General features: G+C 52.9%; 60 protein-coding genes (1 of these 60 running past the window's edge). 33 read left to right on the forward strand and 27 right to left on the reverse strand.

Features of this window, described 5'->3' with window-relative positions; genetic code table 11:
- From B4C79_RS15485 to B4C79_RS15520, 8 genes are all read left to right on the forward strand, one after another.
- A partial coding sequence (locus tag B4C79_RS15485; protein ID WP_291751884.1) for a flagellin occupies positions 1-442 on the forward strand: 442 nt, incomplete at its 5' end.
- A 175-nt stretch (positions 443-617) separates the two neighbouring features.
- Positions 618-962, forward strand: coding sequence for a flagellar protein FlaG (locus tag B4C79_RS15490; protein WP_291739106.1), 345 nt, complete (start codon positions 618-620; stop codon positions 960-962).
- Between the two features lie 22 nt (positions 963-984).
- Positions 985-2628 carry a flagellar filament capping protein FliD gene (gene fliD, locus B4C79_RS15495; RefSeq protein ID WP_291739107.1) on the forward strand — a complete coding sequence of 548 codons (1644 nt, stop codon included), beginning with the start codon at positions 985-987 and terminating at the stop codon, positions 2626-2628.
- Positions 2629-2732: 104 nt separating this feature from the next.
- Positions 2733-3125 carry a flagellar export chaperone FliS gene (gene fliS / locus B4C79_RS15500; RefSeq protein WP_105028587.1) on the forward strand — a complete coding sequence of 131 codons (393 nt, stop codon included), beginning with the start codon at positions 2733-2735 and terminating at the stop codon, positions 3123-3125.
- A 25-nt stretch (positions 3126-3150) separates the two neighbouring features.
- On the forward strand, positions 3151-3498 hold the full coding sequence (locus tag B4C79_RS15505; protein WP_168426926.1) for a flagellar protein FliT: 348 nt from the start codon (positions 3151-3153) through the stop codon (positions 3496-3498).
- Positions 3499-3528: 30 nt separating this feature from the next.
- Positions 3529-4794, forward strand: coding sequence for a flagellar hook-length control protein FliK (locus B4C79_RS15510; protein WP_291739108.1), 1266 nt, complete (start codon positions 3529-3531; stop codon positions 4792-4794).
- Positions 4784-5071 carry an EscU/YscU/HrcU family type III secretion system export apparatus switch protein gene (locus B4C79_RS15515; RefSeq protein ID WP_008252515.1) on the forward strand — a complete coding sequence of 96 codons (288 nt, stop codon included), beginning with the start codon at positions 4784-4786 and terminating at the stop codon, positions 5069-5071. Before B4C79_RS15510 ends, B4C79_RS15515 begins: the two co-directional genes overlap by 11 nt.
- Positions 5068-5823 carry a flagellar brake protein gene (locus B4C79_RS15520; protein WP_291739109.1) on the forward strand — a complete coding sequence of 252 codons (756 nt, stop codon included), beginning with the start codon at positions 5068-5070 and terminating at the stop codon, positions 5821-5823. Before B4C79_RS15515 ends, B4C79_RS15520 begins: the two co-directional genes overlap by 4 nt.
- Before the next feature lie 10 nt (positions 5824-5833).
- On the opposite strand, the gene B4C79_RS15525 is transcribed toward B4C79_RS15520, so the two are convergent.
- Both B4C79_RS15525 and B4C79_RS15530 read right to left on the reverse strand, forming a co-directional pair.
- Entirely contained in the window at positions 5834-7372 is a 1539-nt protein-coding gene (locus B4C79_RS15525) for a helicase HerA-like C-terminal domain-containing protein (protein WP_291739110.1), read from the reverse strand.
- 82 nt (positions 7373-7454) lie between these two features.
- A complete protein-coding gene (locus B4C79_RS15530; protein ID WP_008252509.1) occupies positions 7455-7778 on the reverse strand; it encodes a flagellar hook-basal body complex protein FliE in 324 nt (107 codons plus the stop codon).
- 224 nt (positions 7779-8002) lie between these two features.
- On the opposite strand from B4C79_RS15530, the gene fliF reads away from it, so the two are divergent.
- The 13 genes from fliF to fliR all read left to right on the forward strand — a co-directional run bounded on the left by fliF (position 8003) and on the right by fliR (position 19276).
- Positions 8003-9730: a flagellar basal-body MS-ring/collar protein FliF gene (fliF, locus tag B4C79_RS15535; RefSeq protein WP_291739111.1), complete on the forward strand. Its 1728-nt coding sequence runs from the start codon at positions 8003-8005 to the stop codon at positions 9728-9730.
- A gap of 36 nt (positions 9731-9766) precedes the next feature.
- Entirely contained in the window at positions 9767-10768 is a 1002-nt protein-coding gene (gene fliG / locus B4C79_RS15540) for a flagellar motor switch protein FliG (RefSeq protein ID WP_105028581.1), read from the forward strand.
- Positions 10755-11492, forward strand: a complete 738-nt coding sequence (locus tag B4C79_RS15545) for a FliH/SctL family protein (RefSeq protein WP_291739112.1) — start codon at positions 10755-10757, stop codon at positions 11490-11492. Before fliG ends, B4C79_RS15545 begins: the two co-directional genes overlap by 14 nt.
- On the forward strand, positions 11493-12899 hold the full coding sequence (gene fliI / locus B4C79_RS15550) for a flagellar protein export ATPase FliI (RefSeq protein WP_291739113.1): 1407 nt from the start codon (positions 11493-11495) through the stop codon (positions 12897-12899).
- Between the two features lie 15 nt (positions 12900-12914).
- A complete protein-coding gene (gene fliJ / locus B4C79_RS15555) occupies positions 12915-13364 on the forward strand; it encodes a flagellar export protein FliJ (RefSeq protein WP_168426925.1) in 450 nt (149 codons plus the stop codon).
- Positions 13361-14854, forward strand: coding sequence for a flagellar hook-length control protein FliK (locus tag B4C79_RS15560; RefSeq protein WP_291739114.1), 1494 nt, complete (start codon positions 13361-13363; stop codon positions 14852-14854). Before fliJ ends, B4C79_RS15560 begins: the two co-directional genes overlap by 4 nt.
- Positions 14855-14981: 127 nt before the next feature.
- Entirely contained in the window at positions 14982-15500 is a 519-nt protein-coding gene (locus B4C79_RS15565; RefSeq protein WP_291739115.1) for a flagellar basal body-associated FliL family protein, read from the forward strand.
- Positions 15501-15516: 16 nt separating this feature from the next.
- Positions 15517-16563 (forward strand): flagellar motor switch protein FliM, encoded by a 1047-nt coding sequence (gene fliM, locus B4C79_RS15570; RefSeq protein WP_291762685.1) that lies wholly within the window; start codon positions 15517-15519, stop codon positions 16561-16563.
- Between the two features lie 22 nt (positions 16564-16585).
- Entirely contained in the window at positions 16586-17035 is a 450-nt protein-coding gene (fliN, locus tag B4C79_RS15575) for a flagellar motor switch protein FliN (protein WP_008252492.1), read from the forward strand.
- Positions 17036-17098: 63 nt separating this feature from the next.
- Positions 17099-17437: a flagellar biosynthetic protein FliO gene (gene fliO, locus B4C79_RS15580; protein WP_171098226.1), complete on the forward strand. Its 339-nt coding sequence runs from the start codon at positions 17099-17101 to the stop codon at positions 17435-17437.
- Positions 17434-18204 (forward strand): flagellar type III secretion system pore protein FliP, encoded by a 771-nt coding sequence (gene fliP, locus B4C79_RS15585; RefSeq protein WP_291741256.1) that lies wholly within the window; start codon positions 17434-17436, stop codon positions 18202-18204. Before fliO ends, fliP begins: the two co-directional genes overlap by 4 nt.
- A 35-nt stretch (positions 18205-18239) precedes the next feature.
- Positions 18240-18509 carry a flagellar biosynthesis protein FliQ gene (gene fliQ, locus B4C79_RS15590; RefSeq protein ID WP_275272094.1) on the forward strand — a complete coding sequence of 90 codons (270 nt, stop codon included), beginning with the start codon at positions 18240-18242 and terminating at the stop codon, positions 18507-18509.
- 2 nt (positions 18510-18511) lie between these two features.
- On the forward strand, positions 18512-19276 hold the full coding sequence (gene fliR, locus B4C79_RS15595) for a flagellar biosynthetic protein FliR (RefSeq protein WP_291741265.1): 765 nt from the start codon (positions 18512-18514) through the stop codon (positions 19274-19276).
- On the opposite strand, the gene B4C79_RS15600 is transcribed toward fliR, so the two are convergent.
- The 7 genes from B4C79_RS15600 to ectA all read right to left on the reverse strand — a co-directional run bounded on the left by B4C79_RS15600 (position 19277) and on the right by ectA (position 26496).
- On the reverse strand, positions 19277-19729 hold the full coding sequence (locus tag B4C79_RS15600; RefSeq protein ID WP_275272096.1) for a response regulator: 453 nt from the start codon (positions 19727-19729) through the stop codon (positions 19277-19279).
- Positions 19714-21765: a histidine kinase dimerization/phospho-acceptor domain-containing protein gene (locus tag B4C79_RS15605; RefSeq protein ID WP_275272097.1), complete on the reverse strand. Its 2052-nt coding sequence runs from the start codon at positions 21763-21765 to the stop codon at positions 19714-19716. The genes B4C79_RS15600 and B4C79_RS15605 overlap by 16 nt, the downstream gene beginning before the upstream one ends.
- 139 nt (positions 21766-21904) lie before the next feature.
- A complete protein-coding gene (locus tag B4C79_RS15610) occupies positions 21905-23314 on the reverse strand; it encodes a sodium/proline symporter (RefSeq protein ID WP_291741270.1) in 1410 nt (469 codons plus the stop codon).
- Position 23315: 1 nt separating this feature from the next.
- A complete protein-coding gene (locus B4C79_RS15615; RefSeq protein WP_291741272.1) occupies positions 23316-24230 on the reverse strand; it encodes a phytanoyl-CoA dioxygenase family protein in 915 nt (304 codons plus the stop codon).
- A 21-nt stretch (positions 24231-24251) separates the two neighbouring features.
- Complete coding sequence (locus tag B4C79_RS15620) at positions 24252-24641, reverse strand: ectoine synthase (protein WP_008252477.1); 390 nt, start codon at positions 24639-24641, stop codon at positions 24252-24254.
- Entirely contained in the window at positions 24638-25972 is a 1335-nt protein-coding gene (gene ectB, locus B4C79_RS15625) for a diaminobutyrate--2-oxoglutarate transaminase (RefSeq protein ID WP_205882504.1), read from the reverse strand. Before ectB ends, B4C79_RS15620 begins: the two co-directional genes overlap by 4 nt.
- Positions 25969-26496, reverse strand: a complete 528-nt coding sequence (gene ectA, locus B4C79_RS15630; protein ID WP_291741277.1) for a diaminobutyrate acetyltransferase — start codon at positions 26494-26496, stop codon at positions 25969-25971. Before ectA ends, ectB begins: the two co-directional genes overlap by 4 nt.
- Before the next feature lie 294 nt (positions 26497-26790).
- Here ectA and B4C79_RS15635 point away from each other — a divergent pair, with 294 nt between their 5' ends.
- Complete coding sequence (locus tag B4C79_RS15635; protein ID WP_171098213.1) at positions 26791-27273, forward strand: MarR family winged helix-turn-helix transcriptional regulator; 483 nt, start codon at positions 26791-26793, stop codon at positions 27271-27273.
- A gap of 102 nt (positions 27274-27375) precedes the next feature.
- The gene (locus B4C79_RS15640; protein WP_171098211.1) at positions 27376-27603 is read left to right on the forward strand and encodes a hypothetical protein; all 228 of its coding nucleotides are present in this window, start codon (positions 27376-27378) and stop codon (positions 27601-27603) included.
- Positions 27604-27613: 10 nt separating this feature from the next.
- On the opposite strand, the gene B4C79_RS15645 is transcribed toward B4C79_RS15640, so the two are convergent.
- From B4C79_RS15645 to B4C79_RS15675, 7 genes are all read right to left on the reverse strand, one after another.
- Positions 27614-28663, reverse strand: coding sequence for a GGDEF domain-containing protein (locus B4C79_RS15645; protein WP_171098209.1), 1050 nt, complete (start codon positions 28661-28663; stop codon positions 27614-27616).
- Positions 28664-28752: 89 nt separating this feature from the next.
- Positions 28753-29277, reverse strand: coding sequence for a chemotaxis protein CheW (locus B4C79_RS15650; protein WP_105028564.1), 525 nt, complete (start codon positions 29275-29277; stop codon positions 28753-28755).
- Positions 29278-29291: 14 nt separating this feature from the next.
- The gene (locus B4C79_RS15655; protein WP_291751870.1) at positions 29292-31490 is read right to left on the reverse strand and encodes a methyl-accepting chemotaxis protein; all 2199 of its coding nucleotides are present in this window, start codon (positions 31488-31490) and stop codon (positions 29292-29294) included.
- A 20-nt stretch (positions 31491-31510) separates the two neighbouring features.
- Positions 31511-33619 carry a chemotaxis protein CheA gene (locus tag B4C79_RS15660; RefSeq protein WP_291739305.1) on the reverse strand — a complete coding sequence of 703 codons (2109 nt, stop codon included), beginning with the start codon at positions 33617-33619 and terminating at the stop codon, positions 31511-31513.
- 3 nt (positions 33620-33622) lie between these two features.
- Positions 33623-33967 (reverse strand): STAS domain-containing protein, encoded by a 345-nt coding sequence (locus tag B4C79_RS15665; RefSeq protein WP_291739306.1) that lies wholly within the window; start codon positions 33965-33967, stop codon positions 33623-33625.
- A gap of 19 nt (positions 33968-33986) precedes the next feature.
- Positions 33987-34352 carry a response regulator gene (locus B4C79_RS15670; RefSeq protein ID WP_105028561.1) on the reverse strand — a complete coding sequence of 122 codons (366 nt, stop codon included), beginning with the start codon at positions 34350-34352 and terminating at the stop codon, positions 33987-33989.
- A gap of 22 nt (positions 34353-34374) precedes the next feature.
- The gene (locus B4C79_RS15675) at positions 34375-35568 is read right to left on the reverse strand and encodes a methyl-accepting chemotaxis protein (RefSeq protein ID WP_291751868.1); all 1194 of its coding nucleotides are present in this window, start codon (positions 35566-35568) and stop codon (positions 34375-34377) included.
- Between B4C79_RS15675 and B4C79_RS15680 the strand changes: the two genes are divergently transcribed.
- Positions 35567-35956 carry a hypothetical protein gene (locus B4C79_RS15680; protein WP_291742454.1) on the forward strand — a complete coding sequence of 130 codons (390 nt, stop codon included), beginning with the start codon at positions 35567-35569 and terminating at the stop codon, positions 35954-35956. The genes B4C79_RS15675 and B4C79_RS15680 overlap by 2 nt on opposite strands.
- An 8-nt stretch (positions 35957-35964) precedes the next feature.
- Here the strand turns inward: B4C79_RS15680 and B4C79_RS15685 are convergent, their stop codons facing one another.
- From B4C79_RS15685 to B4C79_RS15720, 8 genes are all read right to left on the reverse strand, one after another.
- Complete coding sequence (locus B4C79_RS15685; protein WP_171098198.1) at positions 35965-36258, reverse strand: hypothetical protein; 294 nt, start codon at positions 36256-36258, stop codon at positions 35965-35967.
- 21 nt (positions 36259-36279) lie between these two features.
- The gene (locus B4C79_RS15690) at positions 36280-37266 is read right to left on the reverse strand and encodes an alpha/beta fold hydrolase (protein WP_171098196.1); all 987 of its coding nucleotides are present in this window, start codon (positions 37264-37266) and stop codon (positions 36280-36282) included.
- A 135-nt stretch (positions 37267-37401) separates the two neighbouring features.
- Positions 37402-38097, reverse strand: a complete 696-nt coding sequence (locus B4C79_RS15695) for a DUF3299 domain-containing protein (RefSeq protein ID WP_291742447.1) — start codon at positions 38095-38097, stop codon at positions 37402-37404.
- Positions 38098-38130: 33 nt separating this feature from the next.
- On the reverse strand, positions 38131-39429 hold the full coding sequence (locus tag B4C79_RS15700) for an ABC transporter permease (protein WP_291751865.1): 1299 nt from the start codon (positions 39427-39429) through the stop codon (positions 38131-38133).
- Entirely contained in the window at positions 39426-40109 is a 684-nt protein-coding gene (locus B4C79_RS15705; RefSeq protein WP_171098190.1) for an ABC transporter ATP-binding protein, read from the reverse strand. The genes B4C79_RS15700 and B4C79_RS15705 overlap by 4 nt, the downstream gene beginning before the upstream one ends.
- Positions 40106-40723, reverse strand: a complete 618-nt coding sequence (locus B4C79_RS15710; RefSeq protein WP_291751863.1) for a DUF2796 domain-containing protein — start codon at positions 40721-40723, stop codon at positions 40106-40108. The genes B4C79_RS15705 and B4C79_RS15710 overlap by 4 nt, the downstream gene beginning before the upstream one ends.
- Before the next feature lie 81 nt (positions 40724-40804).
- Entirely contained in the window at positions 40805-41620 is an 816-nt protein-coding gene (locus tag B4C79_RS15715) for a mechanosensitive ion channel family protein (protein WP_171098185.1), read from the reverse strand.
- A 4-nt stretch (positions 41621-41624) separates the two neighbouring features.
- Positions 41625-44675 carry a parallel beta-helix domain-containing protein gene (locus B4C79_RS15720; protein ID WP_291751861.1) on the reverse strand — a complete coding sequence of 1017 codons (3051 nt, stop codon included), beginning with the start codon at positions 44673-44675 and terminating at the stop codon, positions 41625-41627.
- Positions 44676-44857: 182 nt separating this feature from the next.
- On the opposite strand from B4C79_RS15720, the gene B4C79_RS15725 reads away from it, so the two are divergent.
- Both B4C79_RS15725 and B4C79_RS15730 read left to right on the forward strand, forming a co-directional pair.
- Positions 44858-45205: a c-type cytochrome gene (locus B4C79_RS15725; protein WP_291741387.1), complete on the forward strand. Its 348-nt coding sequence runs from the start codon at positions 44858-44860 to the stop codon at positions 45203-45205.
- 10 nt (positions 45206-45215) lie between these two features.
- Positions 45216-46490, forward strand: coding sequence for an NAD(P)/FAD-dependent oxidoreductase (locus B4C79_RS15730; RefSeq protein ID WP_168426921.1), 1275 nt, complete (start codon positions 45216-45218; stop codon positions 46488-46490).
- An 18-nt stretch (positions 46491-46508) separates the two neighbouring features.
- Here B4C79_RS15730 and B4C79_RS15735 read toward each other — a convergent pair whose 3' ends face one another.
- Positions 46509-47129, reverse strand: coding sequence for a DUF2799 domain-containing protein (locus tag B4C79_RS15735; RefSeq protein WP_171098181.1), 621 nt, complete (start codon positions 47127-47129; stop codon positions 46509-46511).
- 249 nt (positions 47130-47378) lie between these two features.
- On the opposite strand from B4C79_RS15735, the gene B4C79_RS15740 reads away from it, so the two are divergent.
- Entirely contained in the window at positions 47379-48149 is a 771-nt protein-coding gene (locus tag B4C79_RS15740; RefSeq protein ID WP_171098179.1) for an esterase/lipase family protein, read from the forward strand.
- 13 nt (positions 48150-48162) lie between these two features.
- Here the strand turns inward: B4C79_RS15740 and B4C79_RS15745 are convergent, their stop codons facing one another.
- Positions 48163-48537: a 5-carboxymethyl-2-hydroxymuconate Delta-isomerase gene (locus B4C79_RS15745; RefSeq protein ID WP_105028548.1), complete on the reverse strand. Its 375-nt coding sequence runs from the start codon at positions 48535-48537 to the stop codon at positions 48163-48165.
- A 199-nt stretch (positions 48538-48736) separates the two neighbouring features.
- Positions 48737-49651 carry an alpha/beta fold hydrolase gene (locus B4C79_RS15750; RefSeq protein ID WP_371815436.1) on the reverse strand — a complete coding sequence of 305 codons (915 nt, stop codon included), beginning with the start codon at positions 49649-49651 and terminating at the stop codon, positions 48737-48739.
- A gap of 164 nt (positions 49652-49815) precedes the next feature.
- Between B4C79_RS15750 and B4C79_RS15755 the strand changes: the two genes are divergently transcribed.
- From B4C79_RS15755 to B4C79_RS15780, 6 genes are all read left to right on the forward strand, one after another.
- Positions 49816-50028: a hypothetical protein gene (locus B4C79_RS15755; RefSeq protein WP_008253293.1), complete on the forward strand. Its 213-nt coding sequence runs from the start codon at positions 49816-49818 to the stop codon at positions 50026-50028.
- 3 nt (positions 50029-50031) lie between these two features.
- A complete protein-coding gene (locus B4C79_RS15760; protein ID WP_291741380.1) occupies positions 50032-50811 on the forward strand; it encodes a hypothetical protein in 780 nt (259 codons plus the stop codon).
- A 111-nt stretch (positions 50812-50922) separates the two neighbouring features.
- On the forward strand, positions 50923-53355 hold the full coding sequence (locus B4C79_RS15765; protein WP_291741378.1) for an ATP-binding protein: 2433 nt from the start codon (positions 50923-50925) through the stop codon (positions 53353-53355).
- Between the two features lie 10 nt (positions 53356-53365).
- Positions 53366-55114, forward strand: coding sequence for a CHASE domain-containing protein (locus tag B4C79_RS15770; RefSeq protein ID WP_291741376.1), 1749 nt, complete (start codon positions 53366-53368; stop codon positions 55112-55114).
- 168 nt (positions 55115-55282) lie between these two features.
- Positions 55283-55507: a hypothetical protein gene (locus B4C79_RS15775; protein WP_105028541.1), complete on the forward strand. Its 225-nt coding sequence runs from the start codon at positions 55283-55285 to the stop codon at positions 55505-55507.
- Between the two features lie 191 nt (positions 55508-55698).
- Positions 55699-56924, forward strand: partial view of a UDP-glucose dehydrogenase family protein gene (locus B4C79_RS15780; RefSeq protein ID WP_291741374.1) — the 5' portion only. Its footprint extends 193 nt past the window's final position; only the first 1226 of its 1419 coding nucleotides appear in the window; its start codon is at positions 55699-55701; the stop codon falls past the right edge of the window.

Below are 56924 nucleotides of genomic sequence, written 5' to 3' on the forward strand. Positions count from 1 at the left end.
GTCTGTTGAACTGCAAATTGGTTCTGGCAATGACGCCGCCGACACACTGGCAGTGAACTTGACAGAGGATGGCACCGCCGGCGGCAACGACCTGCAAACCACCCTGGGTGGCGCAACTCAAGCCGCAATCGTGACTGCCTTCGGTGGTGTAGATACCGCCGCCAACGCAGAAACCGCGATCGACACCATTGACACCGCCATTGACGACATCACCAACCTGCGCGCTACCACTGGTGCAGGCTTGAGCCGACTGGAACAAGTGGTTGGCTCTTTGGAAACCACCAGCAGCAACTTGAGTTCCGCTCGCGGCCGAATCATGGACGCAGACTTTGCCAAGGAAACTGCGAACCTGACTCGCGCCCAGATTCTGCAACAGGCTGGTACAGCCATGTTGGCCCAGGCCAACCAGCTGCCCAACAACGTGTTGAGCCTGCTGCGTTAATTCAGACCCAGTCTGATCAGTGACAAGAACCCGCCAAAAGTGGGTTTAAATCAAACAAAAAGCCCGGTGAATCAAGCTCACCGGGCTTTTAACGTTAAAGAAAACCCCTAAACCTGCCGTTAATCAAGTCATGGGGGCTTGTTGTGGCCTCGTAAAATTCGCAAAGGTGGCGAAAATGAACATTTCAAACATGGCTGATTATGCAACTGCCCTGCAAAAACCGCAGGATGCCGGTAACACAAAACCCGTACCCGGTGCGGGAGCCAAACCCTTGATGGGCGAACAGGCAGAGTTAAGCGTGAGTGAAGTGCTTGAAGTGGTTCAGAAGGCAAACGCCGCACTGACCAGCAATCAATCCAACCTGAAGTTTTTGGTCGACAGCGACAACGGCAAACCGATTGTTCAAATCGTGGACAGGGAAACCCAGGAAGTGTTGAAACAAATTCCATCGGTTGAAATGCTGAAGATCGCAAAAGCCATCGAGAAAATGCAAGGCGTTCTCATGTCACGTGAAGTCTAGAACGCAACAAGGGGAATAAATCATGGTAGGAATTTCATCGGCAGGCATTGGTTCTGGATTGGACATTGAGGGCATCATCAGCTCCTTGATGGCCGCCGAGCGAATTCCCTTGACCAAAGTGAGTCAGGAACGCACGGCGATCAATACCAAGATTTCAATTTACGGCATCATCAAGAATTCATTTGCAGACCTTAAATCTGCAGCCGACAAACTCAGTAATTTGAGTAACCTGAATCCGCTAAAAGTCACCTCCAGCGACGACAAACAGGTGGCGGCTACAGCCAGCGCCACAGCAGCAAAGGGCACCTACAGCATTCAGGTCAGTCAACTGGCCAAAGCCCAAAGTGTTGCTGCATCGAGCGTGGCCACCGCCGACACCACTGTGGGCACAGGCAGCCTGACAATCACACTGGGCAGTTACGATTCTGGTAGCAACACATTCACCAACAATGCAGACAAAACCCCGGTAACCATCAATATTGGCACTGGTCAGCAAACTCTGAACGGCATTCGACAAGCCATCAATGATTCCGACGCTGGCGTTACCGCATCCATCATCAACGATGGCACCGGCTCCCGTTTGGTGTTGACCAGCAAAGACACGGGTGCCGTTAACGGTTTCAAACTGGAAGTAGCAGACGCCGATGGCAACAACACAGACACTGCGGGTTTGTCCAGATTGGCTTTTGATCCCACCGCAGCGGTGGGGGCTGGCAAAAATGCCAGTTCGCTTCAAGTGGCACAGAACGCCAACTTCACCATCAACAACCTGGCGGTCAGCAAGGCCAGCAACACGGTAACCGACGCCGTTGAGGGCCTGAGTCTTAACCTGAAAGCAGTTACAACTACCGCAGTGAATCTGGAAGTAGGCTTAGACGACACAGCTTTAAAAACAACGCTGGACGGCTTTGTTACCGCCTACAACAAGATTCGGGGCAACCTGAAAGATCAACAGCAGAAAGACGCTACGCTGTCCAAGGAAACAACGCCATCCAACCTCGAACGTGGCCTTCGCAATATTCTGCGCGAGCAAGTTGCCCAATACGGCCTTGGTTTGAGTGACATTGGTTTGAGTTTTGACAAAGACGGTGTTTTGTCGCTCAACAAAAGCAAACTGGACTCAGCCGTGGCCGCAGACCCTTCCATTTTGGAAAAGGTTTTCACCAACACTGCAACCACCACCGATGCGCGTGTAAAGTACCTGGGTGCCAGCAACATGACCCAGGAAGGCACTTATGCAGTGAATGTGAGCACGGCTTACGATGGCAGCAACACAATTGCAGGCACCATCAACGGTGTGGCAGGCACGGGCGTGGGTAATGTTTTGACCGGCGCAACTGGCAATGCCAGCGAGGGTCTGCAATTTTCAGTGGTTCAAGGCGCTAGCGGCAACATGGGCTCGATTACCTTCAGCAAGGGCCTTGCAGAACGACTTAGCGACTGGATAGGCAGCCTGACAGATGAAGGCGGCAGCCTGGTGTCAAGAACCGACGGACTGACCAGCAGGAAGTCTCGCCTGGACGATCAGGAAGATAGAATCAACCTTCGACTTGAACAGGTTGAAAAGCGCTACCGAGCCCAATTCACGGCGCTGGATTCCATGCTGGCCAGCATGCAGCAGACAAGTTCTTATTTAAGCCAGCAACTGGCCGCCTTGGCCAAATAGCGGTAAGCGCGGAACTGTGCCCTAAAACCCCTGTTTTTAGTCGGATCAAACAGGGGGCGCAAGCCCTACTATTTGTTTAAGACAAATCACCAAGTGAACGCACCATGATGTACGGCGCAAAAGCATACGCACAAGTAGGACTGGAAACGGGCATCAACAGTGCCTCACCCCATGGCCTCATTGTGATGCTTTACGAAGGGGCCATTGAGGCCATTCGCAAGGCCAAAATTTACCTGGAAATGCAAAACATCGAGATGAAAACCAAGTCGGTGGACAAGGCGCTGCGCATCATCAAAGATGGATTGACCGCATCGCTCGACGTGAACGCCGGTGGAGCCCTCGCCCAGCAACTGCTTTCCTTGTACGACTACATTGGCAAAGAACTGATTTTGGCCAACGCCCAAAACAGTCCGGAACGCATGGACACCTGCATCGCCTTGCTCGATGACCTGCGTACTGCCTGGCTGGAAATCGGCCAGACCGCCACCAAATCATAACAACGACTTAGGACCGCTCTCGACCATGATCTTCGCGACAGACAACAACGGTGCAATCATGAAGCTGTACGCCGCCATAGCGAATCAAAGCCAGGTGATGCTTGATTCGGCCAAGGCCGGCAATTGGGATGAGTTGTGTGCTGCCGAAGAGCAGTGCTCGAAGCTGATCCACGAGCTTCAAGCCATCAAGGAAGCGCAACAAACCGAACTGAATGAAAAGGAACGCAGTCAGCACATTGGTTATCTGAAAAAGATTCTGGCCGACGATGCTGCCATTCGTGACATCACCGAACCCCGCCTTAAGCAGTTGGAAGAATTTCTTCGCGCAGCCAACAACTCGCAGAAACTCAGCAACTCTTACGGATCCAACTAAGCCATTGCGCTAAAGCAGCGGGTGTGAGACATGGCATTAACCCCGGTTAAATCAGCTCCACCCAACGTCAACTCCGTACTTCAATCCAATCCGGGCGATCGCGTTTCCTCGGGCAAAGGCGAAATTGCGCCCGTTGTTGCCATACTGACCCGCCAACTCCCGCTGCCACAGGCCCAACAGCTTGCCGGGCAAACCGCTTTGGTGCGTGTGGTGAAAGGCGGGCCTGGCAATGAAGCTGAACTTGAGTTTGCGGGCCAGAATATTCAGGTTAAATTGCCCCCTGGGCGACAGCTCACGGCGGGCGAAATGGTCACAGTCGCCTTTGCACTGTCCGGCAAAGGCGATGATTTGTCCGCAGGTGGTGCCAGCGGCGGTAAAAAGATAGCCGATGCCCGCAACCTGCTCACCACGCTTCCAGTCAGTGTCGACGATGGCGAGGCACAGGATTCTCCCAGTTTCGTGGACCGGCTTTCGGGCACCGCACGGCTGATTGGACTTCTTGAGCGCTTAGGACAAGGGGCACCCACGCAAGTTTCCACTTCGGTGATGACCAGCCTGAAGCAATTGAGTACCCAGTTTCAAACACAAACCAACCTGCCCGGCGTCTTGCTGGCTGACCCCGACAATACAACGCCCAATACCCGCACCGTGGCGCAAACCACACCTCAAAGCCAGGCACAGCAAACCCAGAGTGTGAACACATTGAGCAACCTGAACAACAGCCTTGCAGGCGTGTTGGCGCGGCAGGTGAGTGCAGCTGTTGAAAACAGCGGTTTGTTTTATGAATCGCACCTGCAACAGTGGGCCAATGGGCAACGCAGCACCGATCAAATTGCGAAAGAACCCCAAGCCCGGTTTGGGCAAGACCAGGTGATTTCGGAAAAAGGTTTGAACCCGGCAGCCGTTGACCAGTCGGTGAAACTGGTGACCGCACAACTGGCCGCACTGGACAACAATCGGATTTCATTGGCCCTCAGTGGCCTGTTGGGGCACCCGGTTCAAATTGACATTGAACCCGACACGGAAGAGGCAAGCGACCAGGAAGAACAGAACAACGAAGAAGCAGCCCGCCCCTGGGTTGCACGCCTGAAACTGGACATGGCTCATTTGGGTGAACTGAATGTTCGAGTGCGCATGGTAGGTTCACAGTGTGATGTACAAATTACCGGGCCGGCACGCAGCAAACAGGCCATTGACCCCCACTGGCAAACCTTTCGGCAAGCCATGGATGACAAAGGATTAAAGCTGGTTCACGGCCAGTTCATGGTACCCACGGGGTTTGAAATTGGCGAATAAACTGAGCCCCCAACAAGCCGTGGCACTGGCTTACCTTGAACACTCTGGCGCACCGAAGGTTGTGGCCAAAGGTCAGGGTTTGATTGCAGAGCAAATTATCCAGAAAGCCAAAGAATCTGGCGTATTTGTTCATGAAAGCCGCGAGCTGGTCTCGTTGCTGATGAATGTCGATCTGGACCAACAAATTCCACCTGGGCTGTACCAGGCAATTGCGGAATTGTTGGCTTGGGTGTATCAAATAGAAAACAAAGAATTCAGTACAGAGGGAAAGTCATGAGTCACAACACCAGTATCGCGCCTGAACGCGATCAAAAGCTGCTCGAGGAATTCAGTTTAAGTGCAGTACCCACTCTGCGCAAACTCCTCACCACCATCGATGAAGACGAGCATGAGCTTTATGTTTATCTGCAATCTGATCACACCCAGTTTGTCACCGAAATACTGAACATTGATTGGACCACTGGCCTGATGTGGCTGGGCACACCCTATGAAAAAGCCTTGAGCAGCAATTGCAATGCCTCAACTGCCTACGTCATGGTGAGCTTTCCCGATGGCGTTAAAGTGCAGTTTGCTGGCGTGGGTATTTTGCAAAGCCAGTATCAAGGGGCCGACGCCTTGCGCATTGCCATTCCCAAAACGATTGTTCGTCTGCAACGGCGCAATTACTTCCGGGTCATGGCCGATGAAGAATTGAACTCACAGGTCAAACTCGAAATTCCGGCGGTGGATAGTCCAATCAGCCTGATCGACATCAGCCTGGCAGGTTGCGGCTTGTCTTTGCAAACATCGCCCAGTCTTCATCAGGCTGGAGAAGTCATTCCAGACGTTCGCCTAACCCTTCCCGACGGCGAAGGCAGTATGTTGGTTGAACTGGTGGTGCGAAACATCAAGCCGATGGCAGACCACCCTGAAATGGTTCAGCTGGGTTGCGAGATGAAAACACTGGAACGGGGTTCCGAGCGCCGCTTGCAACGCTTTTTGCTGGCAACCGAACGCAGGCAACGCGCCAACCTGCATTCGATCGACTAAGTTCTGTTGGTCAGCGCCGCTTGCTGCCACCCAAAAGAGAACCCAAAATGCCGCGCATCAGCTCGCGACCCACTTGTGAGCCGATGCTGCGTGCCGCGCTTTTTGCCATGGTTTCTGCAACACTTTGGCGTTTGCGCCCACCTGCTCCGCTGGTGCCAAACAACATGTCACCCAGGCCACTCAAAGTGCTTTTTTCCTCGGCAGTTTGAGTGCCCTGAGCAGCGGGTGTTTCCGCGGCATCCTGCGCCGCCATCGCCTGCTCGGTGCGCGCCTTCAACATTTCGAAAGCCGATTCACGATCTACAGTTTTTTCGTAAACACCCGCCACCAACGAATTCGCAATCAATTCCTTGCATTGCTCGGGACTGGCCGGGCCAAACTTGCTGGCAGGTGGATACACCCAGGCGCGACATGTGGGGCTTGGCGTGCCTTTGGGATCAAGAAAACTGACCAAGGCTTCACCCACGCCCAGTTCGGTAATGGCCGCTTCAATGTCCAAACCAGCATTCGGGCGCATGGTTTCCGCCGCCACTTTCACCGCTTTCTGGTCGCGCGGGGTGAAGGCCCGCAAGGCGTGCTGAACGCGGTTGCCCAGTTGGCCCAACACGGAATCGGGAACGTCCAACGGATTCTGGGTTACGAAATAAACACCCACACCTTTGGAACGAATCAGGCGAACCACCAGCTCGACTTTTTCAATCAGGGGTTTGGGTGCATCAGTAAACAGCAAGTGCGCCTCATCGAAGAAAAACACCATTTTGGGTTTCTCGACATCGCCTACTTCGGGAAGATTCTCAAACAGTTCAGACAACAACCACAACAGGAAGGTGGCATACAACTTCGGCGAATTCATCAGCTGGTTGGCCGCCAAAATATTGATGATGCCGCGCCCATTGGAATCGGTTTGCATCAGGTCATCAATGTTCAACATGGGCTCACCGAAAAACTTGTCGGCCCCCTGCCCCTCCAAGGCCAGCAGGCCACGCTGAATGGCGCCCACCGAAGCTGAAGAAATATTGCCGTACTCGGTGGTGAACTGCTTGGCGTTTTCACCCACGTACTGCAACATGGCGCGCAGGTCTTTCAAATCCAGCAACAGCATGCCGTTGTCGTCCGCAATTTTAAATACCAGGTTCAACACGCCTTCTTGCGTGTCGTTCAAACCCAGCAAACGGCCCAGCAACAAAGGGCCCATGTCGGAGATGGTGGCGCGCACCGGGTGGCCTTGTTCACCAAACACATCCCACAAAGTCACCGGGCTGCCTGCAAATTCCGGCACAGGAATGCCAGTCATTTTCAGACGCTCTTCAAATTTCGGAGAAGTTTTCCCGGGCTGGGAAATACCGGTCAAGTCGCCTTTCACATCGGCCATGAACACTGGCGTGCCCATTCGTGAAAAAGCTTCAGCCAATACCTGCAAAGTGACAGTCTTACCCGTGCCGGTTGCGCCTGTGATCAAACCATGCCGGTTCGCCAACTGAGGCAACATAAAGAGGTCGGTTGCGGTTTCGGCGCGGTTGTCTCGGGCAATCGGGAAAGGTGCAATCATGGGCCGGGCTCCAGTTCTTCAATGGGGTCAATGAACTGGATTGTGCCACAGCCTGTCTGGAATTCAGAACGACTTCAAAACATTACACAGGCATGTTCATGATGTCGTTGTAGGCCTGAAGAATTTTGTTTCGGGCCTGAACCACCGCTGTAAATTGCAGCGATGAAGTATTCATGGCGATCACGGTTTCTTCAACCGAGGCAGTGGGGTCATCCATCTGCAAACGCTTGCCCAGGTCAGCAGCCTTGTCAGCCGACAGGCTTGCGCTTTCCAAAGCCTTGGCAATCGCATCGGCAAACGAGGCCTGGTCAAGTGCCTGTGGCTTGCTGGTCAGCGACGGGCTTTTGATGGCATCCGTTACCGCACTGCTTAACAGGCCACTCACGGCCCCCATTTTGTCGATCATGAAACACTCCAACGCGGAATTTTTGTTTATACCCTCTCTTTGTACAGGCAAGCGGGGCAAGCCATTGCCACAAACAAGGGGTAAAACCCCCCTTATTTTTTAAACACCACCCTCAAGTTTTTGAAATAGGTGCCGTTAAGGCCCCCTTTTTATTGAATTGCTTGCGCACCCCAGCACGCACAATGCATGGGTAGAACAATATTCAACCCACATGCAGGTATTCCATGGCAGAAGTTCTTAGCAGCCCCGAAGTGATCGGCCCGGTTGGCAACAACCCGATCACCAATATGCAGCAACGTTTCGCAAAACTGCCCCAGAAAAACAAAATGGGTATCCTGATCGGCGTGCCATTGCTGATCGCGGTGGTCGCCTCTCTGCTGATGTGGGCCAACCAGACCAGTTACCGCGTGCTGTTCAGCGGCCTGAACGACCAGGACGGTGGAGCCATTGTTGAAGCACTGACCCAGATGAAAGTGCCTTATGAATTCAATACCGCTGGCACCGCGATTCTAGTGCCCTCGGAGAAGGTGTACGACACACGGTTGGCCCTTGCCAGCCAAGGCCTGCCCAAAGGCAGTGTGAGCGGCTTTGAAGCCATGGACAACCAGAAGCTGGGCATTACCCAATTTCAGGAACAAGTGAATTATCAACGTGCACTGGAAGGTGAGCTGGTTCGCTCCATTCAATCCATTTCAGCGGTGCAAAGCGCTCGCGTGCATTTGGCCATTCCCAAGCCATCCATTTTTATCCGTGAAAAGCAAACGCCCAGCGCATCCATTGTGCTGAACCTGTTTGGTAGCCGCACACTGTCGGAGCCCCAAATCAACGGCATCGTGCATTTGGTGGCCTCCAGCCTGCCCGGCATGAACCCGGAAGACGTCAGCATTGTTGACCAATCTGGTCGCCTGCTCACAGGCAAGACACAACTGGAAAGCGGCCTGAACCCCACGCAGCTGGCCTACACCAACCAGATTGAACAAAGCCTGACCAGCCGCATTGTTGATATTCTCAGCCCCGTGTTCGGCAGCGAAAACGTCCGTGCCACCGTAACCGCCAACATGGATTACTCCACGTCTGAGCGCACCGATGAAATTTACAAACCCAATGGTGATGCAACACAAGCCACCATTCGAAGCCAACAAATCAGCGAGTCCAACGACGGCAGCAGCAATGCCAACCCGCAAGGCGTACCAGGTGTCATGGCCAACACTCCACCGGGAGAGGCAGCGGCCAACATTGGCCAAAACCCGCAACAGGCCTTGGCCAACGGCGCAAACGGTGGCAACAATACACCGACACAAACCAACAGCAGCACCCGCAAAGACTCCACCGTGAATTACGAAGTGGACAAATCGGTGCAATACACCAAATCGCAAGTCGGGAAAATTGAACGCCTGTCCGCCGCCGTGGTGGTGAACTACAAAACAATCACCGACCCCAAAGGCGAAACACGCCAAGTGCCACTGACACCCGAGGAAATTGCCCAACTGGACAGCCTGGTGAAGCAGGCCATTGGCTTTGACGAACAACGCGGTGACGCGGTCAATGTGGTGAACCAGGCTTTCACCAAGGTGGAAGAAGAAACCATCCCCATGTGGGCACAGCAGGAAACCATGGACCTGGCGAAATCACTGGGCATGCCAATTGGCATTGCACTGATCGCCGCCATTCTGGTATTCGGTGTACTGCGCCCCATGATGAAACCGGCTGAAGTCGATTTGTTCGACGAAGGGCCAGAATTGCTGCCTGGACAACGCATGCCACTTCTGGCCAACCAGGTGGGCGGCGACAACGACGCAGAGTTGCTTGAGCAACTTCAACGCGAAGGCACCCTGCCCGGCATGAATCGCCAGGAAAAAATGGAAAAACTGCGCCAATTGGCCAAAGAACACCCACAGATTGTGGCGAGCATCGTAAAAAACTGGGTCAACGGCGAAACACAGAACGGCTAAGGCCTGCCTGACAAAGCACCACGAGGAATCAACACCATGGCAGAAAGCGAACTTGGCATTCAAAAAGGCGCAATCCTGATGCTTAGCTTGGGCGAAGAAGAGGCCGCAGAAGTATTCAAATACCTCGGCCCCAAAGAAGTCCAAAAGCTGGGTCAACAAATGTCGAAAACCAAAGACGTGCCCATCGACCGCATCGAAGAAATTGCAGGCGAAGTGGTTCAAATTGCGCAAAGCCAAAGTGCTTTGGGCCTTGATTCAGATGCCTACATCCGAAGTGTGCTGACACGTGCACTGGGTGAAGACAAGGCTGGTTTTCTGCTGGACCGTATTTTGCAGGGCAGCGACACCTCTGGCATTGAAGGCCTGAAGTGGATGGACCCGGGCACTGTGGCTGAATTGATTAAAAATGAACACCCTCAAATTATTGCCACCATTCTGGTTCACCTGGAACGCGACTTTGCCGCAGCAATTCTAAACCTTTTTGTAGAGCGCCTTCGCAGCGACGTGGTGCTGCGAATAGCCACGATTGATGGCATTCAACCGAATGCCTTGCTCGAATTGAATGATGTGCTGTCCAAAGTGCTGGCCGGTGGCGACAAACTGAAGAAAACCACCCTGGGTGGAGTGCGTGCTGCGGCTGAAATCTTGAACTTTGTGGGCACCACTTCAGAGAAAAACGTGCTGGACACCATTCGAGAATACGACAACGAACTCAGCCAGCGTATTCAGGATGAAATGTTCACCTTTGACAACCTGCTCGACATCGACGACCGCGGCATGCAGAGCATTTTGCGCGATGTACAAACCGATCTGCTGGTCATCGCGCTGAAAGGTGCGGACGAAGCGATTCGCGAAAAGGTGTTCAAAAACATGTCAAGCCGCGCGGCAGAAGCCCTGCGCGACGACCTGGAAAGCCGTGGCCCGGTTCGCCTGTCCGAAGTGGAAGCGGCGCAGAAGGATGTACTGAAAGTAGCCAGAAAACTGGCCGATGCCGGCGAAGTAGTGCTGGGTGGAGGCGGTGAAGATGCGTTCATCTAACCGCATTATTCGCGGACTGGATGCCGCGGAATTGCCGAACTGGTCGGTTGAGCTGATTGGCTCGCGCTACGAAAACCCAGTGGACCGAATGATGGCGGAGATCAACCGGCATCAAACTGAAAGCAGCGCCCCACCTCCTGCCCCCACCGCAGAGGAACTGCGTTTGAAAGAATGGGAGCAGGCACTGGCCCGGCGCGAGAAACAGCTGGAAGAACTTGAAAAAGACACCCTGAAACAGGCTGAGGAACGTGGCCAGCAGCTGGGCTATGAAGCGGGCTGGAATGCCGCACACAACGAACGTGTGGTGTTGGTGCAAGCTGCCAGCACCATGGAAGCGGAATTCGAACGCTTTAAAAGCGAGTTGTCAGAAAGACTGCTTGACCTCGCAGTGCTGGTCAGCAAAAAAGTGATTGGCGACACCCTTGCCCTTCATCCTGAACAGGCCGCCGAATTGTTGAACCAGGTTTTGGAAAGCATGCAGTTGCACAGCAAAGCGGTCACCCTGCGTGCACACCCCAACACCATTCGCGTGCTTGAAGCCCAGTTTGGCGATCAGCAAATGCTGGGGAATCTGCGCATGATCGAAGACCCGAAACAACTGCAAGGTGGTTTTTTGCTACAGCACCCGGAGGGCGAAGTGGACGCAACACTTCAAACCCGCTGGCTACGGGCCATTGAAGCCCTGGGCCGCAATAACCCATTAAGCCCAGAGGACACCGAGTAAATGGCTGACCTGCTGGATTGGATTGACGAATGCAAATTTCTGGTTGAACACAGCCAGCCCCAATTGGCCACTGGCAAACTGACCCGCGTGGCCGGTTTGGTGATGGAAGCCGTGGGCTTGAAACTGCCGGTGGGCAGTGTGTGCACTGTGGTGCAAAAAGGAGCTCCACCTTTGGAAGCCGAAGTGGTGGGCTTTAATGGCGACAAGCTGTTTTTGATGCCCGCCACCGATGTGCACGGCATGACCCCCGGCGCAAAAGTGATTGCACAAGAGCCCCCACCCATTGCACCCAAGCTGGGTGTGAAAGCCCACCCCTGGCGCAGGCCCGAGGACAAAACCAAACACCTGCCCGTGGGCGACAGCCTGCTGGGCCGCGTGGTGGACAGCAATGGCCGCCCACTGGACACCCTGGGTGAACTGAAATTTGAAAAACGCAGCCCCTTGGCGGCACGCCCTATCAACCCGCTTGAACGCGAACCCATCACCGAACCAATGGATGTGGGCGTGCGTGCAATCAATGCATTGCTCACCGTGGGCCGAGGCCAACGAATCGGCTTAATGGCCGGCTCCGGTGTGGGTAAATCCGTGTTGCTGGGCATGATGGCCCGCTACACCAAAGCCGACCGTGTGGTGGTTGGCCTGATCGGCGAACGTGGCCGCGAAGTGAAAGAATTCATTGAGCAGATTCTGGGTGAAGAAGGCCTGAAACGCAGCGTGGTGATTGCTGCCCCCGCCGACGTCAGCCCCCTGCTTCGCATGCAAGGCGCAGCCTACACCCAGGTTGTGGCCGAGCATTTTCGTGACCAGGGGCACAACGTGCTGATGATCATGGATTCGCTGACCCGCTATGCCATGGCACAACGTGAAATCGCCCTGGCCATTGGCGAACCCCCTGCCACCAAAGGCTACCCGCCCAGCGTGTTTGCCAAACTTCCCACGCTCGTTGAACGGGCTGGCAATGGCCGAAAAGGGGGCGGTTCAATTACTGCGTTTTATACCGTACTTACTGAAGGCGATGACCAGCAAGACCCCATCGCTGATTCGGCTCGCGCCATTCTGGATGGCCACATTGTGCTTTCTCGACAACTGGCTGAAAGCGGTCACTACCCTGCCATTGACATTGAACAATCCATTTCAAGGGCCATGCACAACATTGTGCCTGCAGGCCACCTGAATGCGGCCCGTGGCTTGAAGGCCGCCTTCTCAAGGGTACAGCGAAACCGCGACTTGATCACCGTGGGTGCTTACTCTCCGGGGGCAGACCCGCAATTGGACCATTCTTTGGCCCTTTATCCAAAGATTGAAAACCTGCTGCAACAGTCAATGTTAGAGAGTGCAAGTTTCGATGAAGCGCTCGCAGGCCTTCAATCGCTATTTCCGAACGAATTTAAAAACGACAAACACTAAACTGCTTGGATGCCCATGAGCAATGTGCTGCAAATCCTGATTGAACAGGCCAGCGAAAAGGCCGACAACCTGGCCAGAGGCATGGCCAGCACCCAGCAAAAACTGGTTCAAGGCCAGGACAAATTGAACATGCTGCAAACCTACCGCGACGAATGCGAGGGCGGCATGCACAACAAGGCAAGCACCGGCATGACAGGGCAACAACTGCGCAACCAGTTGGCCTTTGTCGGCAAAATTGCCCAAGCCATTGAACAACAAAGCCGCGAAATTGAATTTCTGAACACCACGCTGGCCCACCAGCGCACGCAATGGCAAGAGGCACTGGCCGAGCAGCGCAAATTTGAAGCCTTGGTGGAACGTGAAAAACTCAAACAGGCCAAACTTGAAAACAAGCGCGACCAAAAAATGAACGATGAATTTGCCGCACGCATTTACCGGGTTCACACCGCTGGGGAGCCCTCATGAACACGAGTACCCAAGCCATGAACAATGTCAACAAAGTGCAAACCCCTGCGGTGGGCAACAAGCCCAAGCAAGGTCAGCAAGAGTCTCAATTGAATTTTACTGAGCTGTTCAGTTCAGCATTGGGCCAATCGGCACCTACAGCCCAGCTCAACAGCATTGAAAGCCAATTGCGGGAAAGTTTGTACCAACAGAGCAAACCCAAAAAGAACAACGAAAGCACGGCCAACGCCGAGGCCGCCCAGGCAGCCCAAGCGGCTGTGTGGGCGCAGCGCAACTGGATGCAAACTTCACCGGTGCAGCAAGCCACACCAGTTACTGCAAACGAAGTGATTAAAGATACCAAAGATACCGAAGCTGCAAAACAGGCTGTTGCACCTGACAACACGGCACCCACTGATTCAGCCAACGCATCAACAAGCAGCGAGAACAGCCAGGCAAATGCTCGTGGTGCGCAGCAAACACCGGAACAAAACGCAAACAACAATACTGAACAGGCCGCGAAAGTGGCATTGCCTGGCAACACCACAAACCCGGCAAACAGCGGTACGGCGCTGGATACAACCCCCACCACCACTGAGTTGGCATTGAACAGTGCCGCCGATGGCGAGCCCGTGGCGCAGGTGATTAATCCAACAAAACCAGAACAAACTACCGGCAATGAACTGGCTGGTACAGACAAAGCACGGCCTGACCTTAAAACCACCGCCCAGTTGAAAGCTGACGCCACAATTGCCAACAGCACGGTTCAAATGCGAGCTGATACTGCCCAAGGCAATGGTCCTGGCAATGTGGGCAATGCCGCACAGGTGCAACTGAACCAGCAATTGAACCAGCAAGTGGCCCCACAAATAACGCAGCAAATCGCTCAGCGGGCGCAAGCCATGGGTGAGGGTTTTGGAGAAGAAAGTTTGAAAGTTGGCCAGAAAATTCTGGCTGCTGGCAACCTGCAATCCGCTGGCACGGCCACTGGCATTGCCGCAGGCACCAACGGCCTGACTGGCACGGCAGGCAGTGCGCAACAAACCCTGATCAAGACACCGGTCAATCAACCCGGCTTTGCCAAAGAACTGGGACAAACCGTGCAATGGGCGATCGGCAAGAATTTATCCACCGTCGACATTCGCGTGAACCCTGAAAGTTTTGGTCCCATGAACATGCGTCTGGTACAAAAAGGCCAACAGGTTCAACTGGTAATTCGCACCCAGGATGAAGCTTCAGCCAACCTGTTGACCCAAGCCCTGGGCGGCTTGAAAGAGGTGTTGGCCCAAAACGGCCTGCAATTGAACCAGGTACAAATTCAGCACAGCAACACCCCTGGCTCCCAAGGCCAATCCAACAACAGTCAAGCGCAGTTTGATCAAAACCGGAACCAGGGCCAAGGCAGTGGGCAACATGCCGCTGGCGGTGACAATTCCCAAGCGGAATCAGGTGCACCCGCGACCGCCGCAACAGCCAGAAAACCGGAAGGCAAGCTCGACCTGTTTGCCTGATCAAGCAAGCCTGACGAAGGAATTGGGTCCAAACAACACGGCTTTTCGGGGGTTTGCTCAGAAACCTTTCAGACACAATAGAGTTTGAAAGTGACACACAACAGCAATTGAACTTACGGAGTCAAGCATGGCCAGAGTCGCCCCGGCACCCGCTGCAGCAGCCCCAGAAGCAGCAGCGCCCGAAAAAGGATCCAAGAAAAAACTGATCCTGATTCTTGCAATCGTATTGACCGTTCTGGCCGCAGGCGGCGCAGCAGCTTTTTTCATGCTGGGCAACGCAAGTGGTGAAGGCGCCGCAGAGGAAACTGTAGAAGAGCCGGTCGGCCCACCCACATTCGTAGTCATGGACCAGTTTGTAGTCAACCTGGCCGAGCCAGACACCACCCGTTACCTGCAAATTGGCATCACCTATGAAGTGAGCGGCCCCGCACAAGCCGAAGAAATCAAGAACTACACACCCGTGATTCGCAGCCGCATCTTGTTGGTACTGTCGGGCAAGAACGTGAGCAATCTCACTTCGATTGAAGGCAAACAACAGCTGATGGATGAACTGGTGGACCTGGCTCGCGTCACCATCAAAGGCGATCCGAAAGACCCCACGCGTGGCATTCGCGACGTGCATTTTTCCAGCTTTGTGATTCAGTAACAGGACGCGCTGCACCATGCCCGGAGAATTTCTTTCACAAGACGAAGTCGATGCCCTGCTCAGGGGTGTGAACGGCGAAGAAGAAACGAAAGACGCGTCTGAATCCGCTGAAGGCGTTCGCCCTTACAACCTGGCCACACAAGAACGTATTGTTCGTGGCCGCATGCCCACGCTTGAAATTATCAATGAGCGTTTTGCGCGTTTAATCCGCATTGGCTTGTTCAACTTCATGCGCAGAAGCCCGGAAATTTCCGTAGGCCCAGTCAAAGTATTGAAGTACAACGAATTCATTCGCAATCTGGTGGTGCCCACCAACCTGAACATCATGGCCATGAAGCCCTTGCGCGGCAATGCCCTGTTCATTTTTGACCCCAGCCTGGTGTTTGCAGTCATCGACAACCTTTTTGGTGGCGACGGGCGTTTTCACACCCGCGTTGAGGGGCGTGATTTCACTCAAACCGAGCAGCGTATTATCGCCCGCATGCTGGAAGTCCTTCGTGAAGAATTCGTCAAAGCATGGGCACCGGTGTTTCCCCTGAAACCGGAATACCTGCGCTCGGAAATGCACACCCAATTTGCCAACATCGCAACCCCATCTGAAATTGTGGTAACCACCTCGTTCTCGATTGAACTGGGTGCCGGTGGTGGTTCACTTCACATATGTATCCCCTATTCCACCATGGAACCCATTCTCGATTTGCTGTACTCCAGCATGCAGGGTGACCAAGCCGAACCCGACAAACGTTGGGTCACCATGCTGAAAAAGCAGGTGCAAATGGCCGAAGTGGATTTGGTGGCCAGCCTGGCCAGCACACAGCTGACGGTGGCCGACATCATGGAGCTGAGAATTGGCGACGTCATTCCCGTTGAAATTGACAAAGTAATTGAAGCGCGTGTGGACAATGTGCCCGTGTTCAATTGCAGCTACGGCACCAGCGGTGGCCAGTATGCATTGAAAGTTGAAGAAGTTCTGGCTGTGAGCAACGACTCACACGCCGATGCGCTGAACCTGGAGGCCTTGCTGAGCAAGGAAGCCAAGCAGGCCGAAAAAACACACGAATAGCGATCAAGATAAGGAAAACACCATGTCTGAACAGCAAGTAGATACCGTAACCGACGCAGCAGATGACTGGGCAGCCGCATTGGCCGAACAAGCCAGCACCACCGCCACCAGCACCAGCGACACCGACAACCTGTTTGCACAGGCCAGCGACGCAAAACCCGCCTCTGGTTTGTTCCAGCCTTTTGCAGGAAGTGTGGCTTCAGGCACGCAGAACGACATTGACATGATTCTCGACATCCCGGTTCAGTTGACTGTTGAGCTGGGTCGGACGAAGATACCGATTAAGCACATTCTGCAACTGGCGCAAGGCTCTGTCATTGAACTGGACGGCCTGGCTGGCGAACCCATGGATGTGCTGGTGAACGGCTATCTCATTGCGCAAGGCGAAGTGGTGGTAGTCAACGACAAATTTGGTATCCGGTTAACTGACATCATCACGCCATCCGAGCGTTTGAGAAAACTCAACCGTTGATACCCTTTCGCAGTACAAAGGCATGCAACTACAACAAAAAAACAAAAATGCGGTGGGACATTCATGACAGGCCATCTGCTGCAAACCACACTGGGCTTGCTGTTTGTGGTGGGCCTGTTGCTCGCCTTGGTGTGGTTGCTCAAACGCATGGGCATTGGCAACCAGCAACGCCGCGGCGGCTTTTACAAGGTACTGGCCACCTCGGCACTGGGGCCACGTGAAAAAATAGTACTGGTTGAAATCGGTGACACCTGGCTGGTACTCGGCATGACAAGCAACAGCATCAACACCCTGCACAGCATGCCTGCGGGCAGCATTGCGCTGGACGAAGTACAAAACCCCGCCGTGAACTTTGCAAAAATGCTGGAGCGCGTCAAGGCAGGCAAGGTGAAATCATCATGAATCCCCTGCGTTCCCCTGCCGGCAAGCTGACCGCATCAAGCCTGTTGCTCATGCTGCTTCTTCTGGCCTTGCCCGAAGCGCAAGCCCAGCAAGTGCTGCCCGGTGTTACGGCCACGCCGGGTGCCAACGGCACCACCAACTACAGCGTCCCCATTCAAACGCTGCTGTTTTTTACATTTCTCAGTTTTTTGCCAGCATTGCTGTTGATGATGACGGGCTTCACCCGCATCGTGATTGTGATGTCGCTGTTGCGCATGGCGCTGGGCACGCAAAACTCACCACCCAACCAGGTCATCATTGGCTTGAGCATGTTCCTGACCTTTTTCATCATGGCACCAGTGTTTGATCGCGTATATGAAAACGCCTACCTGCCGTTTTCCAACAATGAAATCGAGTTTCAGGAAATGACCGATAGGGCCAGCGTGCCCATGAAAGACTTCATGCTGAAACAAACCCGTGAACCCGATCTGGCACTCTTCATGCGCCTTGGCAAAGTGGAAAATGTCGAGAATCCCGAGGACGTGCCCTTGCGCGTTTTGATCCCTGCATTTGTCACCAGCGAACTGAAAACCGCCTTTCAGATCGGCTTCATGATATTCCTGCCGTTTCTGGTCATCGACCTGATTGTAGCCAGCGTGCTAATGTCCATGGGTATGATGATGCTGTCGCCCATGCTCATCTCCTTGCCATTCAAGATCATGTTGTTTGTACTGGTCGATGGATGGACATTGCTGGTTGGCTCGCTGGTGGCCAGCTTCGAGACCTGAACTAAACTAAACTCAAGTGAACTGAGCGTACAAACATGAACAGCCAAACTGTATTGAACTTGGGCCAGGCAGCACTGGAAGTGATGCTGATGGTATCGGGCCCGCTGTTGGTGGTAGCGCTGGTGGTGGGTTTGCTGGTCAGTATTTTGCAGGCCGCCACGCAGATCAATGAAATGACCTTGTCGTTCATTCCGAAAATTCTGGGTATTTTTGCCACCTTGCTACTGCTTGGCCCCTGGATGCTGGCCACTCTGGTGGACTACACCCAGCGTTTGATCATGAGTATTCCGACCGTGATCGGCTAAGCATGGTCCCCATCAACGGCGAACAACTTGAAATCTGGATCGCCTCGTTCTTGTGGCCCTTCATCCGTATTCTGGCCATGCTTGCCACGGCGCCTGTGTTCGACAACCGCACCGTGCAACGCCGCACACGTGTGGGGCTTGCCGCACTCATTGCCATTCTCATGATGCCCCTGTTACCAGCCCCCCCAGTGCTCAGTTCGGCGCAAGCCATTCCGGTTCTGATTCAACAAATACTCGTCGGTGTGGCCATGGGCTTTTCCATGCGACTGGTATTTGCCGCATTCGAAATGGCAGGCGACTTGCTCGGTCTGCAAATGGGTTTGGCCTTTGCACAGTTCATCGACCCTGCACGCGGCATGCAAACACCACTCATCGGCAGTTTTTTGGGTGTACTGGCCATGTTGACCTTTCTGGTCATCGACGGTCACCTGCTGGTGATCGCCGCAGTGGTTCAAAGCTTTGAGTTGATCCCGATCAGCGCAAATCTTTCTGTGGTCAACAGCCAAAGCATTGCCTTGGCCGGCAGCATCATGTTCATGCTTGCCTTGCAAATTTCATTGCCAGTCATGGCGGCTGTGTTGATCAGCAATATTGTGCTGGGTATTCTGGCGCGTGCAGCGCCGCAACTGAACGTGATGTCAATCGGCTTTTCGATCACGATTGGTGTTGGCTTGTGGATTCTGTGGGTCAGCCTGCCCTATTTCATCGCTGGAATTGACGGCGCAATTGGCCGTCTTTTGAGTATTTCCGTGCTGAATACAGGCTGATCATTCCAGAAAAAAATCGGTGTCTGCCGTACAGTCTTTGCCCGCCAAGGGATCACCTTTGCGGCCTTCTGAATGCGACAAATGGTAACGGATCACTTCCATTAACTGCTCCACTTCAAACGGTTTAATCAAGTAATCATTGGCGCCCAAGGCAAACGCCTGTTGTAAATCACTGGCATCGCTGCGAGCACTCAACAACACAAAGGGCAGCTTTTTAAAGTGTGCATCGCCACGCACGGCACGCAACAAATCAAAGCCATCCATGTTGGGCATCATCAAATCGCTCACAATCATTTTGGGCAAACTGGCATCGTGAACAAGGCACTCCAGCAGCAAGCGCAGTGCCTCTTGTCCATCATGGGCCTCCATCACATCCAGCCCAGTCAATTGCAGCAACTGCGAGAGGTTGCTGAGTATCGTCAAGTCATCTTCTACAATCATGACGCGCGGCATGCTTCCTCCTTAAGCGACGGCAAATCAACACACAACCAATGTCGATTGCGCCGATTTTTGATCATGATGCGCCCATTGATCAGGCGAATCACCCGCTTGGTTAACAGCAAGGTGAATGGCAGACACTCCCCTTTGAAGGGCACCACAGTTTCTTCGTCATGCGCTGGCTCAAGCTGGCCCCCCTTGACCATCCAGGCGGGCCACTCCAGCAACTCAATACACAAATTCAAGGTATTTTCAGCAGGCATTTTAATGGTCAACTTGCCTGCATGCGACTCTTTGCTTTCTGCAAAAGACAGCATTTGCCGCATGGCTTGCGTGAACACATACTCGTCGGAATAGAACTCAAATTGATCCAGACTGGGGTGCAATTCATATTCAAGCCAGTGTTGACCATGTCTGCGGCGCTGCTCAAACGAGGAAAACTGGCAGAACACCTTTCGCACATCCAGCTGCGCAACATTCAAATGTTTGCGAGTGAAATTGGCGCCCATGAACATCAGCGTTTCATCCACCAAAGCACGCAACGAACGCAACGCTCCGCCAATTTGATCGATGTAATGCAAAGCCGATTCCATATTCACTGGCTCCTTTTGCAAGGAACTTTCCAACAAGGCCTTGGCCGACCCAATCACCGTCATTGGTGTTCGAATTTCATGCGAGAGATACGACACAAACTGGGATTTCCGGGAGGACAGCAAAGACTCCTCGTTCAACTCCTCCCGAATGGAAAGCTCCAGGTCCATTTCCTCAGTTCTATCATGAATAATGCCCACGGCTTTGCTGGGCAAACCATAGGCATTCTTTACTGCTACCAAGTGAATTTCAAGCTTCAGCAAAGAACCATAGGTGGTTGAATAACGCACCTGCACCACCGCACTGGGCAAGTTGGCGGTGAGGCAGGCCTGTAGAGCCGAATCCAGGCCTCTGATGTCCTCGCTTAAAATACCCGCTCGCCAGGCAGTGGCCGAGATTGGTGCTTGTGCCAGCCCATCAAAACCAAACAAACGCCGCCAGGTTGAACTGAACACCACAGTTTCCTGTTCAATATCCCACTCAAAAACACCATCTTCAAGCGTCGCCACCGCGGCCACCAAACTGTCAACCGACATTTCATGGTCTTGCTGAACAGTCTCGATTGATTTCTCCAACTGCTCAATCCGGGTTCGTTCCAGCTCAAGTTTCTCAGAGGCATTGGCCACTTGGGCCAACGCATCCTGCTTCATCACCTGCAATTTCTGGTTGTCTGCGCGCAATACCTGGACCGACTTGTCGAGCAAAACATAGACGTAACACATCAACACCGAAATCATCAGCAAGGCAAAAAAACTGATGAATATCTCAAAGCCTGCCCAGCCTGTCCAAAGCCCATACCATGCACTGTGATCAGAGCCAGCACCTACATGCACAAAGCCAATCAGGCTCAGCGCAATCATCTGGTTCAAACCTACGATGCCGAAAATATAAATCATCCGGCTTCGCAATGGCTTGGATTTGCCCACCGAGGTTTCATGGGCAAAACGGCTTAGCAAGCCCATGCACACAAACAGCACCACATACATGGCCACCAAACCCGACCAGCGCACCTGCAACACTTGATGGTTGTTCGGAATAAAAATAAATGCCATGTGAATCAGAAACTGAATCAAAATGCCCAGCGAGGTAAAGAGCAACATGAACAGCTTGGCTGCACCCTTGGCTGACTGCACCAGATAATCCACATACAGAAACACTGCAATACACACCGCAAAGGTGAGTACAGTTCCCGAAATGCTGAACAGGGCGTCTTTGGCGGAAGGCAAGGTTAAACCCACAAACGCCGAAGCAAAGAACATAGAAATCACATAAAGGGTAATAAGTACCCCTCGTCGAATCAGGTAGTGGCTATTGGCAATCAGGGGTGGGTTTTTGATTCGAACTTCCACGCCCACGGTCATGGCCAGCAGTGAGGCGAAAAAGCCAAAGGCCAATCCGGAAAGATGGGCCTCTGAGATTGCAGCTGCTGCGAATGCAAAGTCCTCCACCAACCAATTCATGAAATGCACCGCCCCTGATTCGATGTATGCAGCTTGTTGCTGATTTATTTATTGAATAGTGACACCCGGCAAGAACTTGCAAGGCATTCACACAATTTAACAACTTGGGGTGATACACCTATCCCCCCAATCGGGGTAGCTAGGGGTGAAACCTGCTGCGGATACTACTTATTGTGAAAATTGCACCCAAAACAAAGGCGCTGAACATGCCCACCGCACCCTCGTAGACGGTACTCGGAAAGCCATAAAACTTCCAAGCCACTGTGGCCATCACGCCGGTACTTGACATGCACAACATCACCAACGAGTTTAATTTTGCACCGAGTACCTGCCAAATCAGAATAGGTACAAACACCGCGCCCAATGTACCCCAAGCCCACACCACCAAAGAAAATACACTTTGCTCGCTCCACAGGCCAATACCGAGGGCAAAAACAGTGGTCATCGCGGTGGCGGTTTTCAAAAACCAGCGATTCTCCGAAGGTTTTCGGGGCAAGTCTTGAGTGATTGCAGACGAACACGACAGCACCAGCGAATCGGCCGTAGACATGGTGGCCGCAAAAATACCCGCCAGCATCAGCCCGGCCAACCAGGGGGGCAACAAGTCGCGCGCCATATTGGGCAGAGCCATCTCAGGATCAAAACCTGTGCTCTCGCCAAAATACAAGCGGCTAAGCAAACCCACCGCGGTTGCCAAGCAGTAAAACAGCAGGTAGTAGCTGTAATACCACCAGCGCACCTGGTTCATTTGCCGGGTATTTTGCAAGGCCAAATACCGGCTGACAATGTGCGGCTGCCCAAGCGCCGCTGCACCGGCAAACATCCAGCCCACCACAAATGCCATTGCCCCGGCATAACCGGGAATATCAAGCCCGGTGGGTGTCAGGTTCATAAAGCCATCGATGGCACCTGCCTGCTGAAACACAGCCTGCGTACCGCCTAAATGGGCAACCGCGGCCACCAACAGCACGACAATCGAAACAATCATCAACAGCGATTGCGCCGCATCCGTCCAAATAGAGGCACGCATCCCACCCGCAATGCTGTAGGCGATTACAACCACTGCAACCATGCTCATACCGATTGCCATGGGAATGTCGAGCATGCCTTCCAGCGCCTTGCCACCCGCTGCAATTTGCGCTGCAGCATAGGTTGCCAGAAAAACAATGCTGAACAACGCAGCCAGCACTTGCCAGCTGCGGTTGTTGGTTCCGCCCCATCGTGCCAACAAACTGATGATGCCATTGGCGTGAATGCGATCCGCCTCATCCCGCATGCGTTCATGCGCAGTTTTTGAGGCAATCAGGTCGCCCACAATCCAACCCAGCATCAGCCAAACAGACTGGATTCCTGCGGTGTAGGTGTAACCAATCAGGCCGATGAACATATAGCCTGAATTGTTGGTGGCCACCGCCGACAGACCGACCAACCACGGCGGCACGCTGCGGCTGGCCACAAAGTAGTCAGCTGCACTTGCCTTGGCCTGCCGAGCAGAACTAAGTCCGATCAGCAGAACCAGGGCCAGGCAGATGAAGAAGCTTGCGCCCAAATTAAGCGGGCACCTGCAAGCTCAATGGCTCAATGGTTCGCGCCGCCAGAAATTCTGGTCGAGGCGTATCTGCCGCATACGGGGAATTCAGCGCATTGCTGACTGCGTTGTACACGTAGAACAGGTTGGCACGCAGGTGGTCGCTGGTGTTCTTGCCTGCGCCGTGCATCACATTGCAATCAAACAACAACACTGAGCCTGCTGGTGCAACCACCTCCTGCACGCCGCCGCTTTCTTCCAGCAAGTCCAGAAACAGCGCTGGCGGCTTGCCCACAGCCTGCTTCTTGAATGCCTCACGGTAACCGGTGGAGTCGGGTGTTTCGCCTGGGCAGGCCACAAAAGTTTTGTGACTGCGTGGCATGAACTTCAAGGAGCCATCGGCAGAAATTTCGTCAGTCAGCAGCACGGTTGCGCTAATGGCGCGCATGCCAGGCATGCCATCCTCGGCGTGCCAGGTTTCAAAATCGCTGTGCCACTCAAAGCCACTGCCATAATGCGGGCTTTTGAAGTTCAGACGCGACTGATGAATGTAAACCGAGTCGTTTAACAAAAACTGAACCACTTCCAGCATGCGCGGGTTGCTCGCGGTTTCTTTCAGCAAACCTTCCATACCGTGCACGCCAAACAGGGTGCGCAACTGCTCTCCATCGGCCTCCTTGATTAATTGGCCAGCATGGGTTTGCGCACAGTTTTTACTAGCCCTCTCCGCGGCGGCACGCAACTCGTTGAGTTCATGAGCAGAAAACACATCGGTCAACACCAAATAGCCATCGCGCTCGAACTGGGCCATCTGTTCCTTGGTCAGGGGTGAGTCTTCTGTCCACTCGCTGTACACCACGGGTTCGGCGCGTCGAATCAAGGCGCCCTCCGATTTGTCACGTGTGGGGTATGGGTCTCTTACGGCTGAAACAATCATTGTGTTTTGCCTCCTGTGGTTTTATTCGGCCAACGCAGGGTATGCGCCGGTTTCATCGTGTACTTCCGCACCAGTCACTGGGGGGTTGAACACGCAGGCCATGATCATGGGCTCGTCGAAGGCACGCAGAATATGCGGGTCGTGCAGGTTCAAGGCATACATGGTGCCCGCCTCAATCGGGTACACCTTGCCATCAATCTTGCTTTCAATTTCGCCTTTGCCACTCACGCAGTACACACTCTCCAAGTGGTTCTTGTAGTGCATGTGCAATTCGGCCTTGGCGTGAATGGTGGTGATGTGAAAGGAAAAGCCCATCTTGTCGTCGCGCAACAGCATGCGAACACTGTCCCAACCCTTGGAATGAATGTGCTTTTCTGTGCCTTGCACTTCGCTGAGTTTTCTAACAATCATGCTTTCACCTTTTTGCTGTTGGCTTCCTTCTCGGCCTTGGCGCTGATTGCGGCCACAGCCTTCTCAAGAATGGTCAAACCTTTTTTCAGGTCTTCCATTTCAATGTTCAGGGCTGCAAACACCTTCACCACCTGGCCATCGTTGCCGCAGGTCTCAATAATCATGTGGTGCTTGAAACACTCCGCCACGACTTCGTCGGCCAGGGCACCACTTTGCATTTCAATGCCCTGCATCATGCCGCGGCCTTTCACCTGCACGGTGACATTGTCGTTGGCTTTCAAAATGCGGTTCAGGCTTTGGTTCACCACCTCGGCACGTTGTGCAATACCGCGCTCAAATGCCGGGTTGGCCCAATACTTTTCAAGGGCGGCTGCGGCAGTAATGAATGCATGGTTGTTGCCTCGGAAGGTGCCGTTGTGCTCACCTGGCTTCCAGAAATCGAGGTCGGGACGAATCAGGGTGACCGCCATGGGCAGGCCCATACCAGACAGTGATTTGGACAGGCAAATCAGGTCAGGCTCAATGCCGGCTTCCTCAAAGCTGAAGAACGAACCTGCACGGCCAACACCGGCCTGAATTTCGTCAAGAATCAACATGGCACCAGCCTTGCGGGTCACCTTGGCCAGGTTCTTCAGCCACTTCATGGAAGCCGGGTTTAAACCACCCTCACCTTGCACGCCTTCCACAATCACGGCGGCAGGCGCATCTTGACCACTCGACTTGTCGGTCAGCATTTTTTCAAGGTACTCGGTGGTGTCCACATCTTCGCCCATGTAACCGTCATAAGGGTAACGGTCAACGCCACACAGTGTAGAAGCCGATGGGCTGCGGTGATGGCTGTTCGCGGTACATGCCAACGCACCTTGCGTTACGCCATGAAAGCCGTTGGTGAACGCAATAATTTGCTTGCGCCCGGTAATTTTGCGAGCCAGTTTGATGGCCGCTTCAACCGAGTTGGTACCAGTGGGGCCCGTAAACTGAATGCGATATTGCATGCCACGCGGCTTCAAAATATGGCGGTTGAACGCATCAATAAACTTGGCCTTGGCGGCGCTGTGCATGTCCAGGCTGTGGCCAATGCCATCGTCTGCAATGTAGTCAAGCAATGCCGATTTCATCTCTGGATCGTTGTGCCCGTAGTTTAACGAGCCTGCCCCAGACAGGAAATCGAGATAATCCTGACCATGCATGTCGGTCATGGTGCTGCCCTTGGCGCGCACAAACAGGGTTGGAAAGCTGCGGCAATAGCTGCGCGCTTCCGACTCGTTTTTCTGGAATGTGCGAATTTTGCTCAGGGTTTGAAAGTCGATTGACTTGCTTGAGTCACTCATTGTTGTACTCCTTGAGTTTGTAGGAATGTCGCCAGTGGCGATGTTGGCAAAGTGATTTCCACCAATACTTCGGTGTTGTGTCGACCGCCAAAGTGAGACTGTTCTTCGAACCAGTCTCGTGAAGACAAATGACTGCCCCAGTCGCGGGCCAGTGATTTGAAAAGCCCCCAAGACGCCGCGTTGTCGGGCGTAATGGATGTGTGAATTTTTGCAATGCCGCTTTGCTGGGCCACCACCCAGTTGAGGAGTCTCTTGCCCAAGCCCAGCCCCCGAGCCTTTTCCCCAACTGCGACTTGCCACACAAAAAACGTGTCGGCTTGTTTGGGCGGAATGTAACCGGAAACCCAGGCAACCACCTCGCTGCTCAGGGTTGCGACTACGCAAGTAGGCGCAAAGTGACTGCATTGCAGCAGGTACAAATAATGGGAGTTCAGATCGAGTGGCTTGCAAGCATCCACAAGGTCGAATACGGCAGTGCCATCTTCGAGCACGGGATGTCGCAAAACGACATCATGTTTGGACATTTGGATGAGATGGCCCTGTTATTGGCAGGCCCATTTGTTATTAATAAATAAACTACTTCTCATCCTTTCGTAAAAGCTCATCATTGAAAACCAATGCAATGAAGAGTTTTTATGAAAGAACAACCTAATAATAGTTTACTTTATAAATAAATGCAAACCATCTTGAATACCCCTCTGACATCGCTGAAATTGTTAAATTTGGTGGGAATGCTCTAAGCGTAGGAAATTCCAACTCACCAGGCCGGTTAATCACTACAATTCATCAAAATGAATTAAATCACCGGGTTAGCGAGCATGGACAGCACCTTACAAGAATCACTTATTTCGCTTCGCCGCATTATTCGTGCCACAGAATCCAGTGCCCGAGAATTGGCCAAAAAAGCTGACATGGCCACCTCTGAATTGTTGACTTTGCAATCGGTGGCCGACAATCCCGGCATTTCCCCGGGCGAGCTGGCCAAGTCGCTCAGCCTTTCCCCCGTGACATCTACAGTGATTCTTCAAAAACTGGAAAGCCGGGGTTTGATCGAGAAAATTCGCAGCACAGTTGACAAGCGCAGGCTTGAAGTGGTGTTGACCGACAAGGGCAAACACGAGGTAAACGATGCGCCGTCCAGCCTGCAAACCCGCTTCGCAGATCGCTTTGAGCAACTACAAAGCTGGGAGCAACATTTGATTGCCTCAGTGCTGGGCCGGGTAACCACCTTATTGGGTGCAGAAACCATGGATGCATCGCCAATTCTTGACGTGGGCGAGATTGACAAGCCGGCAAAATAAACCGAACAAAGCTGTCAAATAAGAATTGACTTATTGTTTAATATTTTTAATAATTGTTTCCAATTTACAACAATTCACACTTTCTGGGTTTGACTGGCTTTCATGTTTGATTTAGGTGCATTTTTTAGACGCAACAGAAAAGTGTTGTGGTTTGCCATTGCAGCATTCATGGTGGTCTTTGTTTCAATACAAATCAGCAAAGCCTTGGCCACGCGCGATTCCAACTACGGTGAAATCGCCGAATGCACCTATGTGCACCAAGCCCCAGAACTTCAAACCCCTGCCAGCCCGCAAAGATCGAGCAGTACCTATTGCCCCACAAAAGGCTGATTAGCCCGATTTACAGCGTTTGAACCAATACCTGGTTTTTCCCGGATTTTTTGGCTTGGTACATCAACTGGTCAGCATGTGCCAAAAGTGTTTCAAGGCTACGCTCCTCAAATGTAGAAACCTGTAGCACTCCCACGCTTGCCGACACAGGTAAATCGGGGCAGGTGTATTGAATGGCCTCTGAAATGGCTGCCCGAATGCGCTGCCCAAGATTCTCGGCCATATCCGAGCGACTGTTGCCCAAACTCAACACCACGAATTCATCACCGGAGAGGCGATACACCTTGTCCTCCGCTCGCAACCGAACCGACAGCTTGGTGCTGACGCGCTTGAGCAGCTTGTCACCCGTGGCATGGCCGAGAGTGTCGTTGACCATCTTGAAATTGTCGAGATCCAGAAAAGACAACACAAAGGGTTCTTTGGCATTGAGCATGCGCCACACGGCAGCCTCAAGTGCCTTGCGATTCAAACTGCGGGTTAAAGGGTCAGTCAGGTTTTCCTGTCGCAGCGATTTCGAGCTGGCCTGAATTTTTACACTGACACCATAAAACTGAATGGGCAGCACCAGCAACAAAAACAGATTGGCATACACCAACTCAAGGTGGGCCTGCCAGTACGGCACCAACCAAGCCAGGCCCAACACAATCGCAATACCCAAGCCAATGTGGCAAGCCAACATGCAGGGGCCATACCGAATACCCCGAACCAGAGCCACCACTGCGATCAAAGGGGACACGGGTGCCAGGAATTCTGCAGCGACAACCAGGCCCCAACCGATCATGGGCAGATCCAGGCAATAACTGGGCAGCTCAATTTTTTCCCAATGTCGCTCACGGTTGGAAATCAGCCAGGATTGCACCAAGGCCAGGTGAAAATAAATACCCAAGGCAATCATGAATGCCATGCGCGCGCCGTTGCCAACGATGGCACCACCAGGGGCAAAAAAGAACACCATGAGAAAAGAAAGCCCGGCAAAAGCCATTCTCTGCCGGGCACGAGAGGCACTGTCTGAAATATCGAGGACGTATTTTAGTTTTAGCATGCGGTTGAGATATCTCATGGGGCCCCACCGGGGGAACATCCCCCCAGTGGGTGTGTCAGCTCATGATCTCAGTGACGCATCAATACCTTCCAGTTCCAAGAAGTTGCTCAGGCCACTGCGGCGGCGGCAGCTTCTTCCAGGTCGGTGGGAATGTCGAAGTCCAGCAGGCGCTCAACATTCAACACCAGCACAAACTCGTCGTCTACCTTGCCAATACCGCGCAAGAAGTCAGTTTTTACGCCCGCACCAAACTGCGGCGGCGGCGCAATAAACTCGGCCCCAATATCAACCACGGCATTCACTGCGTCCACCATGAAACCGACCACTTGTGTTTCGTCGGCCATTTGCGATTCAAGAATCACAATGCAGGTGCGGCGGTTGATGGTGGTTTTGCCTTGCCCAAACCGGGCACTCAAATCCACCACGGGCACCACAGAGCCGCGCAGGTTGATCACGCCGCTGATGCATTGCTGCATCATGGGCACCACGGTAATTCGTCCAAATTCGATGATCTCTTTGATCCGGAGAATTTCCACCGCCAGCTTTTGTCCATGCACCTGAAAAGTCAGGTACTGGTGGCTGGCGCTGTCACTCTCCATGGCCTTGGCCAATTGCTCATTGACATTGCTCATGGTGAGTACCCCTATTAAAAGTCGTCGAAACTGTCGAAACCGTTTGCACCACCCTGGCTGCTCGCCTTGCCGGGCGCTTGTTTGCGCTCAGCATGGCTTGAGTTGCGGGCAGTTGATCGGCCTGTGCCAGTGTCAAAGAAACTCATGGCGGTGTTCAACATGCTGGCCTGACCACTCATTTCCTCCGCAGTTGCAGCCAACTCTTCGGAAGCTGCCGCATTTTGCTGGGTTTGCTGGTTCAAGCTCATCATGGCCTGATTAATTTGCGCCACGCCGTTGGTTTGCTCGTTCGACGCGGCAGTAATTTCCTGCACCAGGTCGGATGTGCGGTTAATCGCTGGCACCATTTCCTGCAACAGGCTACCTGCGCGTTCAGCCTGCTTCACACTGCTGGTGGCCAGATCGCCAATTTCCTGCGCGGCCACCTGGCTGCGTTCAGCCAGCTTGCGCACTTCCGCAGCAACCACTGCAAAACCTTTGCCGTGCTCACCAGCGCGAGCCGCTTCGATCGCTGCGTTCAGGGCCAGCAAGTTGGTTTGATAAGCGATGTCATCGACGATACCAATTTTGTCAGCAATTGCTTTCATGGCGTTCACGGTCTCCGTCACAGCACGGCCACCCTCTTTGGCTTCTTCAGCCGCCTTGGTCGCAATTTGATCTGTTACGCGGCTGTTCTCGCTGTTTTGTTTGATCGAGCCCGCCATTTCTTCAATGCTGGCTGACACTTCCTCAACACCGGCAGCCTGGCTGCTGGCACCTTGTGACAGGCTTTGCGAGGTTTTTGAAATCTCGCGTGCTGCGTTGGTCAGTGAATCGGCATTGCCACGCACTTCCTGAATCACATCGCTCAAACGATCGATGGTGGTATTCACATCGTCCTTCACTTCGCCAAACAAGCCTTTGTAATCGGCTGTAATTTTCTGGGTCATGTTGCCACTGGCCAGCAACTTCAGCACACGGCCCACATCTTCCAGGCCCACGGATGTAGTGGTCAACAGGCCGTTCACGTTTTGGGCCAGGGTTTTCAGGAAACCTTCCTTGTCGTCTTCACGAATTCGATCGCTGAAATCACCATCGGAGGCGCGGCCAACAATACCGGAAATTTCATTCTCGATGGCCACTTCACCTGTGCGGTCGCTCCACTCCACCACCGTACCCAAACGCTCGCCTTCTTCGTTGATCACGGGAGATGCGATCAAGCGGAAGCTAAGTTCACCCACCTTGATGCCGGTTCTCAATGGTGAGTTTAAAGCTGACAACATGCTGCGCTGGTGCGCCGGGTTTTTGTGGAATACGTCGATGTTGGCACCAATCAACTTGCGCACGTTGAAGTTGGGCAGGCTCTTGCGAATCATGTCCTCATTGCGCGTCATCATGGTGTTCAACGAGTTGTTCAAATAAGTAATGTGGTTCTGATTGTCTGCAATCATCACGTTGGTGGTCACTGAGTCAAGCGCAATGCGAATCGCCAGGTTTTCCAGTGCTGTTTTGCGTTCTTTCTCGGCACGTTCTTCTTCGCGCCTGGCCATGGCCACCTCACCAGTGCGGTCTTTCCATTCCACCACGGTGCCCACGCGCGTACCTGAAGCATCAAATACTGGGGTTACCAACAAGTTGAAATGACGCTCGCCAATTGTGAGGTTGGTGCTGTAGGAGTCGCGCAGGCGCGCCAACATACCGCGCTGGTGGCTAGGTACTTTGTGGAAGCTGTCAATGTTGGCGCCCAGAATTTTGCGGGCATCAAATTGTGGCAAGTCTTTCTTGATGTCGGTTTCAGCTTCCACCAACATTTTCGACAGTGAGTTGTTCACATACACAATGTTGTAGTCAGCGTCGGCAATCATCACATTGGTGGCCACGCTTTCCAGTGCCTGTACCTGGCGCTGAGCGAACATGGTTTCCGCTTCAAGCTTTTTCATGGCATCGCGAATGGCTGCGGGCAACTCATCTGCCGCACCTTTCAAGGTTTCTTTTTTCCACAACTGGTGAACACTGCGTACCGCCGTTTCTTCCACTTTGCGGGCGCGCTCATTCACGCTGGCAATCATCTCGTTGATCTTGGTCACCACCGACAACACATCACCGCTCAGGTCTTTGGTTGGCAAAGCCTGCAAAGGCTTCTCAAGGCTTGTTTTCAAGCCGGAAATTTCCACTTCAAGGCTATCAGCAACTGTCGCCAACTGACCGCTCTTTAAAAAATCAAATGCACCCATGTTCGTCTTCCTTTGTAAAATTACGCGTTGGCCTGCTCAAGGCTTGCTGAAATACTGCTCACTTCTGTAATCAATTTTGGTACATCAATAATCAAGGCCACATCGCCGTTGCCCATGATGGTGGCCCCGCTGATTGCCCGGTTCTGTTCAAACAAATTGCCCAGCGGTTTAATCACTGTTTGTGATTCGCCGTGAAGTTGATCGGCCACAATGCCGGCCTTCATGCCGCCAAAGCTGACCACAATGATGTTCTCGCGCTTGGGCCGCTTGGCGTTCGGATGAAACACCTTGCGCAAACGCACTGCGGGCAAAAACTCCCCACGAAGGTCGTAGTGAATGTCCATGCGATCGTCGGTGCCCAAGGCATCAACCGGCAGCTCAAGGCACTCCCGCACATAGGACAGCGGAATGACATACACCGAACCGCCCACACCAATCATGAAGCCATCAATAATGGCCAGCGTCAGCGGCAAACGAATTTCGAATGTGCAGCCCTGCCCGGTGCGTGAACGTACCTGCACAGAGCCACGCAACGCTTCAATGTTTCGTTTCACCACATCCATGCCAACGCCGCGCCCTGAAATGTCGGTAACTTTGTCTGCTGTAGAAAAACCAGGGGCGAAAATCAGCATGTTGACTTCAGCATCGCTAAGTACCTGTTCAGGCGACACGATGCCTTTCTCAATCGCTTTCTTCAGGATTTTTTCACGCGCCAGTCCACGACCATCGTCATTCACTTCAATCACAATGTGCCCACTGTCGTGGTAAGCATTCAGTTGAAGCCTGCCCGTTGCAGGCTTGCCGGCAGCTACACGTTCTTCTGGCGTTTCAAGACCGTGGTCCAGTGCATTGCGCACCAGGTGCATCAAGGGGTCACCAATTTTTTCAACCACTGACTTGTCCAGCTCGGTGTCTTCACCTGAAATTTCAAGCTGAATTTGCTTGCCCAATCCCATCGCAGTGTCACGCACCACGCGTTGAAAACGCTGAAAGGTCTCGCCAATTTGCACCATGCGCAAGCCCAGTGCACCGTCGCGAATTTCTTCAATCAAACCAGCCACTGCACTGGTCGATTCCAGCATGGCGGTGTGGTTCAAGTGCTTGGCTTGCTCCACTGTGCCCGCATTGGCAATCACCAGCTCTCCCACCAGGTTGATCAGTGCATCCAGCTTGTCGGAAGGCACACGAATGAATGAACTGGAGGGTGTGGCTTTGCCTGTTGACCTGGACTTTCCTGAAGCTGTCGCAACCGCATTGCCGGTGGCCTCGATCACTTCAGGCAATAGCTCTTCTTGTGGCCTCGGAAAGCCTGCTTCCTGCAACAGTTCAGCAGCACGCCCTGCGCCTTCGGGCAGCGCATTGGCCAGCGCGTCCCACTGCTCAGGTGTGCAGTTGTGGGCCAGAATTCGGACCTTGCTTTCTTCAGTCAGAAACTCAAATGCATCTTCAATACCAGGCTGGCCTTTGTCGGTGACAAAGCGCAACTCAAAACCCAGGTAACACGATTCAGCATCCAGATCTGCGAAGCTGGGCAGTGCGTCCAGCACGGGCACCACGGCTTGCAACTCACCATAGGTTTCCATGTATGAAAAAATAGGGGCCGGGTCGAAGCCGTCGCACAAGGTGCTGCGCCCCAGCCGAACCGATACATGCCAGGTTTGTTGACTGCTATCAGTCTCAACAATTTTCACTGGCTTACTGCCCGAAGGATGTTCTTCGTGCAACAAGTAGGCTTTTAAACGGGCAGTCAAGCCCGCCTGTGCAGTAGCCATGTCGGGGCTGACCTGTTCAGCATCGCCACCAGCTTCAATACAGTCGACCAATTCTGAAATGTGGTCGCGGCATTCCAGTACCAGGGTGCTCATGTTCGCATCAAACCCGATTTCGGAATTGCGCACGCGGTCCAGCACGGTTTCAAGGTCGTGTACAAAATGTGTAATCACCAACAAACCAAACACCCCTGCACTGCCTTTGATGGTGTGCGCCGCGCGAAAAGCGGCGTTCAGTACTTCGGTGTCGTTGGGGTTTTGCTCCAGCTGCAGCACATAGCTTTCCACTTCAGCCAACAGCTGCCGTGCTTCCGTGAAAAATATGCCGCGCGAAGCATCCAGGTCCAATTCAAAGGCCATGCCTTAGTTCTCCAAAAAACCAGCGTTGATCCAGGACTGCACGCCCAGTCGTGCGGCTTTCATAGCCACGACCTCGGACGGTTTGGTCCAGTGCACGCGCAAGTTCACTGCGGGGTCGTTTTGAATGGTCACCAACATTTGCATGCCTGCCGTGTCCACTTCCTGGCAATTGCTCAAATCAAGCACTACTGAAATTCCCTGATTCAAGGACTGGCGAATAACCTCAACCAGGCCAGCACAATCTGCAATGGTCAAGGTGTCCAACGCCACTTGCGTGTGCTTGCAGGTTGCGATGCTGTTTTCCATCTCGTTCTCAAGGTCTTCTTGCATAATCAGTTCGCTGTGCATGTGCATCCTCCCCGTGGCCTCAAGCCACCAATTTGTTCACTGCTGCAATCATTTGTTCTGGCTTGAAAGGCTTGACCATCCAAGCTTTCAGGCCTGCCGCCTGCCCTTCACTTTTTAATTTGTCGTCCGATTCTGTGGTCAGCATGATGATGGGTACAAACTTGTAGGCCGCCATTTTTTTTACTTCGCGTACGAAGGTGAGTCCATCCATGTTGGGCATGTTCAGGTCACTCACAATCAGGCTGATTTTTCGGCCATCCAGCTTGGTCAATGCGTCCTTCCCATCACAACCTTCCACCACATCAAAGCCCTGACTTTTCAGGGTCATCGATACCACTTGGCGCAGGGAGGTGGAGTCGTCCACAATCAATACGGTTTTGCTCATACAGGTTCTCGTTCTTGGGTGTTTAGAAAAAAGTCAGTTCGTCGCTGCTGGCACCAGGCTTGGTGGCAGCGTTGGTGCTGCCTTTGCCGCTGTGGTTCACGCGCTCTTCAGCCATGGTGTATTTGCGCTCCAGTTCATGCATCAGTGCAGCCACGTTCAAGGTCTCAAGGCCCGTGTTCAACTGGCCCTTCATTTGGCTCAGGCTGTCTTGCACATGCCCCAGAATCTGAGACACACGGTCTTGAAACTGAAAATGCACCACCGCATTGTTCAAACTGGAGGAAACCTGATTGGTGTTGGCGATGATCTGCTCGCTGGCTTGGTGCAGGGGTACGGTGACTTGCTCGAATTGCTCAACCACACCACTCAAGGTTTCGCTGGCTTGGCTAAGCACCTTTTCATCACTGCTTTCCATGCGTGCGGCACCATCACCCGCTTTTTTCGCTGCCGATGCAATCAATTGCACCCGCTCGCGAATCTTCACACCTGTTTCGGCCGACAACATCGAGAGCTTGCGCACCTCGTCGGCCACAATCGAAAAACCCCGACCGTCTTCGCCTGCACGGGCTGCCTCAATGGCTGCATTCAGCGCCAGCAGGTTGGTGCGCGCGGCAAGGTTTTCTACCGAAGCCGCCATCTTGGCCAACTCTTCTGTCGAGGAAATAAAACCTTTTACCTCTTGCATGATGGTGGCCTTCTCATCGAATGAATTTCGAATGCTGCTCAACATGCCATTAAGGCTTTGCGCCACATGGTCAGCCAAACCATTGCCGCTGGATGTGTTACCCAACACATGCGCAGCACCAGCGGCCACGCTGACGGTGTCATTCAATTTGCTGTGAATTTCAGAGAAGGCCTCTGCCAGGTTCACAATGCCCATTTCCATCTGAGAATTGGCAGTGCTCAACTGGCTGTTCAGGGTGGGCACCCAAGTATCAGCCAACTGAATCAGTTCAACCCTTTCTGTATCTGTTTTACTCAACTCATTCACGGTAGAGGACAAGGCCTCTATTTCCGCCTGCAAAACAAGCTGCCGCTTCTTGCCCATTTCATGGATGGCCAATGCACACAGCAGCAATGCTGCACTGCCGAAGACCAGCGGCCACACACTGCTCTGAAAGAACGCACCCAACACCAGAATTCCGACCGATGCTGCAATTAAAACCACAGGCAACAGGGCCTGGGTTTGTGATGCGTTTTTATTGTTTTTTTTCATGAACAGAAATTCCTATCAGTTGTTTGACTGGGCATACTGCGGGCTCAATGGGGGCTGGGGAATGCTCCAACGCTTCATACCAGCCATTGCAAAAAGCGCCACGAACGGTGAGGTAAGCATTGGCTACCCAGTGGTGGAGAACTTGCAGAAATTCGATTGGGGTGCTGCGCATAAAGTCCTCCGATGGACCACTTTGTTAAACGCAGTGAACTTGAATATTTCACGCTTGAGGGAAGTTTGCGCTGATACCCATGTGAGCAATAGGGAGAAAAGAAATGGAAAAGGGGGCCAATATTGGGTTAATGCACTTGGGGGAATGCAACAAAAGGTGAACTGTGTAAATAAATGTAAAAAACCCGCTGCAGGAGCGGGTTTTGAGGCAATTTGAAGAAAATTTTATTGGGCTTCGGCGGGCCTTAAAGTCATGCCAAGTGGCCCTTTGATGGTGCCGTCTTCGTTGAGGTCATAAATGGTGGTTTCACCATCGCTGGTGATTTTCACTTTTTTGTCTTCAACTTCATAGGCAGCTTCGCGGGTTACACCCATGGTGGACACATACACCGTGCCGTTGCCTTGAAACTCATACTTTTGCAAACCCAGGTCGTCTTTGTAAACACCATCCAGGTTGTTACCGCATGCTGTCAACAAACCGAGCAAACCCAGCATGATGCAAGCTTTACGAATGTTCATGCTTCAAATCCCCTCTCAAGATCAGGCCATCCAAAACTCCTGCAGGGCCTTGGCCGTGCGGATCGGAATTTCAACCATGGGCAAGTGGCCCACGCCGTCAAAAAGTAACACATCCGCATGGGGAATAATGGCTTGGTAGGTGTAAGCGCCGGTGTAATGTACAAGTCGGTCCTCTTTGCCCCACATGATCAGGGTAGGTGCCTGTGTGGCCGACATGCCTGGGCCATTGGGGTTGGGCGCATTCACAAACATTTGATGAAAAAGGTGCCGGTTCACATGTCGGCGGTTGATCAGGTCTTGCGCCATGACAGGGGCCAAAGCAAGGGCAATGGCCCGATTGTGTATGGCCAGGCTCATCAGCGTATGCGCGCCGGCCAGGCTCTCAACAATCATCGGGTTGCGACCCTCTTTCAAGCCCGCTTCAAAGCGGGTGTGGTCGCTACCCTTGCCGCCCGCCGGGTTCATCAAACAAAGTGTTTGAACCAGATTCGCATGCCGGCCTGCCAGCAAAGCCGACACCAATCCACCCACAGAGTTACCTACCACGTGGGCTTTGCCCGGCACATGGTTCTCAATCCAGGCAGCAACACGGGCCACCTGATCGTCCAACCCATAAGGTACATTGGCATTGAACTGGCTTTCACCCCAGCCCGGCAAATCCAGCACAAACAAACGGTGCTGTTTCAAGAGGAAAGGCACCAGCGACAACCAGTTTTCCTTGTTGGAGGCAAAGCCGTGCAGCAGTACCACGGGTGAACCTTCTGGGTTACCCCCCTCCAGCCACACCAGTTCATGATCAAGCACAGTGGCCTGCTGGCGCTTAAGGCCGGAAAGTCCTGCATGCAGTTTATTGATCAGGGGCACCGCGCTGCGGTTTTTCCATTGGCGAATTTTCAGGCCATGTGGCGGGCGAGCAAGGCTCAAGTACTTGGGCGCCACATCGTCTAGAAATGCAAGCTCAAGATGGTGCATTCCGGCGAACTCCGTGCCAGTGCTTACATTGCCCATGAATCAAAACCTCCGGTTTAAATCAAACGTTTGTTTGTTTTATCGACTGTAACATCGAGTGATGTAAAGGTATGGGCATGATGCCGCGCTGTCAACGATAAAAATAGAGGGGTTTTTACTAATTCAGCGGCAAATTCAGTCTTCGTAGGGCTGTATGCCGGTGGCGCTTAGTAAATAGGCTGCGTCGCCCAATTCACTGCTGAACTTGCTTGCGGTCAGCTCGCCCCACACCCAATAGGCTTGCATGGCGCCCACTGCAGGCTGGGGTTCACTCAGTTTGACATGAATGATCTGGTTGGCGGGCGGCGGCGGCGTGTGAATGCAGGCGCCGAAATACGGCACCAGCAACAGCTCGTCCACACCCTTCTCGCTTTGCTCAATCGGGATTGCAAAACCAGGAATGCGCACTTTTTTGCCAGTGTAGGCGGTGTTTACCGGGGCATCGTTCCAGGCCTTTCGCATTTTCTCGAGGGCCTCTTGGGCTTTCGGATCGTTGTCCTGCAGTTCAGCGATGTTCAAGCCCCGAAATGCTGCCATTGGGTCCCAATCGGCGGGCATCAAATTGTCCCACTGCAATTCGGGAAACGCAGGGTCAAATACAGTGGCCTTCTTGCTGTCTTTGTCGGCATTGCCAGAGAGCCGGTCGCCAACAGCATACTCCCCATCGGTCGCAGCTGTATCGCTTGAAAGTTGGGCCAGCGTTTGCTCCAGTTGGGTAGCGCCTTCCGCGTTTTGGTCGGGTTTGCCCAGAAACCAGGAAGCAAGGCCGTAGCCCAGTGCGGTTAGCACCACCACCGCCACAACCATCACAATTACTTTGCCAATTTTCATGAAAAACACACCTGCGAATAACTTGATTTCGAATCAATTTGTTTTGGGGCTTAACCCGTCTTGCAACTGGTTTCGATAAGCCTGAAATGCGGGCACCAGGCCCAACAGACTGCCAAATGCAGCAAAGGAAAGCACTGCAAGCAAACCCGCGCCAAGTTCCTTCAGCCCCACCAGTTGTAAACCAAATTGTGCCTGAACCCATGGGGCAAGTGCGGCACCGCCAAGCGCAAGTACCGATACGCCCAACGCAACCCCAACCCACATCACCAGGGCACTTTCAAGAAACAACAAACCAAACACCGTGCGGGGCCCGGCACCCGTTGAACGCAACACAGCCATTTCTCGCCTGCGTTGCCCCAAGGTTACCAACATTACACTGGTCAGGCCCAAAGCACTCACCACCGCCACCAATGCAGCCACAAACAACAACACCCGTTCAACCACACCCACGGTTTGCCACAAGGTACTTAAGGCCACGCCAGGCAAAATAGCGCTGAGCGCCGCATTGGGCCTGCTTTCAAGCTCACGCTGCATGCGAAAAACACCTGCCCGGTTGTTCAAGCCAAGCAACACAGCGGTAACCGACTTGGGCTGCAAATTAAACTTGGTCACGTATTCAGCCGGAATTTCGGCACCGGGCACTGGCACGCCTGCCGCCCAATCCACGTGAATGGCTTCCATACCCGCCAGGCTAATGTGCACGCTTTGATCCACCGGGGTGCCCGTGGGTTGCAACACACCCACCACAGTAAAAGGTTTGTCCGCATGGCTGGGCTCAGTCTGCTGAATTTGCATGCCATGGCTTAATGCAATTTTGTCGCCCACCTTGTGCTTTAAGCGCTTGGCCACTTCTGCGCCCAGCACGGCTTCAAACAAAACACCAGCAGGCTTGCCTACGCTGTAGTTTTCAAAGGCCCGGCCCTGTGCAAATTGCAGGTTTTGCCTTGCACCGTACAAAAACTGATCGAAATAAATGGCCTTGGTGCCTACCACCGCAAAGCCTTGGTAAGAATCACCCAGTGCAATCGGCAAAGCCGACTTCACACGGGGGTCTTGCTCCAGACGTTCGAACTCGGCGTAAGGCACATTGCGCGTGGCTTGGCCAATTCGAAACACGCTGTACAACAAAAGCGAAACCGGGCTTGTTTGCGCCCCGACAATCAAATCTGTGCCTGCCACTGCATTTGAAAAACTGGCCTTGGCGCTTTGGCGGGCCAAATCGATACCCAACAACAAACAAGCGGACGTGATCACACTGAGCAACAGCAACAAAAGGCTGCCCTTGCGGCTCCATGCACTTCGGCTGGCCAACAGAAAAAGCGTTTGGATCATGCTTGCCACTGCCCCATGTGCTGCCGTTTTGCGCAGTGCTGCGCCAAACCCGGATCGTGACTGACCAACAACACAGCAGTGTTTTGTTCAGCGGCCTGTGCAAGCAACAATTGAACAAACTGGGCTTGGTGGCCGGCATCCAGTGCGGAAGTGGGTTCGTCGGCAATAATCAAATCGGGCTGACCAATCAAGGCCCTGGCAGCTGCCACCCGCTGCTGTTGCCCAACTGACAGGGTGGACACGGATTGATTCAGGTATTTGCCCATTCCTAGCGCGTTCAGCAAACGTTCAGCCGATTGCTGCACAGTGCCCGCTTGCATCAAGGCATTTTGTTTGCGTCGCTTTGAGAATTTGCACGGCAAAGTGACGTTGTCCAACACACTCAAATAACTCAATAAGTTGAACTGCTGAAACAGAAAACCAATGTGATCTACCCGAAGTGAATCGCATTGGCTGGCCGACAGGGTGCTCAAATTTTGGCCCATCAAGCTGACATGGCCGCTTTGTGGCAACAACACCCCTGCAATTAAATTCAGCAGCGTGCTTTTGCCACTGCCACTGTCGCCTTCCAGAAAAACTGTGTCCCCGGCTTGCATGGAAAACTCGGGGATTCTTAGTTCAAACCCGCTGCTGGCGTATTTGAATACAAGGTTGTTGCAGCGAAGTACTGCCAAGGTCATTGCACCACCAATGTACTCTGCTTGGGAGTAAGGCTTGCACCAATCTGGCCTTTTGGAAACAAGGCCTGCACTTCAATTTTTTCGAAACCGGAAAACTGTCGAAACACGCGCACATCGATCACCTTCAGTTTGGCGGGTTGCTCACATTCGAATTCATAGGATGCGCGAAAATCGGAATGCCCATTGGCGTCATCGTGATGCTGATGATCATCGGCAGGGCCATGGGAGTGTGGATTCAGAATTTCCGAGTACAACTTGTGGCCGGTGCGTTTGCACTGCGCCTCAGGTGAAAAGGCAAACAGGCCATTGGCTTTCAGCAACGAAACCACGCGACGCGCCTTCACGCGTTCTGCATCTGTTTTGGGTGCGCGCTCAAAACCCAACACATTTTCAAGCGGTGAATACAAGCTGATAAACAGGCCGTTGCCATCCTGCACAATTTCAAGTTCGCCCTGGCCGTGCACGTGCGCGGCATCGTTGTGTCTGCTATCGGTCTTGGCCTGGTCGTGCGAATGCCCGTCATTGCCATGCGCAAAGGCAGAGGTGCCGAGCAGTGCTGCGATGGCGAGCATGGCAAGCCGAAGGCATCGGGGTTGAACTGCGAACTTTGTCATGAATGTCCCTTCGTTGTATTTCATTGTCTTGCCCAATAGACCAACCACCACGGCAAGAGGTTCCCGAATCAAAACAAGCACCTAAACAGGACCAAACTCCCGCCAAAAGCCCTTGTAAATTGCCTGCTCCGCATCGCCACGCTTTTCAAGCGGGCAAGCCAGGCGAATAATCATTTTGTGTGCAAGTTCATTGTAGGCCTGCCAAAACACCTCGGGTTTTGCGCTGGGCAAATCAACAAATTCCGAAACCTCTATGCGGTCGAAATACTGGTCGGCCTCTTCCACCCAACTGGCTGAAACCGTGTTGGCCACCTGCAAGGCAACTTGCTCGGCCCTGGCAGTGTCGGCCTTGAAAGGCAAAATGATTTCAATGGTGTACAAGCTGAATTTGCCCAGCATGGACAAATGTTTGATGGTTTGGGTGAGCACCATCGCATTGGGCACCGCAAGCCGTCGCCCGGTGTATTTGCCAGACATACCAATTTCAAACAGCTTGGTGCTGAGCAAATCAATGTCGATTACCCGGCCATTTTGTGTGCCTATTTCAATGTAGTCGCCAATTCGAAATGGCTTGGACAGTGAAATATTCACATAACCCAACAGGCTGAGCACCACTTCCTTGCCAGTAATAATCAAGGCGCCAGCAATGGCCACCACGCTGAGAAACGCACCGGTAATTTGCGAAGCCCACACCGAAATCAAGAGGAAAAATACAGCCATGCGCACCAGGTTTTTCAGAAAAACCAGTTGCGAACGTGCCTTTTCAGGGTGATAGGGGTGAAGTTTGCGAAGCGACCAGGACAGCGCCCGGTTCACGAAAAAACCGCTGGCCATCAACCCGAAGGTGATGGCCAGTTTGAACAAGAACAAAGCGGTGGGGTCTTTGAGTAATTCCATCCCGCTATGGTAACAGGGGAAGGCCTCCAATCAAGGGCAAACCACCGCCCGAGGTGTTGCCCTCTTGGCAGGCATCGGCGTTCTCGTAGCTTGAATCAATCACCTGATCAATCCACTGGTTGATCAAGGCCACACCCTCGGTGTGCACCACACTGCGCGCCAAAGGCGGCATTTTCGCGGCCAGCTCAACAGCCTCTGGACCCATGCGGTACGGCACAATGGAGTCGCTCGACATGGCTGGGTGAATATCGTAAGTGCGTGTACCCCGCCCTTCCGAACCGCTGGCAGTTGGCTTTTTGCAAATGCCATAGGTGCTGTCCACGGCCCGGAATACATCCACATAAAAGCCGGTATTCGAGGCCTGCCCGTTCACGTTGTGGCAGTGCGCGCAGTTCACCTCAAGATAGGCTCGGGCACGGGCTTCAATATCGCCTTTTGAATTGGCGGGCATGCCCGAATCACCAGGGTTATTGAACTTTGGAATGTGGTTCACATTGGTGGCCACCTGCCGCTGATCCAGATTAAAACTGCTGGGGCAGCCATTCATCAAGCCGGTTTCACACATGAACTTCAACTGGTTTTTGCCATTAACCGGGTGCTGGGCCTGCCCTGTGAACATGGGCGACTCGTTCACATAGGCGCGGTTCAAATTGCGTGGTTTCGGACCAATGGGTGCCGAGCCCGGGTCTACATCGTTGTTGCTGTGGCAAATGGCACACTGGCTTGCATTGGGGAACATGTAGGCATTGGTGCTACCGGTTTGTCGCCTGCCAGAGTCGACGTCCACATAATCCCAGCTTGCCGCGGCGCTGCCCCCAAACTGGGTCAGCACAGCCTTTCGTTTGCCATTGCCCGCATCTTGCCAAATGTACTCCAGCGCTTCCCAGTAGTTCTGGCCATCGGTGCGTTGGCGTTTGATCAGCAAACGTGTTTCATACGGCGTTTCTTTTGCACGTGGTTGATCCACGAACGAGAAGGTTTTTGCAATGATGGTGCCCACCGGAAATTCAATGGTGGAATTCACGCGGCTTTCCTCATCCTCCAGGAATCGGGCCTGCTTGCCCTCCGGAATGAACATCACCCTGTGCTTGATTGAATAATCACTGAACAGTTTGCTGTTCAGGACATACGGCATGCCCTGCCCGTTGGGTCTGCTGGCAGGGTCCTGGTCATTTGCAAACAGGTTGTACTGCGCCAGGTCGGGGCAGTTCACCTGGGCTGCGGCTTCATTCACCACACCGGCTTTCAGGGGCACTTCACACAAGGCCTTAACTGCTTCGGCCGTGGGTTCGGGCGCAAACTGGCCACTGGGCACAAAAGGCTCGAATTCAAAATCGGGCAAGCGTGGCAGATCGGCGCCAAAACGGGCCATGCAATCGTGTTTGCTTACATCGAATTCGCTGGGCAACAGCGGAATACCGGTGGCAATCGACTGAATGTATTCAAGCGACAAATTGGCAGTGGGGTCGCTGGTGTTCAGGTTGATCACTGCGTCCAGGCCACGGGTGCCATGGAAATTCGAAAAGGCTAGGCTGTCTGACCCAAAATTGTTGTTGGGGTTGATACAACTGAACCACCAGGCTGGCACTTTGCGCTGCCCATTGGTCTCGAACTTGTACTTGTTGTAACGGCAGCTTGGGTTGGGGTTTTGGTTGCCCTGAATTGGCTTGCCATCGGCATCCACAGCCACATTGTTGCCATTGCGATCTTTGGGCAGGTCGCAGCTGCTGTTCAACGAGTCGGTGTAACCGTCCCACACAATGTGGGCACCACGGTAACCACCACCGCCCAGCGCATTTTTCAAACCCACCACCAGCGGAAAGGCACTGCTGATCTGCCCGCCTTGCGTGGCAATAATGCTGGCGAAATCGGGCTGCGGCAAATCATTGCCGTTGTTCTTGAAGGTGTTGTCGAAAATATTCACTGCTTCGGAATACACATCCATGCGGCGGTCACCGTTCTCACCCAGCAGATCGTAACTGGTCAAAATAATGCCGGCGGTGCCGTTGTTCTCGAATACGTTGTCGTAAATATCGATCTTGTCGTAAGCCAGGGTAATCAGGCCTGAACCGCGCGGCACGTTGGCCACAATCGAACCTGGCACCGCAAAGTTGTAAGTGTTGTTGTTGCGTGAAATGTTGTTGTACACCCTTGAGCGCGAGCCATATTGGGTAAGGTTGTCCAGGTCGTACACCAGGAAACCACCGGAATTGCACTCAGCCAGGTTTTCGGAATATTCGCCGTCCTGAACGTTCTCAATCTCGAATCCGAACACATTGAATGCAGCGCGGCTTTTGCGAATTTTCGCAATATTGGTTTGGCCCACATAAATACCGGCATCGGATGCGCCAATACTTTCAGTTTCCTCGACCAGAATATTGCGGCTTTCAACTGGGTAAATGCCATAACGCCCTGAAGCCGTGCTCACCGTGTAGTCGGGAGAGGTGTTGTCAGTTTCCAAGGGGTTGGGGTTGGCTGGGTTGTGGCGTGCTGGGTCGGTACAGGCCACTTTGATTTCATCGCGGAAGTTGGCCGCAGTAATGGGGCGTTCTTCAGGCAGCTTGCGGCCGCTACTCCAAATGGCACGCACTTTCTTCAACGTACCGTGGTTCACGCCTTTCATTTTGAACGCATCGCCGGGCGAGTCACCAATCGTCAGGTTGCGCACGGTAATGCCGCGCACATTCGAGGCAAGGAAGCCTTCTTGCGAAGTGCTTTCACGAAACGACAGGAAGGTTTCATCCATGCCGCAGCCTTCAATAATCACATCCTCAGTGGTTGTAATCTGAATGCCGGTTTTCAAATCAAAAAAGCCGCAATCAAACCTCAGAATGTCTTTGGGCTTGAGTTGCACCATGGCCTTGACCATTTCTTCCGTGGCATTGGGGCCTGGCTGAATCAAAAATACCCGGCCAGTGGATTCCGCCGGGTTAATGACCGAACCACCGCCAGCGGTATTTGTGGGGTCGTCCCCGCCTGACGACAGACAAGCGCCAAGCACCAAAGTGGACAGGGAAAGGAGTACTGCTTGCAGTGCACGTTTGGAGTGAGCCACGTCCAACCTCGATCTTGTTATATGCATATGAGAAAAAACTGCTTGCCTGTACCTGTTACCACGCTAGAATCAAAGTGGATTGCGCTTTGTGTCGGCTAATTGACACTGCATGCGTGATGATTCATATTCGATCCGCACTACCTACAAAAGCATTCACTCATATAAGAATTGGAGGGACAGCAATGACTGATTTAAAACAAGGCGCCGCACGCCTGCTGACAAGCATGGCACTGGCTGGCAGCAGCCTGCTGTTGGGCACTGGTGCCATCGCCAGCGAACTGACACCCGAGAAAAAACTGCAAGCCGCCAGCCTGGCCGCGACATGTGCGAACTGCCATGGCACCAATGGCCAAGGTGTTGAAGGAAGCGCCGTGACCGGTCTTGCCAACCTGAGTGTTGAATACATTAAAACCAATATGATCTGGTTTAAAACCGGGCAGCGCCCCGCCACCGTGATGCATCAACTTGCCAAGGGTTACACCGACGAGCAAATCGACATCATCGCCAACTACCTCGGCAAAAAAGACTAAGGAGCGCACCATGCAAAGACGACAATTTTTACAAACCAGCGCATTGGCCACGGCCTTGTTGGGCGGCATGCCTCTGTCAGCCACAGCAAAAAGCGCCAAAGGCAAAGTGGTGGTGATTGGTGGCGGTTACGGTGGTGCCACGGCGGCCAAATACCTTCGCATGCTTTCCGGCAACCAGCTCGATGTCACCTTGGTTGAACCCAATTCAACTTTCGTTTCCTGCCCCATGAGTAATCTGGTGGTGGGTGGCATTCGGAAGATCAACGAAATCAGCACCCCCTACACTGGCCTTACCCGCAACCACGGCGTGAAAATGGTGAAGGATTATGTCACCGCCATTGACGTTGAAAAACGCACTGTAAAACTGAAAAACGGCAAAACCCTGCCCTACGACAAACTGGTGTTGTCACCGGGCATTGATTTGCAACTGGACAAAATTGAAGGCCTTGCAGCAGCCAACGCCAGTGGCCAAATTTTGCAGGCCTGGAAAGCCGGCCCTGAAACCGTGGGTTTGCGCAAACAACTCGAAGCCATGCCCGATGGCGGCACTTATATTTTGAATGTGCCGCTGGCCCCCTACCGCTGCCCACCCGGGCCATACGAGCGCGCCAGCATGGTGGCCAACTACTTCAAACAGTACAAGCCAAAATCCAAAGTGCTGTTGCTGGATGCGAATGCCGACGTAACCTCGAAAGGCAAGTTGTTCAAGGGCGTGTGGGAAAGCGAGTACAAAGGTATTCTTGAATATCGCCCCAACATGAAGGTCACCGGCGTGGATGGCGCAACAAAAACAGTGCGTTTCGAATTTGAAGAACCTATCAAAGGCGATGTACTAAACATTTTGCCCGACCAACGCGCTGGCAAACTGGCAGTCGATTCCGGCATTGCCAACCTGAACAACCGTTGGGCCGAGGTCAACTACATGACATTCGAATCCACTGTTGCGCCCAATGTGCATGTGATCGGCGACTCGGTACAAGGCGCGCCCCTGATGCCCAAAAGTGGCCACATGGCCAACAGCCAGGCGAAAGTGGTTGCGGCAGCCATTGTGGCGCAAATGAGTGGCTGGGAACCCAATGCCACCCCCTTGACCAACAACACCTGCTACAGCTACGTGACCACCAGCAACGTGATTCATGTGGCCAGCGTGCATGTGTACAACGCCGAGAAGAAAACCTTCCTGACTGTTGAGGGTTCGGGCGGTGTGTCCGCAGCCCCCAATGAACTGGAAGGTACTTATGCCTGGAATTGGGCCCAGAATATTTGGGCAGACACACTGGTTTAAAAGTAACAGCGCAATAAACTAGCGCTGCTGAAAACTGGCCCGCATCTGGTTGATTTTGGTATCCAGACTGCGGGCTTTCTGTTCCAGTTCCCCGGTTTCCCGAAACAAATCTGCCGCAGTGCGCTGAAGCGCCGAAACAGTTTTTTCCGCCTTGCTTCGCTCACTCGACGACAAAGCCTTGTTGTCTGCCCTGCTCCGGTTCTGTGTAATTTGCTCCGTCAGGGCCTTGGATTGCTCGCGCTTGTCCTGTAGCTGGCGCTCTACCTCATTGCGCTCCCGCTGCACGTTGTAAACAGCCTGGCCCTCCTTGTAACCCACACGAACCCTTGGATAAGTTTTCTCATTGCACTGGTCCGGGTAAGCCGCCCCCTTGGAACCCAGATCAAAACCCGTGTTCACCGTGCAATAGTTCTTCAAGCCCTGCTCGAAACCCTTGTTGTACTCCTCCAGGTTCACCGTTACCTTGGCCTCGGCACAGGCCGCACGGTGTTCTGCCACCCGGGCCTGGGTATAACCTTGCGATGCATCAGTAAAACCAATCTCGCGCCAATTGGCCACCAGGCATTCTTCCTTGCTCAGGGTGGCACACCCGCTGACGCCAAGAAGTATCAGCACCGCCGACAACAATCTCCCACTCATTGCTCACCTCGTCTTGTTTTTTTTCATGACAAATCTATACCACGCCCAACAAACAGCCGTCTGTAGTCTGAGTGGACTAAGTTGATACAAGGGACAGGGCGGTATGTTTATTGCATTCAACATTTCTGCAACAAGTGCTCAATAGCGATACTTTTCTGCCGTTAATTCAATTGTAGTGAATGCGCATACAAGCGTAATTTAAACAAAATGAGCCAGCACACCTTAAAGCAATTCAAAAGGGGACATTAAATGGCCGCTCAAACACCTGTATCCAGCCATCCCAAATTGGGCGTGGCCGATGTTGCCAAACTTGCCGCCCGTGAAGGTTATTTGTTTGGTTTGAGTTTTCTATTCCGCCAGCGCGTGGCGCAATTCGTGCCGGAATTCAGCCCAAACTTCCACAATCGTCAACTGCCCATCGTGTTCATGGTGCCGGGCTATATGGAAAAACCAGGCTGTTTTGCCACCCTGTATGAGGAACTGCTTTGGAGCGGCGTGCGTGTGGCCTTGTATCAGCCGCGCTACGTACTGGCCTCGGTACACGAGATGGCTCGAGATTTTGGGCACTACATGGACACAGTTCTGGAACAAGCCGAATGCGAAGGGGCCAACACCTACCTGCTGGGGCATTCCATGGGTGGGCTGATCGTGCGCAAAGCCATGAGCACCCGTTGGCACAGCCACACCCAGGTGCAACACCTGTTCACACTGGCTTCGCCCAACAATGGCACGCGCATGGCTCACTTGGGCGTGGGCGACTGCGCTGTTGACATGCTGCCCAACAGCGACTTCTTGAACGAATTGAATGTGGAAGACGACGCTCACCGGCAAAAAATGAGCAGCGTAATCGCGATTCCGGATGCACTGATTTTGCATCACCGATTTGCCCATTTGGAAGGTGCGGCCAATCACGTGATTGACCGCACGGGCCACATGGCTTTGCTGGATGAACCAAGATTGATTGAACTGTTGAAACGAAAAATGCAGGGGCAAAACCCGCATCAATTGTTGGGTGCCTGATTCGCCAGGGCGATCAGCTGCGCTTGCTGACCGATTTGAAATACAACTCGGACTGCATTTCACGCACATGCACACTGATTTGGGTTTGTGGGCCGTCTGTTTGAAGGCATGTTCTTTCAAGTACCTTGAGCAACACCTGCCCCAAGTGTTCCTGCACGGTGAATTCTCGACCACTGAGTAACTCGACCGTGGCTGCAACAAAAGCATGGTCACCGCTTTCAGCCGCAGCCACACCCATGCGGTAAGAACGCAAACCGTGAATTCGGGTCTTGATGTCGGCATCCATGAAAATACCTAGCCCCATCAAGGCTTTATTCACTTGGAGCAGCACCCAGGACTCATCCAGACTGTGCAAGTTGTCACTGTATTCAATCGTAATGTGGGGCATGTAGAAAGCCTGTGTATGTGACAAAACCGTGAAAGTTCATGGTTTTGTCTAGTATAAATTACCTACAAAACTGCTTGTCGTTCCAAAACCTTAACGCGACAATGTTCACATTGAGCGCTGTAACAGTGTTCAACCTCATGTCTCCTCTTCTCCGCAAGCGAGAAAGGTTAAGCCGACTTCTCAGGAAGTCGGCTTTTTTTTATCCTGCGTTTGTACTTTGGGCAATGTGAAACTCAATCAAACCGGCCAACACCTCAGGCTGGTCGTGATGAACCATGTGCCCGGCGTTGTCGACAAGCACGTGCTTCCAATTGGGTACGCAGTTAAAACGGGTACGAAACGCATCAAAATCAACAGGTTCACCGGCGCGGCTTAGCCACATGCCTGCCTCGGTCTGTTTGGCTTCCACATGCAACACCGGAGCCGCAATATTGCTCCAACAGGCTTGCGCCTCGGCCAACCTGTAACCAATCGGGTTCATGATTTTGTGCGCAGCATCGCCCAACAAGCTGTAGCCTTCGTTGTCCAACTTGCTCCAGAACTGCGCCAGGTACATGGCCTTTTCGTCGCTTAGCCTGTGGTTGGTTTTCTGCAAACGCTTGGCCACAGCTTCCAGGCTGTTGTAAGTGCGCAGTTCTTTGGGTGTTTTAATTTCATCGAGCCAATTGGAATAGCGCTTGGGTGCTTTCTCAGGCGGCGAATCGAGCATGCCAAAACCTTCCAGATTCACCACACTGCGAATGCGGTGTGGCCGCACACCGGCGTACATCATGGCGATGTTGCCACCCATGCTGTGGCCCACCAGGTTCGCGGGCTGCGTGGGCGAGAAGTGATCCAGCAAGGCATCCAGGTCGGCCAGGTAATCTGGAAACCAATAAGAGCGAATGCCGGGCGAACCATCGGCCACAGGCCAGTCGCTCAAACCAAAGCCCCGCCAGTCGGGGGCCACCACCCGATAATCCTGTTTCAGGGCATCCACCACAAACTGATAACTGGCGCCTACATCCATCCAGCCATGCACCATGACCAGCAAGGGCGCATCTTCAGGGCCCCAGCAATGCAAATGGGTGCGCAAACCGCGCAAGTCGACGAAACTGGATTCATGCTGTTTCAAAGGCTGGTAAATATTCACTGCTGGCTCACTTTGTTGTTTGTCAAAGTGTATGCGATCTACCCCAGTGCTGAATTTGACTCAGCCCTCTAAACGGGAAAGAAAAACTGTCGAATTCAATATTTCAACTTATCATTCATCAAAACTTAACAAAACCGGAGACCTGCATGCCCAAACTGGACGCCGCATTGATCGACGCATTGGGAGAACCCATGCCAGAACTGGAACAGCTCAGCGCTGCCAACCAAAAGAAGCTGGCCGCGGACCTGGCTGCCGCCCACCAAGCCCACGATGCTTTCTTAAAACAAAGCATGGACAACGCGCTGGAACACATTCCCCGCTTGTTGCGCGGCACCGTCAAAAAAATTCTGGGACTGTAAACCATGGACAGAAACACTGAACTGCGCCGCCTGGCGCAAGCACTGCACAAGTCTGCCGACGACCTGGCGTATCTGGACAAGCTCGACGCAGTGGCTTTGCAAAAACTACGCACCAATTTTCAAAACAGCCTGCTGAACAAGTTCGGCCCCGTGTTTGAACGCATTGCCGGTGCGGGCAAACTGGCACCCGACTCCATCAGTGCAACGCTGTGCACCAAGGTATTTGGCCCGGCCATTACGGCCAATATGTCGTACTTCACCCCCATGAGCAAAGCAGTCAGCTTGTGCAAACTGTTTGATGCCGACTTCATGGCCGAAGTGGCCCGCGAGCAAATTCCCGAACGTGCCGTCGACATGCTGGCAGAATTGCCCGTGGAGCAATTGAAGAAAGTAACCGCCAAACTGGTTGAACATGGCGACTTTCACGTACTGGGCGGGTTTACAGACTATATTCCCGAGAAAAAAGCCATCGAGATCATGGAAGTGATCAAAGACCCGGCTGCCAATCTGCACATTTCGTTTTATGCGCAACGCAAAGACCGCATTGCCAAGCTGGCGAACATGCTGAATGACCAGAAGCTGGTTGAACTGATTGCTGCAGCATTTGCAGACGAAAACCTGATGGTTGAGGTGGGCTTGATTACCGCCGAGATGGACGACAAGGCGCAGGTGCGCATGGCCAAACTGACTGACAAGGTGAACAAAACGTATCGGGGAATAGCCAAAGCCAAGGCAGAAGGCTTGGGATACGCAGACCGAATGAAGGCCTACTTCGCGGCGTGAAACCCAAAACCTATAACAATTGTAAACGAGGTGATTAAACCGCTGTAATCAGTTGATCACTGACTGCATGGCAAGACTACTCTGGGCCCAAACCTATTAGTCTTGCCCACCATGCCCTTTTCGAAAAATTTTGCCAGCCACAGCAACAAGCAATCCTCCTTGGGCTTGCTTCCTTGGCTGATTGGCGTGGCTCTCTGCGCTTGCGTACTCAGCCTGGTCCTGTTTAATTCCATTCAGGAACAAAGTGAGGCCCAACGCGTCAAGGCGGAGGTGCGCTACTCGCTGGACCACCACGCCAACAAGCTCGACAAGATTGTGGGCAAAGCCAGCGCCAATCTGCATTCAATCGAAGTGTTTGTGCGGCAAACCCCAGAGTTAAATCAAGCCAGTTTCGAGCAGTTTTCCTCGCTGTTGTCAGTCGAAAACCCGGCCATTCGCAGTCTGCAATACGCACCGAAAGGAATTCTTACATTCCTGACCAACCCTGCTTTGAACCAAAGTGCAATTGGCCTGAATCTTTACAAAGCCCCACTGACCGCGCCGTATCTTGAAGAGGCCGCATTAACAGGCAAAACCATCATGGAAGGACCGCGCGAACTGGTTCAAGGTGGTCATGCACTGATTCTTCGATACCCTGTTTACCGCCAACGCAACCCCGACAGCAATCGCGACTTGATGGGTTTTGCCGCAGTATTAATCGATTTTGAATACGTCAAACAAAAGGTAATTGAGCCACTGGAACAACAGGGGCTGATTGTACGTATTCAACAAAAAAGCCCCATGCATGCCAACTGGGTACCCATCCACGGCAACCCCGATTCCCAATTAATCGACCCTATCTCATCGACAGTTTTTTTTCCGTATGGCGAATGGTCCATTGAGGTGGCGCCAAAACAAGGGTGGAGCCCCACGGTTGGCATTCACCCGTTTCTTGTTCTGCTTGCAGTGATCACCATGGCCATTGTGGTCTGGATGTCCTTGCACGAATACCGCTCGCGCAAAGCCATGCAGGCTGCCTATGAATCGGCAAAAACGGCCAATGAATTAAAAGACAGACTGATTGCCAATGTGTCGCATGAAATACGGACTCCGCTGACCTCGATCAACAGCATTGCAATGATGCTGGATGCGCCAACGTACTCCACCGAAGTGCAAGACTTGGGCAAGGCCATTAAACAATCCAGTGAAGCAGTCAATGTGATTGTGAATGACCTTCTGGATCTGTCCAAAATTCGGCAGGGATACTTTCGACTCAACGACAGCAATTTTAAGCTGACCACCCTGATCGACAACACGGCAAACATGCTGCAACAGCAATGGCTTCAGAAACCAGGTGTAGAGCCGATTCTTCTCGAACCACCGTCCAGCCGAACCAGTTACCTGGGTGACAGAGGCCGAATTGAACAGGTGGTGCAGAACCTGATTTCCAATGCATTCAAGTTCACGATGTTTGGCAGTGTCACGGTACGATTCCAGGTTGTGACAGAAAGCCGGGAACGGGACCAACTTGTTGTCGAAGTATCCGACACAGGTGTGGGCATTCCTCAAAGCGACATTGAACGGATATTTGATGCGTTTTACCAAGTTGATTCATCACTTCAAAAGCGCTACAACGGCGCCGGGCTAGGCCTTGCAATCTGCCGACAAATTATCGAGGTGATGGGAGGAACCATACAGGTTCGCAGCAAACCCAATCTTGGCACCCAATTTGAGTTTCGCTTGCCACTTGCACACGGAGAGCTGAAGCAAGACCAAACAGATTCTGAGAACCATGCAGCCAACCGGATGTTGCTTCACGTGGGGGACATGGCTTTGGACCCGCAACTTGCGACAACACTTGAACCAGACTGGCAAGTCCGTTTTCTCCACCGCGACATCACCAGCGAAAAAGTTTTGCCCATACACGACAATGCCCGCGTATTGCTGGACATCCCCGAGCCGCTGGGTGCAGACAAAATGAACTGGCTAAGCCAGTTTCTGGACAGACAACAACATTTGGCCCAACACATCGTGTGGCTTGGCAAAGATTTGCCAGCGATCGCCCAGAAACACAATATTCGCCAGTTGATGAAACCGTTGACACGAAAACGTTTGAGCCGTGTCTATGAAAATGAGAGGGAAGAACAAACGTCTTTTCCTGAGCGAACAGGTGCGACACCACTGCGCCTGCTGTTGGCCGAGGACAACGCCTTGAATGCCAAGGTTTTCAAGAAACTGCTGGAAAATCGGGGTGTTGCGGTGACCTGCGTTTACAACGGGGCTGACGCCCTGGCTTTGCTCACCAGCGGAAACGCACATTTTGATGCTGTGCTGATGGATCTGCAAATGCCGGTCATGGACGGCCTGGAAGCAACACGACTGATCCGCCGGCATGAGGAACTGCAAGGGTTGCTGGTCTACGCGGTTTCAGGCCATGTCAGCAGCAGTATGAGAAACGAATGCCTCAACATTGGTTTCACCAATTTCATCACCAAGCCATTTGATCCGGACATGTTGATCGACGACATTCACGCCCGATTGAAAGAATCAGGCCGATCACATTGAGATGCAAAACATGAAACAATTTTCCGGGAACTGGGTTTACGCGGTTGTGGTGTGTGTGCTCGGCGCAGGCCTTAGCACTGCAATCGGCATTACCCTGCAAAACAATGCCCTTGAAAACCAGCGTATTGCTTTTGAACACTTGCTGGACAGGCGAACGGACGAACTTCAGCGAACCGTGAATGAATACAAGCTGAGCCTTTTGAACACCGCCACATTCATCACCGCCTTTGGCCAGGAAGAATTGACGCCATCGCGATTTAGCGACTACGTCACTGGCCTGAAACTAAAGCAAAACTTTCCAGGCGCACTTGGTCTGGGATTTGCCCGGAAAGTACCCCTTAAAGAGGAGCCCGCATTTCTTCGGGAAATGCAGGCAAAAGGACTGCAAGATTTTCAGATCCGGTTTATCAGCCCTTCTTCGCAAGACCGTTTCGTGATGCAGTACATTGAACCAGCCAAGGAAAACTACTCGGCACAGGGTCTCGATTTGGGCTCCGAAAACATTCGTCGAGAAAACTGCCTCAGTGCCTTTTCAAGAGCCGGACTGGCCGTATCAAAGCCCATCACCATGATTCAGAACGCCGATGTTGGGCGTATGGGGTTCACGATGCTGATGCCAGTGTTCAACAAGCCCATACCATCGAGTGATCTTGGTGTGCGCTACAAGGAATTGCTGGGTTGGGTGTCTTTTCCAATTTCAATCGACCGCTTCCTGAAACCCTGGATGGCACAGGAGCCCGATTTACAAGTGCGAATTTTCGTACTCGAAGAAGCCGACAAGCCGATGCTTTTTTTCGACAATGTTGAACCAAAAAATGTCTCCCTGTTTCCACACACAGCAGTAACGCGAGATGTACAACTGGGTAACCGCAGCTGGCGGCTGGAGTACTGGCCTGTAAATCCGGCAAAAAGCAGCGGACACAATCCAGTTTACCTAGCCTGGATTTTGCTCGGTATTTCACTCAGTGTTTTTGCTGCATTCAAACTGAAAAAGGCCATGGATACTCACGACACCCTGACCTTGCATCAACACATGGTAAACAACTCATCCGAAGCCCTGATTGCCGAGGACTCTCTTGGAAGAATTCTGGTGTGGAACCGGGCTGCAGAGGAGTTATTCGGACTGGACCGGGCCAGTGTTCTGTACGATCAAGAACAAAACCTGACAGTGCCGGAAGAACTGCGCTCCTCCGAAAAACGACTCCACCAACGCGCAGCGCTGGGGGAGACACTGAAAAACATTCAAACCCTGCGAACGAATGATTCTGCGCAGCGAATTCACCTGCGCATGAATTTGTCCCCGATCTACAGCCGGGATAAAAAGTTGATTGGTTTCAGCAAGTCATTCCGCGATGAGACTGAAGCGCGCATGCTCTGGAAAGACATGCACTCACTGGAAGAGCTGATCGCACACGCACCCGATGGCGTAATTACACTGGATGAATCACGCCGGATAAAACTGGCCAACCCGGCAGCCCTGTTGTTGTTGCAGGGAATGAATGTGAAATCAACCCTGACTGGACAGAAAATTACCGATTTGCTGGCGCCCAACGTGTTGGTTGAGTTTGAACAAGAAGTACTGCACCCCCTTTACAAGAACAGAAAGGTTGAGGTGTTGTTCAACTGGCCGGTTCCCGGGCACATTGAACAAACACCGCTGCTTTTCAGGGGATTTGTTTTGAACTACCCAGACCTTGGCGAATCGGTTTGGGCATTACGTTTCGAAAAAAGCAGCAAACCGTACACACAAGTTAATTAATTTATACAATTTAAATCAATAACTTATGAATATAGAAACACAACTCTAACTTTAACTATTGATTTTAAGTGCACAACTGTACACAATACTAATCATGCAAACAGAACACAGTTTGCAGGGTTAAAGCGAAAGCCCTGATTTCGCATCCAAAGTAAAAGGGATACCAAAATGAAAAACTTTATCGACTCCGTAGTTCGCACTCCTGGCATGTTGTTCATGGCAATGTTGACCACCGGCTTCACGATCAACGCTGGTGTTCAGTACCTCAACGGCACCAACCTTGAAGGCCCGAATTTGCTGGCCGCTGGTTGCCTGGTTGTAGGTCAGCTTGCCTTGGCAGTGGTTCACCAAATGCGCCGCTTCGGTCAGGACAACAAACTGACTTTGCAATAATGAGTTTGGTGATGACGCGGCAAGGGTTTTTGCTTTAAAGCACAGCAAGCAACCCTGCCGCCCTCGCCACAATCTCGATCTCCTCGCAATTCCTCTCCCCTCGCTGTCACAATCCAGTCTTAAATCTGTCAAACGCTGGCAACACTGCCGCAACACACTGCTCGCATTGATCACTCATCAAAGCAAAGCACATGCGCGTTTCAATTATTGGTAGTGGATATGTGGGCTTGGTTACAGCCGCCTGTTTGGCCGAAGTGGGCAACAAAATTCTGTGTTGCGACATTGACGAAGCCAAAATTGCCCAACTTAAAAACGGCCAAAGTCCGATTTACGAACCCGGTCTGGATGAACTGCTGGAACGCAATATTCGCGAGCAACGCCTCGATTTCACCACCCGAATTGAAGACGCGGTGAACCATGCCGAGCTGATTTTCATTTGTGTGGGCACGCCGCCCCGCGAAGACGGCAGCGCTGACCTGCGCCATGTGCACAAAGTGGCCCAGCAAATTGCCACGCACATGAATGGCTTTAAGGTGATCATCAACAAATCGACTGTGCCTGTGGGCACTGGCGAGCGAGTGGCCGATGAAGTGCGCCGCGTGCTGGTGCAACGCAATGCCTTGCACGCCTTCACCGTGGTGTCGAACCCTGAATTCTTGAAAGAAGGCGCAGCGATTGACGATTTCCTGCGCCCTGACCGCATTGTACTGGGCACCGACAGCACCCCCGCAGGGCAACGCGCCTTGCGCATGATGAAGTCGCTGTATGCCCCCTTCCAGCGCCACCACGAACGCCTGATGTGCATGGATGTTCGCTCTGCTGAATTGACCAAATACGCCGCCAACGCCATGCTGGCCACCCGCATCAGCTTCATGAACGAACTGGCCAACCTCGCCGAGAAAATTGGTGCTGACATTGAACAGGTGCGCGCGGGCATCGGCTCGGATCCCCGCATTGGCTTCTCTTTTCTGTACGCAGGCTGCGGCTACGGAGGTTCGTGCTTCCCCAAAGACGTGCGCGCCCTGATCCAGACCGGCGAAGAAGCAGGCGAGAACCTGTCCATTTTGCGGGCTGTCAACCACAGCAACCAGCGTCAAAAACGTGTGCTGGTTGAAAAAATCATTCAGCGCTTCGGTGAAGACCTCAGCAACATGACTTTTGCCATGTGGGGGCTGGCCTTCAAGCCGGAAACCGATGACATGCGTGAGGCCAGCAGCCGCACCATCGCGGCCGAACTGGTGCTGCGTGGTGCCAAAGTTCAGGCCTTTGACCCAGTGGCCAATGAAACTGCGCGCCGCGCCATGGAAGAAGACCTGGCCGCATTCCGGCAAGACGGCCCCTTGCTGGGCGAATTCGAAATTGCGAAAACCCAGGAAGAAACCCTGTTCAATGCGGATGCCCTGATAGTGTGTACCGA

This window comes from Limnobacter sp. UBA7229, assembly GCF_002473065.1.
Classification (GTDB): domain Bacteria; phylum Pseudomonadota; class Gammaproteobacteria; order Burkholderiales; family Burkholderiaceae_B; genus Limnobacter; species Limnobacter profundi.

Bases quoted from the DNA above. Each gene is read 5' to 3' on its own strand.
- B4C79_RS15700 (WP_291751865.1), bottom strand. From the start codon at position 39,429: ATGATCCAAACGCTTTTTCTGTTGGCCAGCCGAAGTGCATGGAGCCGC.
- B4C79_RS15770 (WP_291741376.1), top strand. From the start codon at position 53,366: ATGAAACAATTTTCCGGGAACTGGGTTTACGCGGTTGTGGTGTGTGTG.
- B4C79_RS15675 (WP_291751868.1), bottom strand. From the start codon at position 35,568: ATGAAAAAAAACAATAAAAACGCATCACAAACCCAGGCCCTGTTGCCT.
- B4C79_RS15565 (WP_291739115.1), top strand. From the start codon at position 14,982: ATGGCCAGAGTCGCCCCGGCACCCGCTGCAGCAGCCCCAGAAGCAGCA.
- B4C79_RS15605 (WP_275272097.1), bottom strand. From the start codon at position 21,765: ATGAATTGGTTGGTGGAGGACTTTGCATTCGCAGCAGCTGCAATCTCA.
- fliG (WP_105028581.1), top strand. From the start codon at position 9,767: ATGGCAGAAAGCGAACTTGGCATTCAAAAAGGCGCAATCCTGATGCTT.
- fliM (WP_291762685.1), top strand. From the start codon at position 15,517: ATGCCCGGAGAATTTCTTTCACAAGACGAAGTCGATGCCCTGCTCAGG.
- fliO (WP_171098226.1), top strand. From the start codon at position 17,099: ATGACAGGCCATCTGCTGCAAACCACACTGGGCTTGCTGTTTGTGGTG.
- fliI (WP_291739113.1), top strand. From the start codon at position 11,493: ATGGCTGACCTGCTGGATTGGATTGACGAATGCAAATTTCTGGTTGAA.
- B4C79_RS15710 (WP_291751863.1), bottom strand. From the start codon at position 40,723: ATGACAAAGTTCGCAGTTCAACCCCGATGCCTTCGGCTTGCCATGCTC.
- B4C79_RS15635 (WP_171098213.1), top strand. From the start codon at position 26,791: ATGGACAGCACCTTACAAGAATCACTTATTTCGCTTCGCCGCATTATT.
- B4C79_RS15640 (WP_171098211.1), top strand. From the start codon at position 27,376: ATGTTTGATTTAGGTGCATTTTTTAGACGCAACAGAAAAGTGTTGTGG.
- B4C79_RS15680 (WP_291742454.1), top strand. From the start codon at position 35,567: ATGAACAGAAATTCCTATCAGTTGTTTGACTGGGCATACTGCGGGCTC.
- B4C79_RS15735 (WP_171098181.1), bottom strand. From the start codon at position 47,129: ATGAGTGGGAGATTGTTGTCGGCGGTGCTGATACTTCTTGGCGTCAGC.
- ectA (WP_291741277.1), bottom strand. From the start codon at position 26,496: ATGTCCAAACATGATGTCGTTTTGCGACATCCCGTGCTCGAAGATGGC.
- B4C79_RS15705 (WP_171098190.1), bottom strand. From the start codon at position 40,109: ATGACCTTGGCAGTACTTCGCTGCAACAACCTTGTATTCAAATACGCC.
- fliR (WP_291741265.1), top strand. From the start codon at position 18,512: ATGGTCCCCATCAACGGCGAACAACTTGAAATCTGGATCGCCTCGTTC.
- B4C79_RS15545 (WP_291739112.1), top strand. From the start codon at position 10,755: ATGCGTTCATCTAACCGCATTATTCGCGGACTGGATGCCGCGGAATTG.
- B4C79_RS15765 (WP_291741378.1), top strand. From the start codon at position 50,923: ATGCCCTTTTCGAAAAATTTTGCCAGCCACAGCAACAAGCAATCCTCC.
- B4C79_RS15725 (WP_291741387.1), top strand. From the start codon at position 44,858: ATGACTGATTTAAAACAAGGCGCCGCACGCCTGCTGACAAGCATGGCA.
- fliS (WP_105028587.1), top strand. From the start codon at position 2,733: ATGATGTACGGCGCAAAAGCATACGCACAAGTAGGACTGGAAACGGGC.
- B4C79_RS15615 (WP_291741272.1), bottom strand. From the start codon at position 24,230: ATGATTGTTTCAGCCGTAAGAGACCCATACCCCACACGTGACAAATCG.
- B4C79_RS15620 (WP_008252477.1), bottom strand. From the start codon at position 24,641: ATGATTGTTAGAAAACTCAGCGAAGTGCAAGGCACAGAAAAGCACATT.
- B4C79_RS15665 (WP_291739306.1), bottom strand. From the start codon at position 33,967: ATGCACAGCGAACTGATTATGCAAGAAGACCTTGAGAACGAGATGGAA.
- B4C79_RS15695 (WP_291742447.1), bottom strand. From the start codon at position 38,097: ATGAAAATTGGCAAAGTAATTGTGATGGTTGTGGCGGTGGTGGTGCTA.
- B4C79_RS15520 (WP_291739109.1), top strand. From the start codon at position 5,068: ATGAGTCACAACACCAGTATCGCGCCTGAACGCGATCAAAAGCTGCTC.
- fliP (WP_291741256.1), top strand. From the start codon at position 17,434: ATGAATCCCCTGCGTTCCCCTGCCGGCAAGCTGACCGCATCAAGCCTG.
- B4C79_RS15490 (WP_291739106.1), top strand. From the start codon at position 618: ATGAACATTTCAAACATGGCTGATTATGCAACTGCCCTGCAAAAACCG.
- B4C79_RS15655 (WP_291751870.1), bottom strand. From the start codon at position 31,490: ATGGGTGCATTTGATTTTTTAAAGAGCGGTCAGTTGGCGACAGTTGCT.
- B4C79_RS15690 (WP_171098196.1), bottom strand. From the start codon at position 37,266: ATGGGCAATGTAAGCACTGGCACGGAGTTCGCCGGAATGCACCATCTT.
- fliJ (WP_168426925.1), top strand. From the start codon at position 12,915: ATGAGCAATGTGCTGCAAATCCTGATTGAACAGGCCAGCGAAAAGGCC.
- fliQ (WP_275272094.1), top strand. From the start codon at position 18,240: ATGAACAGCCAAACTGTATTGAACTTGGGCCAGGCAGCACTGGAAGTG.
- B4C79_RS15510 (WP_291739108.1), top strand. From the start codon at position 3,529: ATGGCATTAACCCCGGTTAAATCAGCTCCACCCAACGTCAACTCCGTA.
- B4C79_RS15760 (WP_291741380.1), top strand. From the start codon at position 50,032: ATGGACAGAAACACTGAACTGCGCCGCCTGGCGCAAGCACTGCACAAG.
- fliN (WP_008252492.1), top strand. From the start codon at position 16,586: ATGTCTGAACAGCAAGTAGATACCGTAACCGACGCAGCAGATGACTGG.
- B4C79_RS15715 (WP_171098185.1), bottom strand. From the start codon at position 41,620: ATGGAATTACTCAAAGACCCCACCGCTTTGTTCTTGTTCAAACTGGCC.
- B4C79_RS15685 (WP_171098198.1), bottom strand. From the start codon at position 36,258: ATGAACATTCGTAAAGCTTGCATCATGCTGGGTTTGCTCGGTTTGTTG.
- fliD (WP_291739107.1), top strand. From the start codon at position 985: ATGGTAGGAATTTCATCGGCAGGCATTGGTTCTGGATTGGACATTGAG.
- B4C79_RS15775 (WP_105028541.1), top strand. From the start codon at position 55,283: ATGAAAAACTTTATCGACTCCGTAGTTCGCACTCCTGGCATGTTGTTC.
- B4C79_RS15730 (WP_168426921.1), top strand. From the start codon at position 45,216: ATGCAAAGACGACAATTTTTACAAACCAGCGCATTGGCCACGGCCTTG.
- B4C79_RS15645 (WP_171098209.1), bottom strand. From the start codon at position 28,663: ATGAGATATCTCAACCGCATGCTAAAACTAAAATACGTCCTCGATATT.
- ectB (WP_205882504.1), bottom strand. From the start codon at position 25,972: ATGAGTGACTCAAGCAAGTCAATCGACTTTCAAACCCTGAGCAAAATT.
- B4C79_RS15670 (WP_105028561.1), bottom strand. From the start codon at position 34,352: ATGAGCAAAACCGTATTGATTGTGGACGACTCCACCTCCCTGCGCCAA.
- B4C79_RS15650 (WP_105028564.1), bottom strand. From the start codon at position 29,277: ATGAGCAATGTCAATGAGCAATTGGCCAAGGCCATGGAGAGTGACAGC.
- fliF (WP_291739111.1), top strand. From the start codon at position 8,003: ATGGCAGAAGTTCTTAGCAGCCCCGAAGTGATCGGCCCGGTTGGCAAC.
- B4C79_RS15525 (WP_291739110.1), bottom strand. From the start codon at position 7,372: ATGATTGCACCTTTCCCGATTGCCCGAGACAACCGCGCCGAAACCGCA.
- B4C79_RS15505 (WP_168426926.1), top strand. From the start codon at position 3,151: ATGATCTTCGCGACAGACAACAACGGTGCAATCATGAAGCTGTACGCC.
- B4C79_RS15530 (WP_008252509.1), bottom strand. From the start codon at position 7,778: ATGATCGACAAAATGGGGGCCGTGAGTGGCCTGTTAAGCAGTGCGGTA.
- B4C79_RS15600 (WP_275272096.1), bottom strand. From the start codon at position 19,729: ATGCCGCGCGTCATGATTGTAGAAGATGACTTGACGATACTCAGCAAC.
- B4C79_RS15660 (WP_291739305.1), bottom strand. From the start codon at position 33,619: ATGGCCTTTGAATTGGACCTGGATGCTTCGCGCGGCATATTTTTCACG.
- B4C79_RS15745 (WP_105028548.1), bottom strand. From the start codon at position 48,537: ATGCCCCACATTACGATTGAATACAGTGACAACTTGCACAGTCTGGAT.
- B4C79_RS15755 (WP_008253293.1), top strand. From the start codon at position 49,816: ATGCCCAAACTGGACGCCGCATTGATCGACGCATTGGGAGAACCCATG.
- B4C79_RS15740 (WP_171098179.1), top strand. From the start codon at position 47,379: ATGGCCGCTCAAACACCTGTATCCAGCCATCCCAAATTGGGCGTGGCC.
- B4C79_RS15560 (WP_291739114.1), top strand. From the start codon at position 13,361: ATGAACACGAGTACCCAAGCCATGAACAATGTCAACAAAGTGCAAACC.